The organism is Pantoea sp. RG18 (assembly GCF_025910075.1).
Classification (GTDB): Bacteria; Pseudomonadota; Gammaproteobacteria; order Enterobacterales; family Enterobacteriaceae; genus Pantoea; species Pantoea agglomerans.
This window is the reverse complement of sequence record NZ_JAPCIL010000007.1, coordinates 228,565-285,221: the sequence shown is the minus strand read 5'-3', so window position 1 is coordinate 285,221 and position 56,657 is coordinate 228,565. Positions and strand designations below refer to the sequence as shown.

The 56,657-nt window shown below is 54.5% G+C and carries 56 protein-coding genes and 1 other RNA gene (2 of these 57 only partly in view); 30 read left to right on the top strand and 27 right to left on the bottom strand.

Annotated features, from left to right (window positions below):
* On the top strand, nt 1-1,551 hold the 3' portion of the coding sequence (gene secD / locus OK409_RS10000; protein ID WP_071997994.1) for a protein translocase subunit SecD. The gene continues 297 nt to the left of window position 1, outside the view; the window shows 1,551 of its 1,848 coding nt (coding positions 298-1,848); its start codon lies beyond the left edge, outside the window; its stop codon occupies nt 1,549-1,551.
* Between the two features lie 10 nt (nt 1,552-1,561).
* Nucleotides 1,562-2,530, top strand: coding sequence for a protein translocase subunit SecF (gene secF, locus OK409_RS09995; protein WP_010255357.1), 969 nt, complete (start codon nt 1,562-1,564; stop codon nt 2,528-2,530).
* 59 nt (nt 2,531-2,589) lie between these two features.
* On the opposite strand, the gene OK409_RS09990 is transcribed toward secF, so the two are convergent.
* Entirely contained in the window at nt 2,590-3,159 is a 570-nt protein-coding gene (locus OK409_RS09990; RefSeq protein WP_264367021.1) for a DUF3251 domain-containing protein, read from the bottom strand.
* A 16-nt stretch (nt 3,160-3,175) separates the two neighbouring features.
* Nucleotides 3,176-3,613, bottom strand: a complete 438-nt coding sequence (gene lysM, locus OK409_RS09985; protein WP_010255362.1) for a peptidoglycan-binding protein LysM — start codon at nt 3,611-3,613, stop codon at nt 3,176-3,178.
* Nucleotides 3,614-3,799: 186 nt separating this feature from the next.
* On the opposite strand from lysM, the gene nrdR reads away from it, so the two are divergent.
* The 6 genes from nrdR to pgpA all read left to right on the top strand — a co-directional run bounded on the left by nrdR (nt 3,800) and on the right by pgpA (nt 7,870).
* Nucleotides 3,800-4,249, top strand: a complete 450-nt coding sequence (gene nrdR, locus OK409_RS09980; RefSeq protein WP_009091750.1) for a transcriptional regulator NrdR — start codon at nt 3,800-3,802, stop codon at nt 4,247-4,249.
* Nucleotides 4,250-4,252: 3 nt separating this feature from the next.
* The gene (ribD, locus tag OK409_RS09975; RefSeq protein ID WP_264367020.1) at nt 4,253-5,353 is read left to right on the top strand and encodes a bifunctional diaminohydroxyphosphoribosylaminopyrimidine deaminase/5-amino-6-(5-phosphoribosylamino)uracil reductase RibD; all 1,101 of its coding nucleotides are present in this window, start codon (nt 4,253-4,255) and stop codon (nt 5,351-5,353) included.
* A gap of 90 nt (nt 5,354-5,443) precedes the next feature.
* Complete coding sequence (gene ribE / locus OK409_RS09970; protein ID WP_010255369.1) at nt 5,444-5,914, top strand: 6,7-dimethyl-8-ribityllumazine synthase; 471 nt, start codon at nt 5,444-5,446, stop codon at nt 5,912-5,914.
* A 19-nt stretch (nt 5,915-5,933) separates the two neighbouring features.
* A complete protein-coding gene (gene nusB, locus OK409_RS09965; RefSeq protein ID WP_010255372.1) occupies nt 5,934-6,353 on the top strand; it encodes a transcription antitermination factor NusB in 420 nt (139 codons plus the stop codon).
* Nucleotides 6,354-6,408: 55 nt separating this feature from the next.
* On the top strand, nt 6,409-7,386 hold the full coding sequence (thiL, locus tag OK409_RS09960; protein ID WP_010255374.1) for a thiamine-phosphate kinase: 978 nt from the start codon (nt 6,409-6,411) through the stop codon (nt 7,384-7,386).
* Entirely contained in the window at nt 7,376-7,870 is a 495-nt protein-coding gene (gene pgpA / locus OK409_RS09955; RefSeq protein ID WP_033785423.1) for a phosphatidylglycerophosphatase A, read from the top strand. The genes thiL and pgpA overlap by 11 nt, the downstream gene beginning before the upstream one ends.
* Before the next feature lie 66 nt (nt 7,871-7,936).
* Here the strand turns inward: pgpA and OK409_RS09950 are convergent, their stop codons facing one another.
* From OK409_RS09950 to xseB, 4 genes are all read right to left on the bottom strand, one after another.
* Nucleotides 7,937-8,911 carry an aldo/keto reductase gene (locus tag OK409_RS09950; protein ID WP_264367019.1) on the bottom strand — a complete coding sequence of 325 codons (975 nt, stop codon included), beginning with the start codon at nt 8,909-8,911 and terminating at the stop codon, nt 7,937-7,939.
* An 82-nt stretch (nt 8,912-8,993) separates the two neighbouring features.
* A complete protein-coding gene (dxs, locus tag OK409_RS09945) occupies nt 8,994-10,859 on the bottom strand; it encodes a 1-deoxy-D-xylulose-5-phosphate synthase (RefSeq protein WP_010671199.1) in 1,866 nt (621 codons plus the stop codon).
* A 19-nt stretch (nt 10,860-10,878) separates the two neighbouring features.
* Nucleotides 10,879-11,778 carry a (2E,6E)-farnesyl diphosphate synthase gene (gene ispA, locus OK409_RS09940; RefSeq protein WP_010255381.1) on the bottom strand — a complete coding sequence of 300 codons (900 nt, stop codon included), beginning with the start codon at nt 11,776-11,778 and terminating at the stop codon, nt 10,879-10,881.
* Nucleotides 11,778-12,020 carry an exodeoxyribonuclease VII small subunit gene (gene xseB / locus OK409_RS09935; RefSeq protein ID WP_010255382.1) on the bottom strand — a complete coding sequence of 81 codons (243 nt, stop codon included), beginning with the start codon at nt 12,018-12,020 and terminating at the stop codon, nt 11,778-11,780. The genes ispA and xseB overlap by 1 nt, the downstream gene beginning before the upstream one ends.
* Nucleotides 12,021-12,255: 235 nt before the next feature.
* Here xseB and thiI point away from each other — a divergent pair, with 235 nt between their 5' ends.
* Complete coding sequence (gene thiI, locus OK409_RS09930) at nt 12,256-13,704, top strand: tRNA uracil 4-sulfurtransferase ThiI (RefSeq protein WP_022626121.1); 1,449 nt, start codon at nt 12,256-12,258, stop codon at nt 13,702-13,704.
* An 80-nt stretch (nt 13,705-13,784) separates the two neighbouring features.
* Here thiI and yajL read toward each other — a convergent pair whose 3' ends face one another.
* Together yajL and panE are read right to left on the bottom strand one after the other, a co-directional pair.
* Nucleotides 13,785-14,381 (bottom strand): protein deglycase YajL, encoded by a 597-nt coding sequence (gene yajL, locus OK409_RS09925; RefSeq protein WP_010671202.1) that lies wholly within the window; start codon nt 14,379-14,381, stop codon nt 13,785-13,787.
* Nucleotides 14,335-15,255: a 2-dehydropantoate 2-reductase gene (panE, locus tag OK409_RS09920; protein ID WP_264367018.1), complete on the bottom strand. Its 921-nt coding sequence runs from the start codon at nt 15,253-15,255 to the stop codon at nt 14,335-14,337. Before panE ends, yajL begins: the two co-directional genes overlap by 47 nt.
* A gap of 135 nt (nt 15,256-15,390) precedes the next feature.
* Between panE and OK409_RS09915 the strand changes: the two genes are divergently transcribed.
* Nucleotides 15,391-15,882 carry a YajQ family cyclic di-GMP-binding protein gene (locus OK409_RS09915; RefSeq protein ID WP_003852530.1) on the top strand — a complete coding sequence of 164 codons (492 nt, stop codon included), beginning with the start codon at nt 15,391-15,393 and terminating at the stop codon, nt 15,880-15,882.
* Between the two features lie 684 nt (nt 15,883-16,566).
* Here OK409_RS09915 and OK409_RS09910 read toward each other — a convergent pair.
* The 8 genes from OK409_RS09910 to OK409_RS09875 form a co-directional block, all read right to left on the bottom strand.
* On the bottom strand, nt 16,567-17,931 hold the full coding sequence (locus tag OK409_RS09910) for an MFS transporter (RefSeq protein WP_010255391.1): 1,365 nt from the start codon (nt 17,929-17,931) through the stop codon (nt 16,567-16,569).
* A 132-nt stretch (nt 17,932-18,063) separates the two neighbouring features.
* Entirely contained in the window at nt 18,064-18,951 is an 888-nt protein-coding gene (gene cyoE, locus OK409_RS09905; protein WP_010255394.1) for a heme o synthase, read from the bottom strand.
* Nucleotides 18,952-18,964: 13 nt separating this feature from the next.
* Nucleotides 18,965-19,294 carry a cytochrome o ubiquinol oxidase subunit IV gene (locus OK409_RS09900; protein ID WP_008924889.1) on the bottom strand — a complete coding sequence of 110 codons (330 nt, stop codon included), beginning with the start codon at nt 19,292-19,294 and terminating at the stop codon, nt 18,965-18,967.
* Nucleotides 19,294-19,911, bottom strand: a complete 618-nt coding sequence (locus OK409_RS09895) for a cytochrome o ubiquinol oxidase subunit III (RefSeq protein WP_009091720.1) — start codon at nt 19,909-19,911, stop codon at nt 19,294-19,296. Before OK409_RS09895 ends, OK409_RS09900 begins: the two co-directional genes overlap by 1 nt.
* A complete protein-coding gene (cyoB, locus tag OK409_RS09890; protein ID WP_010255400.1) occupies nt 19,911-21,893 on the bottom strand; it encodes a cytochrome o ubiquinol oxidase subunit I in 1,983 nt (660 codons plus the stop codon). Before cyoB ends, OK409_RS09895 begins: the two co-directional genes overlap by 1 nt.
* A 4-nt stretch (nt 21,894-21,897) precedes the next feature.
* Nucleotides 21,898-22,824 carry a cytochrome o ubiquinol oxidase subunit II gene (cyoA, locus tag OK409_RS09885; protein ID WP_010255402.1) on the bottom strand — a complete coding sequence of 309 codons (927 nt, stop codon included), beginning with the start codon at nt 22,822-22,824 and terminating at the stop codon, nt 21,898-21,900.
* A 444-nt stretch (nt 22,825-23,268) separates the two neighbouring features.
* A complete protein-coding gene (ampG, locus tag OK409_RS09880) occupies nt 23,269-24,759 on the bottom strand; it encodes a muropeptide MFS transporter AmpG (protein WP_010255404.1) in 1,491 nt (496 codons plus the stop codon).
* 57 nt (nt 24,760-24,816) lie between these two features.
* A complete protein-coding gene (locus tag OK409_RS09875; RefSeq protein ID WP_010255406.1) occupies nt 24,817-25,395 on the bottom strand; it encodes a lipoprotein in 579 nt (192 codons plus the stop codon).
* A 286-nt stretch (nt 25,396-25,681) separates the two neighbouring features.
* Between OK409_RS09875 and bolA the strand changes: the two genes are divergently transcribed.
* From bolA to OK409_RS09830, 9 genes are all read left to right on the top strand, one after another.
* Nucleotides 25,682-25,996 (top strand): transcriptional regulator BolA, encoded by a 315-nt coding sequence (gene bolA, locus OK409_RS09870; protein WP_008924895.1) that lies wholly within the window; start codon nt 25,682-25,684, stop codon nt 25,994-25,996.
* 293 nt (nt 25,997-26,289) lie between these two features.
* The gene (tig, locus tag OK409_RS09865) at nt 26,290-27,594 is read left to right on the top strand and encodes a trigger factor (RefSeq protein WP_010255408.1); all 1,305 of its coding nucleotides are present in this window, start codon (nt 26,290-26,292) and stop codon (nt 27,592-27,594) included.
* 336 nt (nt 27,595-27,930) lie between these two features.
* On the top strand, nt 27,931-28,554 hold the full coding sequence (gene clpP, locus OK409_RS09860; RefSeq protein ID WP_010255410.1) for an ATP-dependent Clp endopeptidase proteolytic subunit ClpP: 624 nt from the start codon (nt 27,931-27,933) through the stop codon (nt 28,552-28,554).
* A 134-nt stretch (nt 28,555-28,688) separates the two neighbouring features.
* Nucleotides 28,689-29,960 carry an ATP-dependent protease ATP-binding subunit ClpX gene (gene clpX / locus OK409_RS09855; RefSeq protein ID WP_010671205.1) on the top strand — a complete coding sequence of 424 codons (1,272 nt, stop codon included), beginning with the start codon at nt 28,689-28,691 and terminating at the stop codon, nt 29,958-29,960.
* A gap of 186 nt (nt 29,961-30,146) precedes the next feature.
* Nucleotides 30,147-32,501, top strand: a complete 2,355-nt coding sequence (gene lon, locus OK409_RS09850; protein WP_010671206.1) for an endopeptidase La — start codon at nt 30,147-30,149, stop codon at nt 32,499-32,501.
* Nucleotides 32,502-32,715: 214 nt separating this feature from the next.
* Nucleotides 32,716-32,988 carry a nucleoid-associated protein HU-beta gene (hupB, locus tag OK409_RS09845; protein ID WP_009091701.1) on the top strand — a complete coding sequence of 91 codons (273 nt, stop codon included), beginning with the start codon at nt 32,716-32,718 and terminating at the stop codon, nt 32,986-32,988.
* A 247-nt stretch (nt 32,989-33,235) separates the two neighbouring features.
* Entirely contained in the window at nt 33,236-35,104 is a 1,869-nt protein-coding gene (gene ppiD, locus OK409_RS09840; RefSeq protein WP_033779659.1) for a peptidylprolyl isomerase, read from the top strand.
* 140 nt (nt 35,105-35,244) lie between these two features.
* A complete protein-coding gene (locus tag OK409_RS09835) occupies nt 35,245-35,598 on the top strand; it encodes a ComEA family DNA-binding protein (RefSeq protein ID WP_010255849.1) in 354 nt (117 codons plus the stop codon).
* 100 nt (nt 35,599-35,698) lie between these two features.
* Entirely contained in the window at nt 35,699-36,097 is a 399-nt protein-coding gene (locus OK409_RS09830) for a YbgC/FadM family acyl-CoA thioesterase (RefSeq protein WP_033779812.1), read from the top strand.
* A 50-nt stretch (nt 36,098-36,147) separates the two neighbouring features.
* On the opposite strand, the gene queC is transcribed toward OK409_RS09830, so the two are convergent.
* Both queC and OK409_RS09820 read right to left on the bottom strand, forming a co-directional pair.
* Nucleotides 36,148-36,843, bottom strand: coding sequence for a 7-cyano-7-deazaguanine synthase QueC (queC, locus tag OK409_RS09825; RefSeq protein ID WP_052272157.1), 696 nt, complete (start codon nt 36,841-36,843; stop codon nt 36,148-36,150).
* A gap of 41 nt (nt 36,844-36,884) precedes the next feature.
* Nucleotides 36,885-38,603: an SgrR family transcriptional regulator gene (locus OK409_RS09820; protein ID WP_264367017.1), complete on the bottom strand. Its 1,719-nt coding sequence runs from the start codon at nt 38,601-38,603 to the stop codon at nt 36,885-36,887.
* Between the two features lie 92 nt (nt 38,604-38,695).
* Between OK409_RS09820 and cof the strand changes: the two genes are divergently transcribed.
* The gene (gene cof, locus OK409_RS09815; protein ID WP_264367016.1) at nt 38,696-39,517 is read left to right on the top strand and encodes an HMP-PP phosphatase; all 822 of its coding nucleotides are present in this window, start codon (nt 38,696-38,698) and stop codon (nt 39,515-39,517) included.
* Between the two features lie 34 nt (nt 39,518-39,551).
* On the opposite strand, the gene OK409_RS09810 is transcribed toward cof, so the two are convergent.
* Nucleotides 39,552-40,586, bottom strand: a complete 1,035-nt coding sequence (locus OK409_RS09810; RefSeq protein WP_264367015.1) for a PLP-dependent cysteine synthase family protein — start codon at nt 40,584-40,586, stop codon at nt 39,552-39,554.
* 117 nt (nt 40,587-40,703) lie between these two features.
* On the opposite strand from OK409_RS09810, the gene OK409_RS09805 reads away from it, so the two are divergent.
* The 5 genes from OK409_RS09805 (at nt 40,704) to amtB (ending at nt 46,644) form a co-directional block, all read left to right on the top strand.
* Nucleotides 40,704-41,165: an Lrp/AsnC family transcriptional regulator gene (locus tag OK409_RS09805; protein ID WP_031592177.1), complete on the top strand. Its 462-nt coding sequence runs from the start codon at nt 40,704-40,706 to the stop codon at nt 41,163-41,165.
* Nucleotides 41,166-41,189: 24 nt separating this feature from the next.
* Nucleotides 41,190-42,959: a SmdA family multidrug ABC transporter permease/ATP-binding protein gene (locus OK409_RS09800; protein WP_010255867.1), complete on the top strand. Its 1,770-nt coding sequence runs from the start codon at nt 41,190-41,192 to the stop codon at nt 42,957-42,959.
* Nucleotides 42,952-44,727 (top strand): SmdB family multidrug efflux ABC transporter permease/ATP-binding protein, encoded by a 1,776-nt coding sequence (locus OK409_RS09795; RefSeq protein WP_264367014.1) that lies wholly within the window; start codon nt 42,952-42,954, stop codon nt 44,725-44,727. Before OK409_RS09800 ends, OK409_RS09795 begins: the two co-directional genes overlap by 8 nt.
* 257 nt (nt 44,728-44,984) lie before the next feature.
* Nucleotides 44,985-45,323: a P-II family nitrogen regulator gene (gene glnK, locus OK409_RS09790; protein WP_003850469.1), complete on the top strand. Its 339-nt coding sequence runs from the start codon at nt 44,985-44,987 to the stop codon at nt 45,321-45,323.
* A 34-nt stretch (nt 45,324-45,357) separates the two neighbouring features.
* Nucleotides 45,358-46,644 carry an ammonium transporter AmtB gene (amtB, locus tag OK409_RS09785; protein ID WP_010255877.1) on the top strand — a complete coding sequence of 429 codons (1,287 nt, stop codon included), beginning with the start codon at nt 45,358-45,360 and terminating at the stop codon, nt 46,642-46,644.
* Nucleotides 46,645-46,696: 52 nt separating this feature from the next.
* Here amtB and tesB read toward each other — a convergent pair whose 3' ends face one another.
* Nucleotides 46,697-47,560, bottom strand: a complete 864-nt coding sequence (tesB, locus tag OK409_RS09780; RefSeq protein WP_010255880.1) for an acyl-CoA thioesterase II — start codon at nt 47,558-47,560, stop codon at nt 46,697-46,699.
* Nucleotides 47,561-47,750: 190 nt separating this feature from the next.
* Here tesB and OK409_RS09775 point away from each other — a divergent pair, with 190 nt between their 5' ends.
* Entirely contained in the window at nt 47,751-48,308 is a 558-nt protein-coding gene (locus tag OK409_RS09775) for a YbaY family lipoprotein (protein ID WP_010255881.1), read from the top strand.
* A gap of 39 nt (nt 48,309-48,347) precedes the next feature.
* Here OK409_RS09775 and OK409_RS09770 read toward each other — a convergent pair whose 3' ends face one another.
* Complete coding sequence (locus OK409_RS09770; protein ID WP_031293095.1) at nt 48,348-48,659, bottom strand: MGMT family protein; 312 nt, start codon at nt 48,657-48,659, stop codon at nt 48,348-48,350.
* A gap of 175 nt (nt 48,660-48,834) precedes the next feature.
* On the opposite strand from OK409_RS09770, the gene ffs reads away from it, so the two are divergent.
* Nucleotides 48,835-48,931, top strand: an RNA gene (ffs, locus tag OK409_RS09765) — signal recognition particle sRNA small type.
* Nucleotides 48,932-49,065: 134 nt separating this feature from the next.
* Here the strand turns inward: ffs and OK409_RS09760 are convergent.
* From OK409_RS09760 to OK409_RS09750, 3 genes are all read right to left on the bottom strand, one after another.
* Nucleotides 49,066-49,281, bottom strand: a complete 216-nt coding sequence (locus OK409_RS09760) for an HHA domain-containing protein (RefSeq protein WP_003850458.1) — start codon at nt 49,279-49,281, stop codon at nt 49,066-49,068.
* A gap of 24 nt (nt 49,282-49,305) precedes the next feature.
* Complete coding sequence (tomB, locus tag OK409_RS09755; RefSeq protein WP_003850455.1) at nt 49,306-49,683, bottom strand: Hha toxicity modulator TomB; 378 nt, start codon at nt 49,681-49,683, stop codon at nt 49,306-49,308.
* Nucleotides 49,684-49,830: 147 nt separating this feature from the next.
* On the bottom strand, nt 49,831-50,184 hold the full coding sequence (locus tag OK409_RS09750; RefSeq protein WP_010255885.1) for a hypothetical protein: 354 nt from the start codon (nt 50,182-50,184) through the stop codon (nt 49,831-49,833).
* A 341-nt stretch (nt 50,185-50,525) separates the two neighbouring features.
* Between OK409_RS09750 and OK409_RS09745 the strand changes: the two genes are divergently transcribed.
* The 3 genes from OK409_RS09745 to OK409_RS09735 are packed head-to-tail and all read left to right on the top strand — an operon-like array spanning nt 50,526 to nt 52,924.
* Nucleotides 50,526-51,194 carry a metal ABC transporter ATP-binding protein gene (locus tag OK409_RS09745; protein ID WP_264367013.1) on the top strand — a complete coding sequence of 223 codons (669 nt, stop codon included), beginning with the start codon at nt 50,526-50,528 and terminating at the stop codon, nt 51,192-51,194.
* On the top strand, nt 51,191-52,030 hold the full coding sequence (locus tag OK409_RS09740; RefSeq protein ID WP_010255890.1) for a metal ABC transporter permease: 840 nt from the start codon (nt 51,191-51,193) through the stop codon (nt 52,028-52,030). Before OK409_RS09745 ends, OK409_RS09740 begins: the two co-directional genes overlap by 4 nt.
* Nucleotides 52,031-52,045: 15 nt before the next feature.
* On the top strand, nt 52,046-52,924 hold the full coding sequence (locus OK409_RS09735) for a metal ABC transporter substrate-binding protein (protein ID WP_264367012.1): 879 nt from the start codon (nt 52,046-52,048) through the stop codon (nt 52,922-52,924).
* Nucleotides 52,925-52,969: 45 nt separating this feature from the next.
* Here the strand turns inward: OK409_RS09735 and ykgO are convergent, their stop codons facing one another.
* The 3 genes from ykgO to OK409_RS09720 all read right to left on the bottom strand — a co-directional run.
* Nucleotides 52,970-53,110: a type B 50S ribosomal protein L36 gene (gene ykgO / locus OK409_RS09730; protein ID WP_010255896.1), complete on the bottom strand. Its 141-nt coding sequence runs from the start codon at nt 53,108-53,110 to the stop codon at nt 52,970-52,972.
* 11 nt (nt 53,111-53,121) lie between these two features.
* The gene (locus tag OK409_RS09725; RefSeq protein WP_010671219.1) at nt 53,122-53,376 is read right to left on the bottom strand and encodes a type B 50S ribosomal protein L31; all 255 of its coding nucleotides are present in this window, start codon (nt 53,374-53,376) and stop codon (nt 53,122-53,124) included.
* Nucleotides 53,377-53,538: 162 nt separating this feature from the next.
* A protein-coding gene (locus tag OK409_RS09720) for a multidrug efflux RND transporter permease subunit AcrB (RefSeq protein WP_010255902.1) crosses the window boundary here: on the bottom strand, nt 53,539-56,657 show its 3' portion. It continues 37 nt past the right edge of the window; only the last 3,119 of its 3,156 coding nucleotides appear in the window; its start codon lies beyond the right edge, outside the window; the stop codon is at nt 53,539-53,541.

Below are 56,657 nucleotides of genomic sequence, written 5' to 3'. Positions count from 1 at the left end.
GTTGTTGCGCTGAACCTCGCGCCAGCCACGCCTCGCTGGCTGAGTATGCTGTCAGCAGAACCGATGAAACTCGGTCTCGATCTGCGTGGTGGTGTGCACTTCCTGATGGAAGTGGACATGGACACCGCACTCGGCAAACTGCAGGAGCAGAATGCTGACTCGCTGCGTAGCGACCTGCGCACCAAAAGTATCCCTTACACCACCGTCAACAAAATCGCGAACTACGGCGTGGAAATTCGTTTCCGTGACGCAGCCAGCCGCGATGCGGCGATCTCCTGGCTGACCTCGCGTCATCAGGATCTGGTGATCAACAGCAGCGGCAGCGATGCCCTGCGTGCCACCATGAGCGATGCTCGTCTCAGCGAAGCGCGTGAATATGCGGTTCAGCAGAACATTACTATTCTGCGTAACCGTGTGAACCAGCTGGGCGTGGCTGAACCGCTGGTACAGCGTCAGGGTTCCGATCGCATCGTAGTTGAGTTGCCGGGTATTCAGGATACGGCACGCGCTAAAGAGATTCTGGGTGCAACGGCGACGCTGGAGTTCCGTCTGGTAAACACCAGCGTGGATCCAACCGTAGCGGCCAGTGGTCGTGTACCGGGTGACTCTGAAGTTAAAGACATGCGTGATGGCCAGCCGGTGGTGCTCTACAAGCGGGTGATCCTGACCGGTGACCACATCACCGACTCGACTTCCAGCATGGATGAGTACAACCAGCCACAGGTGAACATTTCACTGGATGGCGCAGGCGGTAACATCATGTCGAACTTCACCAAGGACAACATCGGCAAGCCGATGGCGACCCTGTTTGTGGAGTACAAAGACAGCGGTAAGAAAGATGCCAATGGCCGTTCAATTCTGGTGAAACAGGAAGAGGTGATTAACGTCGCTAATATCCAGTCTCGTCTGGGGAACAGCTTCCGCATCACCGGTATCAACAACCCGAACGAAGCGCGTCAGCTCTCGCTGCTGCTGCGTGCCGGTGCATTGATTGCGCCCATCCAGATTGTGGAAGAGCGTACTATCGGGCCGACCATGGGTCAGCAGAATATTACTCAGGGTCTGGAAGCCTGCCTGTGGGGTCTGCTTGCGTCGATCCTGTTTATGGTGGTGTTCTACAAGAAGTTTGGTCTGATAGCGACCAGCGCGCTGCTGGTTAACCTGGTGCTGATTGTCGGCATTATGTCGCTGTTGCCGGGCGCGACCCTGACCATGCCGGGTATTGCCGGTATCGTGTTAACGCTGGCGGTGGCGGTGGATGCCAACGTGCTGATTAACGAACGTATTAAAGAAGAGCTGCGTAACGGGCGCTCGGTTCAGCAGGCAATTCATGAGGGCTATAAAGGCGCCTTCTCCAGTATTGTCGATGCGAACGTGACCACCCTGATCAAAGTTATCATTCTTTATGCAGTCGGCACCGGTTCGATCAAAGGCTTTGCTATTACCACCGCAATTGGTATCGCAACCTCAATGTTCACCGCGATTGTCGGTACCCGTGCCATTGTTAACCTGGTTTACGGTGGCAAACGCATCAACAAGCTGTCTATCTGAGGAGTGCGTTGTGGCACAGGAATATAACATTGAGCAGTTGAACCACGGGCGTAAAGTCGTCGACTTTATGCGCTGGGATAAGCTGGCCTTCATCATTTCGGGACTGCTGATTCTCGCCGCGATTGCTATCGTGGGTGTGCGTGGTTTTAACTGGGGCCTCGATTTCACCGGTGGTACGGTGATTGAGATCGCGCTGGAAAAACCGGCCGATCTTGAAGTCCTGCGTGGCGATCTGGTGAAAGCGGGCTTTGACGAGCCGCTGGTGCAGAACTTTGGCAGCAGCCGTGACGTCATGGTGCGTATGGCACCGGTTACCGGCCCGGCGGGCACCGAGTTAGGCAATAAAGTGGTGTCGGTGATTAATCAGACCACCCAGCAAAATGCCACCGTTAAGCGCATTGAGTTCGTGGGTCCGAGTGTGGGCAGCGACCTGGCGCAGGCGGGTGCGATGGCGCTGTTGTCCGCGCTGATTGCGATTCTGATCTACATCGGTTTTCGCTTTGAGTGGCGTCTGGCGCTGGGTACCGTGCTGGCGCTGGCGCATGACGTGATCATCACCTGCGGCCTGCTGGCGCTGTTCCGCATTGAAATCGACCTGACGATTGTTGCCTCACTGATGTCGGTGATTGGCTACTCGCTTAACGATAAAATCGTGGTGTCGGACCGTATTCGTGAAAACTTCCGCAAGATCCGTCGCGGCAGCTCTTACGATATTACTAACGTGTCACTGACCCAGACGTTAAGCCGTACGCTGATTACCTCGCTGACCACGCTGGCGATGATTCTCATCCTCTTCGTGTTTGGTGGTGCGCTGCTGAAAGGCTTCTCACTGACCATGCTGATTGGTGTGACGATTGGTACGATTTCATCGATTTATGTCTCTTCGGCGCTGGCGCTGAAGCTGGGCATGAAGCGTGAACATATGCTGGTGCAGAAAGTCGAGAAAGAGGGCGCCGATCAGCCTTCTATCCTGCCTTAATCGCCGCAGAGAAATAAAAACGGGCAGCCATGTGGCTGCCCGTTTTTTTGCACCCGTGATCAGGGTGCAGCAGAGGAGGTCTGGGCAGGTGCGTCGCCGGTGACGTTATGCACGCGGACATAACCTGATTGATCCGGTGCAAGACCGCTGAGTCGCAGCGGTATGCTCACCGAATGCTGGGGCAACAGCGAGGCAGGCACCGCTATTGTCTGACTCAGACTGCCGTTACTCAGTGGTTTACCGGTTGCCGGATCGAGTTCGCCCCAGTTCACCGTAGCGTGCAGGGCGGGCAAGGGGCGATCGTCCATTGAGCGTACCGTCAGGGTTGCCCGCGAGCCGCTGGCTTCAGCAGTGACAGGCGAGAGCGCCAGTCGCAGCGTGCCGAGCTGGGTTTGCAGTGCCACCGGCGTGTTCGCCTGCGGGATCAGCCACGCGCCTTGCTGCGAATGGCTGTTTAACTGCCCCTGAATCTCCAGCGCGCTGGCCTGCGTGGTCAGGTGCTGCATCTGCTGATTAAGCTGACTCACTTCCTGATGCAACTCTCTGACCTGCGGGTTGCTGGCGCTACTGCTGCAACCGCTCAGCATCACCAGAGAGAGCGCCACCGGAACCCAAACCATCCTGCTCATAAGTTATCCTTGTCCGTTATTTTGGAATACGTAAAACCTGGCCAGGATAGATCTTATCAGGATGAGAGAGCATTGGCTTATTCGCTTCGAAAATCTTGTTGTATTCGTTAGCATTTCCATAAACCTGTTTGGAAATTGCGCTCAGCGTGTCGCCTTTTTTCACGGTGTAAAGTTCTGACTCGGTCGCGCTGTCTGTCACGGTCACCTTATCTTCCACTTTGGTGATGCCTGCAACGTTACCGGCTGCGATCAGAATCTTCTCTTTCAGCTCCTGGGAAAGGCCATCGCCCGTCACGGTCACGGTATCGCCATTGACCTTGACGTCTACTTTGTCGCTGTCGGGTAAACCGAGCTTGTTGATGTGATCCTGCAGCTTTTTATTCTGGTCATCGCCGCCATTCACGGCATCCCATAATTTTTCACCAGCTTCTTTCACAAAATTAAACAGACCCATACAACCTCCAATGTGTTAGTGAATAATTTTAATTGCAGCTCTTAAAGCGTAGTCCCTTTTGCTGCAGACGAAATTTAGCATCATTTATCCTGAGATGAGAACCCCACGAAAGGCACGGAAGAGATTTTGTTGATTCGCAGTTCGCGCTACACTGTCAGGCCCATCTCTCTCGCGTCAGGAAACGTCATGCATTGCCCATTCTGCTCCGCTGTGGACACCAAAGTGATTGATTCTCGTCTGGTTAGTGAAGGCTCTTCGGTGCGCCGCCGCCGCCAGTGTCTGATGTGTCATGAGCGTTTTACCACCTTCGAGGTGGCGGAACTGGTGATGCCACGCGTGGTGAAAAGCAATGACGTGCGCGAACCCTTTAATGAAGACAAAATGGCCAGCGGGATGATGAAAGCGCTTGAGAAGCGTCCGGTCAGTGCCGATGCGGTTGAAAGCGCCGTAAACCATATTAAAACCCAGCTGCGTGCCACCGGTGAACGTGAGATCCCCAGTAAGCTGATTGGCAATCTGGTGATGGATGAGCTGAAGAAGCTCGATAAAGTCGCCTACATCCGCTTTGCCTCGGTTTACCGCAGCTTTGAAGACATTCGTGATTTTGGCGAAGAGATCGCCCGGTTACAGGATTAAACCATGGATGAACTTTACATGGCGCGTGCGCTGGAACTGGCGCGACGCGGCCGCTTTACGACGATGCCGAACCCCAATGTGGGCTGCGTGATTGTGCGCGATGGTGAGGTGGTCGGTGAGGGCTGGCATCAGCGCGCCGGTGAACCGCATGCTGAAGTCCACGCCCTGCGCATGGCGGGCGAGAAAGCGCGTGGCGCAACCGCCTATGTCACGCTGGAACCCTGCAGCCATCATGGCCGTACGCCACCCTGCTGTGATGCGCTGATCGCCGCTGGCGTTACCCGTGTCGTGGCCGCCATGCAGGATCCGAATCCGCAGGTGGCGGGGCGCGGACTGCACCGTCTGCATCAGGCGGGCATCGAGGTCAGCCACGGTCTGATGATGCCGGAAGCGGAGGCGCTGAATCGCGGTTTCCTCAAACGCATGCGCACTGGCTTCCCCTGGATCCAGCTCAAGCTGGGTGCCTCACTGGATGGCAGAACGGCAATGGCCAGCGGCGAAAGTCAGTGGATAACCTCGCCGGCTGCCCGTCGTGATGTGCAGCGCCTGCGTGCGCAGAGCGCCGCCATTCTCAGCAGCAGCGCCACGGTGCTGGCGGACGATCCTTCCCTGACGGTACGCTGGTCTGAACTCAATGCGGAGAGCCAGGCACTGCTTGATGAGCAGCAACTGCGTCAGCCGGTGCGGGTGATTATCGACAGCCAGAATCGCGTGACGCCGCAGCATCGGCTCATTTCGCAGCCGGGTGAAACCTGGCTGATGCGTCATCAGCCCGATCAGCAGAGCTGGCCCGCTGACGTGACGCAAATCGCTGTTCCGCTGCGCGAACAGCAGCTGGACCTGGTGGCGATGATGATGCTGCTGGGACAGCGACAGATTAACAGCGTCTGGGTTGAAGCGGGCGCCACGCTGGCCGGTGCCCTGTTGCAGGCCGGACTGGTCGATGAACTGATTGTTTATCTGGCGCCTAAGCTGTTAGGTCATGAAGGACGCGGGCTGTGTAAGCTGCCGGGACTAAGCCAGCTGGCTGACGCACCTGCCTTCCGTTTCAGTGATGTCCGCCAGGTCGGTGACGATTTACGCCTGACCCTGACACCACAATAACACGGTCGGAAAAGCGAGAGCACGCCGCCCAAGAGTATGATAGAATCCGCCCCCCTGCGCGGGGCCAACCAAACCCCTGAAAGGATAAGTATGAAAGTTATCGAAGCTGCTGTTGCAACGCCTGAGGCCAATGTTGCCATCGTTATCGCGCGTTTTAACAACTTCATTAATGACAGCCTGCTGGATGGCGCAGTTGATGCCCTGAAACGTATCGGCCAGGTCAAAGATGACAATATCACCGTAGTCTGGGTGCCTGGTGCATACGAACTGCCTCTGGCAGCACGCGCGCTGGCCAACACCGGCAAATATGATGCGATTATCGCACTCGGTACGGTTATTCGTGGTGGCACTGCGCACTTCGAATATGTGGCGGGTGAAGCCAGCTCCGGTATCGCCAGCGTTGCCATGAACAGCGAGATTCCTGTCGCGTTTGGCGTGCTGACTACTGAAAGCATCGAGCAGGCCATTGAGCGTGCCGGCACCAAAGCGGGTAACAAAGGTGCTGAAGCGGCTCTGACTGCGCTCGAAATGATCAACGTATTGAAAGCCATTAAAGCCTGATTTTTGTAAGGGGAATTTTGTGAAACCTGCTGCTCGTCGTCGCGCCCGTGAGTGCGCTGTTCAGGCGCTTTACTCCTGGCAGTTGTCGAATAACGACATTGCCGATGTGGAATACCAGTTTCTGGCGGAACAGGACGTCAAAGACGTCGACATTACCTACTTCCGCGAACTGCTGTCCGGTGTGGCGACCAACAGTGCGTATCTGGATGGACTGATGAAGCCCTATCTGTCGCGTCAGCTCGAAGAGCTGGGCCAGGTAGAAAAAGCTATCCTGCGCATCTCGCTGTATGAGCTGAGCAAACGTAATGATGTGCCTTATAAAGTGGCCATCAACGAAGGGATTGAGCTGGCGAAAGTCTTCGGTGCCGAAGACAGTCATAAATTTGTTAACGGCGTGCTTGATAAAGCCGGTCCACAAATTCGACCCAATCGCAAATAAACAAAAAGGCCGGCTTGCCGGCCTTTTTTCATGAAGGGTTAAGCGGAACGCAATTATGTCTTGTGGTGAATTTGAACTCATCGCACGCTACTTCAACCGCAGAACACGCAGCCGCCGTGATGTCGAACTCGGCATCGGTGACGATTGTGCGTTACTTAGCGTGCCGGAAAAACAGACGCTGGCGATCAGCACCGATACCCTGGTCGCGGGTGTGCACTTCTTACGGGATATCCATCCTGCCGATCTGGGTTACAAAGCCCTGGCTGTGAATCTCAGCGACCTTGCTGCCATGGGCGCCGACCCTGCGTGGCTGACGCTGGCCTTAACGCTGCCGCAGGTCGATGAGAGCTGGCTCTCTGCCTTCAGCGAAAGCCTGTTTGAACTGCTGGAATATTACGACATGCAGCTGGTCGGTGGCGACACCACCCGTGGCCCGCTGAGCCTGACGCTGGCGATTCACGGTCTGGTGCCGCAGGGCCGCGCCCTGAAACGTTCAGGCGCGAAGCCGGGTGACTGGATTTACGTGACCGGAACGCTGGGTGACAGCGCCGCGGGCCTGGCGCTGCTGCAGCATCACTGCCGTATCAGCGATCCGGCGGTGCATGAAGCGCTGATTAAACGTCATCTGCGCCCTATGCCGCGCATTCTGCAGGGCCAGGCGCTGCGTTCGCTGGCCTCCTCAGCGGTGGATCTTTCCGACGGCCTGATTTCCGATCTCGGCCATGTGCTGAAAGCCAGCGGCTGTGGCGCACGGCTTAATCTGGATGCGTTGCCCCTTTCGGCTGCGCTGCGCGACCATTTCGACCCTGAGCAGGTCCTGCGCTGGGCGCTGAGTGGCGGAGAAGATTACGAACTCTGCTTTACGGTGCCCGAGGTCAATCGCGGCGCGCTCGATGTAGCGCTGGGTCACCTGGGCGTGCCCTATACCTGCATCGGACAGATGGCACCGGAGTCGGAAGGCTTAACGCTGCTGGATAATGGCAAGCCCGCCACATTCCGTCATAAAGGGTTTGATCACTTTGATGCTAAATAACGACGTGGCGAAGAGTCGCCTGCGGATGAGCAATCCCTGGCATCTGCTGGCGACCGGTTTCGGCAGCGGATTAAGCCCGGTCGTGCCTGGCACCATGGGATCGCTGGCGGCGATTCCGTTCTGGTGGCTGATGACCCATCTGCCGCAGGATCTCTATTCGCTGGTGGTGCTGGTCGGTATCTGTGTTGGCGTCTATCTCTGCCATCGCACCGCCAAAGATATGGGCGTACACGATCACGGCAGTATTGTCTGGGATGAGTTTATCGGCATGTGGATTACGCTGATGGCGATTCCGGTCAACAGCTGGCAATGGGTTCTGGGTGGCTTTGTGCTGTTCCGTATTCTTGATATGTGGAAGCCGTGGCCGATTCGCTGGTTTGACCGCAATGTGCATGGCGGCATGGGCATTATGGTGGATGACATTATTGCCGGCGTGATTTCCGCTGCCATGCTGTATGGCTTTGGGGTCTGGCTGGCGGGTTAACCGCCGGGGCTCCTCACACAGCGACAGAAGGTGACGCCCGGGCAGGGCGTCACTTTGTTGCCAGCCTTATTCGAATCCTACCGGCTGATGTGGCTGATAGACCTCTTCCAGCAGTGCAACTTCCTCGTCACTCAGCGTGACATCCACCGCCTTCAGCAGATCCTCAAACTGCTCAGCACGCGACGCACCAATAATCGGTGCCGTGACGGCAGGCTTGCTCAGCAGCCAGGCCAGAGCCACCTGCGCCCGCGTTACACCTTTATCTTCCGCCACCTGCGCCAGCCGCTCTGCAATCACGGCATCATTCTCTTCGGTATTGTCATAGAGCGAGGCCATCACTTTGTCAGAAGCGGAACGCGCGGTATTTTCCCCCCACGGGCGGGTCAGCTTACCGCGCGCCAGCGGACTCCACGGCAGCACGGCAATCTGCTCTTTCAGGCAGAGCGGATGCATTTCACGCTCCTCTTCGCGCTGAATCAGGTTGTACTGATCCTGCATGCTGACAAAGCGATGCCAGCCCTGTTCCGACTGCATCTGCAACGCCTGGGCAAACTGACTGGCGTGCATCGACGAGGCACCGATATAACGTGCTTTGCCAGACTGCACGACTTCCTGCAGCGCTTCCAGCGTCTCTTCCAGCGGCGTCTCATAATCCCAGCGGTGAATCTGCAGCAGGTCGACATACTCCATGCCGAGGCGCTGCAGGCTGTCATCAATGGATTGCAGAATATTCTTGCGCGACAATCCCTGTGACAGATTGGTCAGCGGGAAATAGACTTTGGTGGCAACCACGATCTCTTCACGGCGGGCAAAATCTTTCAGCGCCCGGCCCAGGATCTCTTCACTGCTGCCATCTGAATAGCTGTTGGCAGTATCGAAAAAGTTGATCCCTGCGTTCAGCGCCTGCTGGATCAGCGGACGGCTGCTCGCTTCCGGCAGCGTCCAGGCATGGTTGCCGCGCGTCGGCTCGCCATAAGTCATGCAGCCAAGACAGAGACGCGACACCTGCAGATCGGTGGTACCCAATTGAATCGTTTTCATGGTGGAGGCTCCTGCGAAAGTGCAAAGGTCTTAGCATAGCAGGATGTTGCGCTCCCCGAGGGGGGAGCGCAGCGAGGGGAGGTTACTGCGCCAGCCAGCGGGCGATCTGCTGCTGAATGCCCTCCGCGTCCAGCAGATAGTCATGACGCACTTCATCCTGCGTTCCCTGCGGGATGAACTCATCAGGCAGACCGATGTTCAGCACCGGAACAGCCAGACGTTTCGCCATAACAAATTCATTGACGCCACTGCCGGCACCGCCTTTGATGGCGCCTTCTTCCAGCGTAATCAGCGAGTCGTGCGTTGCGGCGAGCTCGGCGATCAGCGCCTCATCCAGCGGCTTCACAAAGCGCATATCGACCAGAGTCGCATTCAGCGCTTCCGCCGTGGCGGCTGCTTCTGGCAACAGGGTGCCGAAATTCAGAATCGCCAGCTTTTCACCCTGACGTTTCACCACGGCTTTACCCAGCGGCAGGCTCTGCAGCGGAGCCAGTGGCGTACCGACACCGGTGCCGCGCGGATAGCGCACCGCACTTGGACCATCCTGATAGTGATAGCCGGTGTAGAGCATCTGCCGACACTCATTTTCATCGCTGGGGGTCATGATCACCATATCCGGCACGCAGCGCAGATAGGCGAGATCAAACGCGCCCTGGTGAGTCTGACCATCCGCGCCAACAATACCACCGCGATCGATAGCAAACAGGACCGGCAGTTTCTGGATGGCGACGTCATGGATCAGCTGATCGTAGGCGCGCTGCAGGAAGGTGGAGTAGATAGCAACAATCGGTTTATAGCCGCCAATCGCCATACCGGCAGCGAAGGTCACGGCGTGCTGCTCGGCAATCGCCACATCGAAATATTGTTTCGGAAATTCGCGTGAGAAGGCCACCATGCCAGAGCCTTCGCGCATTGCTGGCGTAATCGCCATCAGTTTCGGATCGTCGGCGGCCATTTCGCACAGCCAGTTACCGAAGATTTTAGAGTAGCTTGGCAGACCTTCCGCGCTTTTTGGCAGTTCGCCAATCGCAGGATCGAATTTAGGCACGGCGTGCCAGGCAATCGGATCTTCCTCTGCCGGGGCGTAGCCTTTACCTTTCTTCGTCATAATATGCAGGAACTGCGGCCCTTTCAGGCTGCGCATGTTGCTCAGCGTATTGACCAGCGTCAGCACATCGTGACCATCTACCGGGCCGATATAATTAAAGCCCAGCTCTTCAAACAGCGTACCCGGCACGACCATGCCTTTGAGATGCTCTTCGGTGCGTCTTACCAGCTCTTTGATCGGTGGCAGGCTGGTCAGCACACGCTTGCTGCCTTCGCGCAGTCGCGCATAGGTTTTACCCGACAGGATCTGCGCCAGACGGTTATTCAGCGCGCCGACGTTTTCGGAGATCGACATCTCGTTGTCGTTGAGGATCACCAGCATGTCCGGCTTGATATCACCGGCATGGTTCATCGCTTCAAACGCCATGCCAGCGGTGATGGCGCCATCGCCAATAATACAGGCGGTGCGACGACCCTGACCTTCACGTTCTGCCGCCGCGGCCATGCCGAGACCGGCACTGATGGAGGTTGACGAGTGACCGACGCTCAATACGTCATATTCACTTTCGCCGCGCCATGGAAACGGGTGTACGCCATTTTTCTGACGAATCGTACCGATGCGATCGCGGCGACCGGTCAGAATTTTATGGGGATAAGCCTGATGACCCACATCCCATACCAGATGGTCGAAGGGGGTGTTATAGACATAATGCAGCGCGACCGTTAGTTCGACCACGCCCAGACCCGACGCAAAATGGCCGCTGGAGCGGCTTACACTGTCTAACAGATACTGACGCAGTTCATCACAGAGCGCAGGCAACTTCTCTTTCGGCAGGGCGCGCAGCTCCTGAACCGTGTTTGCCAGCGCCAGTGTCGGGTATTTAGCAATATCAAAACTCATCAGAGACTCATTATGGAAGTTATTTGTCGCGTTCAATTATGAAGCTCGCCAGCGCCTGCAGTGCTGTAGTGTTATAAGAGTGCGCAGCGAGCATTTCTAACGTATCAAGGGCTTCCTGATACAAATCCCGCGCTTTAGCTTGGGCATTTTCAAGGCCTAACAGTGAAGGATAGGTGCTTTTTCCCAGGTGCTGATCGGCACCCTGGCGTTTTCCGATCACCGCTGTGTCACCGATCACATCCAGAATGTCGTCCTGTACCTGAAACGCGAGACCAATGGCCTCTGCATAGCGGTCGAGCAGCGGCAGGGCTTCACGGCCAGCATCGCCCGCCGTTAAGGCACCTAACCGCACCGCTGAACGGATCAGCGCGCCGGTTTTATGACGATGGATCTGCTCCAGCTGGTCGAGATCCACAGATTTACCTTCCGCCGCTAAATCAAGCGCCTGTCCGCCACACATGCCGGCCACGCCGCTGGCTTTTGCCAGTTCAGAGAGCATCATCAGACGATATTCAGCGCTGACACCGGGCATCGCCTGGTCGGCCAGAATTGAAAAGGCCAGCGTCTGCAGGGCGTCGCCCGCCAGAATCGCGGTATCTTCGCCATATTTAATGTGACAGGTTGGCTGCCCGCGACGCAGTGCATCATCGTCCATTGCGGGGAGATCGTCATGAATCAGAGAGTACGCATGAATGCATTCAACCGCGGCGGCGGGGGCATCCAGACTCGCCGGGTCGGCGTGGAGCATTTCGCCGGTAGCGTAGACCAGAAAAGGACGCAGGCGTTTACCGCCTAATAATGCCCCATAATGCATGGCATTCACCAGAGGAGAACTCTGAAAAGGAAGTGGCTCTATAAAACGCGTCAGCGCGGCGTTAACCTGCTGCTGATACGCGTCGAGTAATCGGGCGAAATCCATTAGCTGTTTTCCGGCGTGAAAGCAGTGAGGTCGGCATCTTTATCATCGTTCAGCAGAATACGGACCCGCTGTTCAGCCTGCTGCAGCGTCTGCTGGCCAGTCCGCGCCAGCTGCACGCCGCGCTCAAATTCGTTCAGGGCTTCTTCCAGCGGCAGTTCACCACTTTCCAGACGGCTGACAATCTGCTCCAGCTGCTGCAATGACGTTTCAAAGCTGGCTGGCTGTTCGGCTTTTTTCGGCATATTTCGTGTCGACTCACGGTTGGGACATTATCTCGCAATCGGTCATGGTAGCTGAGACCCTATGATTAGCAAAATAATCAATGCGGCGGCTGATGAAGCAGCAGTCACCTGACAAAGGTGATATACTCCCGCGCCTCGGATGCGGTTGCGCCTTGCAGCCCGCAATTTTGTGATTTTACCAGCTAAGTGCTGCCTGTTTTAGCACTTATTTGCCCAACGAAGCTGTGTCGCCGCCATGAAGTTTATCATCAAGTTATTTCCTGAAATCACCATCAAGAGTCCGTCGGTGCGTTTGCGCTTTATCAAGATTCTTGCCAGCAATATCCGCAACGTCCTGAAAACCGTTAGCGACGAAATCGCCGTTGTGCGTCACTGGGATCACATTGAAGTGCGTTCGAAAAATCCGGTGCTGCGGGACATTATTCCCGATGAGCTGACGCGCATTCCGGGGATTCATCACGTTTTAGCGGTTGAAGATCGTGAGTACACCGATATTCATCACATCTTTGAACAGACTTTAGTGCAGTATCGCGACAGCCTTGAAGGGAAGAGCTTCTGCGTGCGTGTTAAGCGTCGTGGTAAGCATAGCTTCAGTTCACAGGATGTGGAGCGCTATGTTGGCGGCGGTCTGAATCAGCATATTGAAAGCGCCCGCGTACAGCTTAAAAACCCGGACGTGACGGTGAATCTTGAAGTTGAAGAGAATCGTCTGACGCTGGTGACTGCGCGCTATGAAGGTCTGGGCGGTTTCCCGATCGGCACGCAGGAAGATGTGCTGTCACTGATTTCCGGTGGCTTTGACTCCGGCGTCTCCAGCTATATGCTGCTGCGTCGCGGCAGTCGCGTACATTACTGCTTCTTTAATCTTGGCGGTGCCGCCCATGAGATTGGCGTCCGTCAGGTTGCGCACTATCTGTGGAATCGTTTTGGTCGTTCACACCGCGTGCGGTTCGTGGCGATCAATTTTGAGCCGGTAGTGGGTGAGATCCTCGAAAAAGTGGATGACGGTCAGATGGGCGTGGTGCTGAAGCGCATGATGGTGCGTGCCGCCTCGACGATTGCTGAGCGCTACGGCGTGCAGGCGCTGGTTACCGGTGAAGCGGTGGGTCAGGTGTCGAGCCAGACGCTGACCAACCTGCGCCTGATTGATAACGCCTCTGATACGCTGATTCTGCGTCCGCTGATCTCTCATGACAAAGAGCACATCATCAGGATTGCCCGTGAGATTGGCACCGAAGATTTCGCCAGCACCATGCCGGAATATTGCGGGGTCATCTCAAAAAGCCCGACCGTGAAAGCGGTGAAAGAGAAGATCGAGGCTGAAGAGCAGAATTTCGACTTCACGATTCTGGATCGGGTCATTGAAGAGGCGACCAACGTCGATATCCGTACCATCGCTGAGCAGACAGAAGAAGAGGTGGTTGAAGTTGAGACCGTCGCCCTGCTGAGCGAGAACGACGTGGTGCTGGATATCCGCTCTATTGATGAGCAGGAAGAGAAGCCTCTGGCACTGAAAGCTACGGAAGTGAAATCGCTGCCGTTCTACAAACTCAGTACGCAGTTTGGCGATCTCGATCAGAACCGGACCTGGTTGCTCTATTGCGATCGTGGTGTGATGAGCCGTCTGCAGGCACTCTATCTGCATGAGCAGGGCTTTAAAAACGTCAAAGTCTACCGCCCGTAGTGACGCCTCAGAGCCAGTCAGCGCCTGTTCAGGTCTGACTGGCTGCATTGTCTTAAAACAGATTGTTCAACTCAGCGTGTTTACGCCTGATAGTCATAAATGCCGGGAGCCAGCACCAGCTGTGCGGCCACTTCGCGCGCCATCTCTTTTCCCACCAGCAAATCGATCAGCTTCAGCGCAAAATCCATTGCCGTGCCAGGCCCCTGGCTGGTCAGCAGATTGACGCGTGGATCCCAGACCACACGCCGCTCCATCCACTTGTCTGACGGAATGGTCTCTTTTAAGCCGGGAAAGCCGGTCATATTGCCGACCGGGAAGAGATCGTGGGGGATCAATACTGTGCCTGCCGCGGCGCAGATAGCGGCGACGATCCTTTCATTGAGGTGAAACTGGCGTACCGTTTCGACTAACAGCGGACTGTCACGGAAGGTTTCGGCGCCTTTCAGGCCGCCGGGCAGGACGATGGCGGCGAAATCATTGTCGGCGACTTCGACCAGCGTCACGTCAGCCAGCAGACGAACTCCGCGTGAGCAGACGATCTCCCGGTTGCCGTCGCTTTCGACGCTGGCGGTGACAACGTTCAGCCCGGCCCGTACCAGCAGGTCGATGGTGGTGACAGCTTCGGTTTCTTCACTGCCATGTGCCAGGCAAACCAGCACTGATGCGTTCGCGGTCATAATGGGACTCCTTGCATTTTACAATGTCATACAGACGGGTATTCTCCGTCAGCACCAGGCCGTGCGTCCGGGCGCGGCGCAGCAGAAAACCGCTGATATAGTCGATTTCGGTGAGACGCTGGGCGCGTATGTCCTGCAGCATCGAAGAGGTGTTGGCCGCGGTGCTTTCAATCACGTCGAAGATGATGTCCTGCAGGCTTTCGCTGGCAACGTTCTGACCTTCGCGCTCCATGACCCAGCTGATCTCTTCGCACAGTTGCGCGATCTGCTCCGGATAAGCGCGCAGGGCACCGTTCTGGCACTCATACTCCACGCTTAGCGGATTGATGATGCAGTTCACTGCCAGCTTGCGCCAGCAGGCCGCCCGGATGTTGTCATGCCAGGCGACATCAGGCAGGGCATGATGCAGGATATCGGCGAGATCGCTGTAAGCGGCGCTTTTGCGGTTACCGGGGCCGATGTGGGTAATGCCACTGGCGATGTGTTTAATAACGGTGCCGTCGCGCATCGCCGCATGGGTGGTGACGCCGCGCAGCAGCGGCTGAGTCAGCCCTTTCAGCTCTTCCAGCGTCCCCATGCCGTTGTGCAGCAGGAGCACCGGGCAGTTTTCTGGCAGCACGCTTTCCAGGTTTTTCACCGCGGGCGAGACCTGCGGGGCTTTGAGCGTAACCAGCAGCAGCTGGCTTTCTGCCAGAAACAGCGGATCGTTGGCGATAAACGTGCGGTTCGAAATGTTACCCTGTGGATCAATCACATTGGCTGAACAGTAGGGCTGCGGCACCCGCAACCATCCCTGCACCTCATGTCCCTGGCGGGCAAGGGTTGTCATCCAGATCTGACCCAGAGCGCCGCAACCTAACACGGTAATTTTCATGCTGCCTCCCGCTGGCGGGCTATCCATCTATTATTTACTGTCACACTGTCATTATAGCGTTGTGTGCAGCCTGATTTTATTTAGCACCTTAAGACGCGTATTATGCATGTCACTTTAGCGTCAGGAGAAGAAGAGATGCCATCTTTCGATATCGTTTCAGAAGTCGATCTGCAGGAAATTCGCAATGCGGTGGAAAATGCCAACCGTGAAGTGTCTACCCGCTTCGATTTCCGCAACGTGAGCGCCGAGTTTGAGCTCAACGAAAAGAATGAAACCATCAAAATCACCAGCGAGTCCGATTTTCAGGTTAAGCAGCTGGTGGATATTTTGCGTGAGAAGTTACTGAAGCGCGGGATTGAAGGCGGTGCTTTAGAGGTGCCGGAAGAGATTGAGCACAGCGGCAAAAGCTGGGCGGTCGATGCCAAACTGAAAAAAGGCATTGAAAGCGACGTGGCGAAGAAGCTGGTGAAGCTGATCAAAGACAGCAAGCTGAAAGTGCAGACCCAGATTCAGGGTGAAGCATTGCGTGTAACCGGCAAAGCGCGTGATGATTTGCAGGGTGCGATGGCAATCGTGCGCGGCAGTAATCTGGGGCAGCCATTCCAGTTTAAAAACTTCCGCGATTAAGCGGGGGCCGGCTGAATTTCAGCATGAATGCAGTGATAAAAACCCGGCCAAGGCCGGGTTTTTTGTTGTTGAGTTTGGGTGGGCTTCTGTCGCTTTAAACAAGTCGAAATTCTGGAGAGAGTTGGGAGCTGTAGGGCGTCTGTGCGATCGCGCGCTTGCTCAGGGAGCCTGTGCCTTTCGCAAAGACGCAAAAGCGCCATCCATGGCGGCTCAGCGCGGGCGATTACGCACCTCATCCCTGAGGTGCGCCCGTAGCCGGGCCAACGCGTTGCGTTGTTCAAAAACGCTCCCGGCGTTTTTGTCCCTGGTCCGCGATGCTTTGCTACAGGCACAGGCTCCCATCGCCTTGGATTTATGAGTTGTCTGTAAGAAGGCTTGTGCCGGGTTTGGCGCGGTTGAGCCTATGCTGGCCCCCTTGCTTTGAGTTTATAAGCTGTCTGAAACCAGGATTGAGTTGGATTTGAGTCTATTAACAGATTCAAATCCTGGGGGAACTTAGCAGCAACTCAATAGCTCAGGGGCGCAGGGAACACGGTCAGAGGAGGAAAGCGTCCCGCGCCAGGGACGGCGCGGGACGAGCATGCCATGGATGGCGGCTTTTGCGACTTTCCGATCTGACCGTGTTCCCTGAGCCTGCTCGATCCTGAAGCGAAACGAGCTGACGTTATCACTAAACTTTTTAAGCTAACAACTACCCAGCAGAGCTTCCAGCTCAGGGCGGCTGGTAACCTTGCTATCAATTTTGATGTAGGCGCTTTTCTCTTCGGGCACGATAAACACAGAGTTAACGCCCGGCTGCGCTTTCAGGCGCTGCTCCAGATTCGGCACGGCCAGTGCGGCATCACTCAGCACGATGCGCAGGCTGCTGACATAAGGCGGCTCCTGCATTGTCATGCTGACAAACAGCCAGGCTGCGGCCACCATCGCGCCAACCAGGAATACGGTCTGCGCATCGAAATGACCAAATACCCAGCCACCCATGCTGCCGCCAACGGCCACGCCCAGGAACTGGCTGGTGGAGTAGATTCCCATCGCCGTGCCTTTGTAGCCTGCGGGCGACTCTTTACTGATCAGCGAAGGCAGAATCGCTTCCATCAGGTTGAAGGCGAAGAAGAAGAGCTGAACACCCACCACCAGCGTCCAGAAATGTCCTTCCGCACCCCACAATACGATCTCAGCAATGACAATCATCCCGACGCAGCCGACAAAGACACGCTTCATGCGGCGCTTCACTTCGGCATAAATGATGAAAGGTACTACGCCGGCAAAAGCGATCAGCATGGTGGAGAGATAGACTTTCCAGTGTTCGGGAGCCGGGAAGCCTGCCTGTTCAAACTGCCCCGGTAACGCGACAAAACTCGACATCAGCAGGACGTGCAGGCAGAAAATACCGATATTGAGCTTCACCAGACGTGGGTTAGCCAGCACTTTGCGGAAGCTGCCTTTAACCATGCCTGATTCACGGTTCAGAACATGATGGGAGGCCGATGGCACCACCAGCAGAGTGATCACGATACCCAGCGACGCCAGAATCGCAATCATCCAGAACAGCGCATGCAGGCCCAGTGCGTGAGTAACAATCGGGCCGACCACCATGGCGATCGCGAAGGTAACGCCAAAACTGATGCCGATAAACGCCATCGCTTTGGTGCGGTTCTGCTCACGGGTTAAATCGGATAACAGCGCCATCACGGCAGCGGCAATCGCGCCTGAGCCCTGAAGTGCACGGCCCAGAATAATGCCCCAGATGGAGTCGGTGCAGGCAGCAATAATACTGCCCAGGACAAACAGCAACAGTCCGCCAACGATCAGCGGCTTACGCCCGATGCGATCGGAGAGCAGACCAAAAGGAATCTGAAATATCGCCTGGGCAAGGCCATAAATGCCGATTGCCAGGCCAATTAAGGTTTCACTCGCGCCCTGTAATGCCATGCCATAAGTGGTCAGTACCGGCAGGACCATAAACATTCCCAGCATGCGCAGGGAAAAGACCGTACCGAGGCCCCATGTGGCGCGCAGCTCCACCGGAGTCATTTTATTATCGTTCATTCCAACCTCTGTTAATGTGCTGCATTTATTCTAGGGGGCGGGGCAGGGCGGGTAAAACAATAGTTTTTAAGCAGTGGTAACAAAAAGAAAGGGCGCGAAAATCGCGCCCTTTTCATGCTGTATCGGTGCCGGTTACCAGACGTAAGTCAGCAGGTCCTTCGAGGCCGGAGCCATCGAATCCACCGACATCATCACGCTCAGTGCGGTGATGGTCACGATAGAGAAGACAAACAGTTTACGCGCCCAGACACGGTCATCAGCGGTTTTATAACCCGATAACGCCATGCCCAGCCACCAGACGCTGACCGCAGCAGCCACCACCAGATATTTGTAGCCCGCGTAGCCTCCCAGCGTCAGCATCAGCGTGGCAATCATAAACGCCAGGATATAGAGCGTAATATGATTTTTAGCCACGGAAATGCCTTTCACCACCGGCAGAACCGGGATGTTCGCTGCCTGGTAATCTTTAAAGCGGAAGATGGCAATCGCGTACGAATGCGGCATCTGCCACAGGCTAAAGATCGCCAGCAGGATTAATGCGCCAGCATCAAACTGGTTAGAGACCGCGCAGTAGCCGATAACCGGCGGCGCAGCACCCGACAGACTGCCAATCAGCGTACCGTAAACGGAATTACGCTTCATGTAGAGACTGTAGATGCCCACGTACACCACGAAGCCCATCACCGCCAGCCACATGGCCAGCGGATTAGCACCGAAGTAGAGCAACGCAAAGCCAGCAATACCCAGCACAGTGGCATAAACCAGGCTTACTTTCGCGGAGATGAGGCCTTTTACCAGCACCCGATTCCTGGTTCTCTCCATCTTGATGTCAATGTCGCGGTCGATCACGTTGTTAAACACACAACCCGATGCAACCACCAGTGACACGCCCACCAGGGTGATGAGAAACAGGGCGTAATCCGTGTTGCCTTTGGAAGCCAACAGAAATCCGCCGATCACAGAAATTAAATTCCCGAAAATAATTCCTGGTTTTGTAACTTGCAGGTATTGCTTAAACATTACGCGTGACTCTTTAGTGAGGCATCATGTTGTAGTTGAGGTTCCACATGATCCACAGTGAGCCTACTACGACAATCAGGATGATGATGGCCGAGAAGACAATGGCTACCATGTTCCAGCCACCCTCAGATTTGCTGTCTAAGTGCAGGAAGTAGACCAGGTGAACCAGCACCTGAATCACTGCACATACCAGAACAACACCAAGGATAGTACCGTGAGATGCACTGCCATCCATTACCATCCAGAACGGGATCGCCGTCAGGATGATAGAGAGGATGAAGCCGATCATGTAGGACTTCACGCTACCGTGTGAAGCGCCATGTTCGTTAACAGAATGACTCATTACATGGCTCCCATCAGGTAAACAACGGTGAAGACGCAAATCCAGACCACGTCCAGGAAGTGCCAGAACAGGCTCAGACACATGATACGAGTGCGGTTAGTCGCGTTCAGGCCACGTTTGGAAATCTGGAACATCAGAACCAGCATCCAGATCAGACCTGAGGTCACGTGCAGACCGTGGGTACCGACAAGCGTAAAGAAGCCAGACAGGAAGCCACTGCGATCCGGACCAAAGCCTTCAGCAATCAGATGATGGAATTCATAGATTTCCATCCCGATGAAGCCCAGACCGAACAGGAAGGTCAGCGCCAGCCAGCCGATAACGGCACCTTTTTGCTCCTTGTTCATGGAGATAACAGCCATGCCGTAAGTGATCGAACTCAACAGCAGCAGGGCGGTTTCTACCAGAACAAACGGCAGCTCAAAGATATCTTTACCTGCCGGGCCACCGGCAGTGTTGTTGACCATGACAGCATAGGTCGCAAACAGGGTTGCGAAGATAATGCAGTCACTCATCAGGTAGATCCAGAAGCCAAAGACTTTATTGGCTCCTGCATCGTGATGCCCATGCTCCGCATGGGCGTCGTGGTGATGTTTAATCAGAGTTTCAGTTGACATTATTTCAGACCTGCTTTGCTGATTTCGTCAAAGTGCTGGTTCTCAATCTTCTGAACTTCGGCAACCGGAACGTAGTAATCCACGTCTTCGTCGAAGCTCTTCACGATCCAGGAAACGATCATGCCGAGGAATGAAACACCCGCCAGCCACCAGATATGCCAGATCAGCGCGAAACCCATTACCGTTGCAAATGCGCAGATGATAATTGCGGCACCGCTGTTTTTCGGCATATGAATCTCTTCATAAGATTCCGGCTGTTTGTACGCTTCGCCTTTCTCTTTCATTTCCCAGAAAGCGTCACGCTCATGCACATGCGGGATGACAGCAAAGTTATAGAACGGTGGTGGTGAAGAGGTTGCCCACTCCAGCGTACGACCGCCCCATGGGTCACCCGTCACATCACGGTTCTGATCGCGGTCACGTACCGAGACATAGAACATGGTCAGCTGACACAGAATACCCAGCGCAATCAGACCGGCACCGCCCGCAGCTACCACCAGTAAGGTGTGGAACTGTGGATCGATATCCTGGCTCAGACGACGTGTCATACCCATGAAGCCCAGTGCGTACAGCGGCATAAAGGCAACGAAGAAGCCAATGATCCAGAACCAGAATGCGCGCTTGCCCCAGGTTTCGTTCAGGGTGAAGCCAAATGCTTTCGGGAACCAGTAGGTCACGCCCGCCATACAACCGAACACCACACCACCGATGATAACGTTATGGAAGTGTGCAATCAGGAACAGGCTGTTGTGCAGAATAAAGTCAGCACCCGGAACGGCCAGCAGTACGCCGGTCATACCCCCTACAGAGAAGGTTACCAGGAAGCCAACGGTCCACAGCATGGCAGAGTGCATCTGAATGCGGCCCTGATACATGGTGAACAGCCAGTTAAAGATTTTAACCCCGGTCGGAATCGCGATGATCATCGTCATGATACCGAAGAAGGCGTTAACGTTGGCACCTGCACCCATGGTGAAGAAGTGGTGCAACCAGACGATAAACGACAGCACGGTAATGGCGATGGTCGCCCACACCAGTGAGGTATAACCAAACAGACGTTTTTTGGAGAAGGTCGCGGTAATTTCTGCGAACACACCAAACACCGGCAGTACCAGAATATACACTTCCGGATGGCCCCAGACCCAGATCAGGTTGACGTACATCATCATGTTCCCGCCCATTTCATTGGTGAAGAAATGGAAGCCGAGATAACGATCAAGGGTCAACAGCGCCAGGGTCACGGTCAGAACCGGGAACGCAGCGATGATCAGGACGTTGGTGCACAGCGCGGTCCAGGTAAATACCGGCATTTTGAACAGGCTCATGCCCGGTGCACGCATCTTCAGGATGGTCACGAAGAAGTTAATACCGGTTAAGGTCGTACCAATACCTGAAAGCTGAAGGCTCCAGATCCAGTAATCGACCCCGACCCCGGGACTGTACTCCGCGCCGGAGAGCGGCGGATAAGCCAGCCAGCCGGTCTGTGCGAACTCGCCCACACCCAGAGACAGGTTAACCAGGATCACACCGACCGCAGTAAACCAGAAGCTCAGGTTGTTCAGGAACGGGAACGCAACGTCACGTGCACCAATCTGCAACGGAACCGCGATGTTCATCAGGCCAACCACGAACGGCATCGCCACGAAGAAGATCATAATCACGCCATGCGCGGTAAAGATCTGGTCGTAGTGGTGCGGTGGCAGAATGCCCGCTTCACCGGCCGAAGCCATAACCTGCTGGGTACGCATCATAATGGCATCAGCGAAACCACGAATCAGCATGACGAACGCCATGATGATGTACATGATACCCAGGCGTTTGTGGTCGACTGACGTCAGCCATTCAGACCACAGATATTTCCACTTACCAAAATAGGTGAGCGCAGCAACCAGCGCTGCACCACCTATCAGGATAGCGGCAACCGTAACCATGATAATCGGCTCATGGTACGGCACTGCATCAAGTGTTAATTTTCCGAACATCGTATTATTCCTCGGCTCCCGCGGAAGCGGCGTGACTCATGTCCATACCTTCATGTTTTGGCATGTCCATTTTCCCGTGGCTCATCTTGAACTTGTCGATGACTTGCATGAACAGTTTCGGATCAGCTGAAGAGAAATATTCCACCGGGTGATTTTCGCTTGGCACAGCCACTTTCTCGAAATCATCCATAGTGTTCAGCGTGTTAGGGGCTGCTTTAACTTTAGCCACCCACTGCTGGAATTCCGCATCGTCTTTGGTTGCAATGGCTTTAAACTTCATGCCAGAGAAACCACGACCACTGAAGTTCGCAGAGATACCGTCGAAAATTCCCGGCTCATTTGCAATCAGATGCAGCTTGGTCTGCATACCAGCCATCGCATAAATCTGGCTGCCGAGCGTTGGGATGAAGAAAGAGTTCATGACGGAGTTAGACGTGATTTTGAAGTTCACCGGAGTATTTGCCGGGAAGGCAATCTGGTTCACGGTCGCAATACCCTGTTCCGGGTAAATGAACAACCATTTCCAGTCCAGTGCAACCACATCGATCTCAACCGGTTTCACATCAGATTGCAGCGGTTTGCTGGGCTCCAGTGCGTGGGTTGATTTCCAGGTCAGCACGCTGAGGAAGAGAATGATCAGGATCGGAATGGTCCAGACCACGGCTTCCACTTTGTTAGAGTGTGACCAGTTAGGGCTGTACTTCGCATTCGTGTTGGACGCCCGATATTTCCAGGCAAACACCACGGCCATCAGGACTGCGGGGATGACGACGATCAACATCAGGCCAAAGGCAGTCAGTATCAGCGAACGTTGCTCCAGTGCAATCTGTCCTTTGGGATTTAACAATGCACTATCGCAGCCACTCATTAATAAAGTGCCTGCAATTAATGACAAAATCCCCAAACTTTTATTGTATTTACTGAGTCTCATTTAACGACCTCAATGACAAAGGGCTCTATTGTCGTTTAAGTGTGCGCGCATTTTACGGGAAGGTTTATGCAGTGTAAACCAGCTTAAGGATGTGTCAGATACGTGTTGACACCTTTTGCTAAGGGTGTCACAGATGTTGCGCCAGGTGACAAATAATTAACGCAGACAAGCAGTTGGCATCAATATAACAAAAACCAATGGAAGTAACCGTAAAAAAATCAGGGAAAGGAATAACCCTTACTTTTAACTCCCAAATATTTAACAAGTCTGCATCATTTGCGCGATGAAATTTAACTAAAGTAATTGCTCACCGGTTTTTAGTATTTCCGCTACGCCTCCTCAGGTCATATTGTTATTTTTAAAAAATAACACGCGATGATAAATGGCGGCGACTTATCGGGATGTCATAAAATAAGCCGCAGCCCGTAAACCTATCGATTTCACTTAAGCATCTGATGCAGGCAACGCAGGGGTTCTCTTCAGCGCCCGATAGTCCAGCAACACTCCCGAAAGCACCGCCAGCAGGGAGAGTGTCATTCCCAGCTCAAACAGCCGGGTAAGCAGCGGTGTCAGCGCCGTCACGCCCAACGCATTCAGTGCCAGAGCCACCAGCCAGAGCGCCAGCACGCCGCATCCGGCTGCAAACAGACGATTAGTCCAGCGATAGCCATGAGGATAGTAGCTACGTGTCAGAAAATTGCCACTTTGCTCGACCTGATTCAATGTTTGTCGGCAGAAAGCCAGCAGCACCAGGCCCGGCAGACCCGCCATCACCGTGAAAGCATAAAAGGTCGGCCAGCCCCAGAGTTCCACCAGCCAGCCCGCCGCCGGGCCAACATAGACCCGACCCACCGCTGAGAGCGCCGACAACAGGGCGAACTGGGTAGCGGAGAACGACTTATTGCACAGCGTCATTAACAGCGCCACAAAGGCCGCGGTGCCCATGCCGCCACAGAGATTTTCAACAAAGACCGCGCTGGCCATGCTCCACAACTGTTTGTCGGTCACCGCCAGCAGCCAGTAACCAAAGTTCGAGACAGCCTGCAGCAGACCGAAAATCATTAGCGCCCGGAACAGGCTCAGACGCTGCATCAGTACGCCGCCATAGAGCGCCCCGATAATGGTCGCCAGCAGACCCAGCGTCTTGTTGACCAGACCGACGTCACCGGCGTTGAAGCCCACGCCGCGAATCAAAAAAGTGGTAGTCAGCGAGGCGGCAAACGCATCGCCCAGCTTGTAAAGAATAATCAGGGTAATCAGCAGCCAGGCGTTGTTGCGCTGAAAGAAATCTTTTAGCGGATCGACCACCGCCTGACGCAGTGAATGGGGTGTGGATATACGGGTATCTGGCTCGCTCGCCACCAGCGTGGCGATAATGCCCGGCACCATCATCAGCGCCATCAGCCAGTAGGTTGCCTGCCAGCCGAGGTAGCGGTCAGCCAGCCACAACGCCAGCCCGCCGGAAATCAGCATTGCCAGTCGATACCCCAGCACGGTAATCGCCGCACCGCTGCCACGCTCTTCAGGCGGCAGGATGTCCGTTTTCCATGCGTCAAAAACGATGTCCTGTGAGGCGGAGCAGAAGGCAATCAGCACGGCCAGCGCGGCCATCAGGGTAAGATCGCGTCCCGGTTGCAGAAATCCCATCGCGATTATCCCGCCAACCAGCGCCAGCTGACTGACCAGTAACCAGCCGCGACGTCGGCCCAGAAACGGCGGCGTATAGCGGTCCATCATCGGTGACCAGAGAAACTTAAAGACATAGGCCTGGCCGACCAGCGAAAAGAAGCCGATGGTTTTCAGGTCGACATTTTCCACCGTCATCCACGCCTGCAACGTGCCCGATGTCAGGGCCAGCGGCAGTCCGGAAGCAAAACCAAGAAGCAGCAATACGGCGGCGTTTTTCTGGCTGAAGAGGCGAAGATAGTGGTTCATGCGGATCCTGCAGATAACAAGAAGCCCTGCGCAAGGCAGGGCAGAGGAGAGACTGTATTAACGGGCGTTCTGCTTGATGAAGTCGTTGACGCTGGTGTCCTGAGCCATATCCGCGATCACATCGCTCATAGTGGCGTTCACCGCGTTGGTAATCTTCTGGTTATTGGCGTTGAACGCGCCTTCTACGCTGTAAGTCTGGCGGTAGTTTTTAACCTGTTTGTTGCCGTTTTTCGCTGTTGCGATAATAGAGATGTCCGCTTTGGTGGTGATGCTGTAGCGCACATTGCCCTGAGTGACGTCGGCATAGAGGTTGTTCACCACAATCTGCAGATCGACCGCGCCATTAGGACCAATCATATAGCCGCGTGCTGTCATCTGCTTCTCCAGCACTTCCTGCAGCAGGAAGCGCAGGTCACGCGATGACGTTAAGGTCACTAACTGACCATCACGGTTTACTTTTGCCAGCGCCTGATCTTTACGCTGGTCGGCACCGTTGATGCTGACAGTCACGCCCATCAGGCCTGGGTCCTGCTGCGGTAACTGAATTTTAGGCTGGATAGTCAGGGTATTATTGCTGGTTGCACAGCCGGCTAAAATGAACGCAGCCAACAGTGGGAATAACAGTTTTTTCAACATACTTTTTCTCGTTGGTGTCAGGGGGTTGGTTTGCAAAAACTGCGGTCATCATAGCATTGCCCGGCAGTGAAAAAAGCCCTGTTGCCGGGGAAATTGTGTCTGAAACCGTTTTAAGCCTCTTCTCTGACAGGCCGGTTTGCTGTTCGTTTCAGCTGCGTTATTATGCGTGCCGGAAGCGGCCTGACATAAAATGCAATATTTAGCGTCGGCTGACGGGTAAGCGCACTAAAAGCGACTAAGATTGAATGAGATGGGGCACTGCGCTCGCCATTGAGGAGTAATAGCCATGATCCGCGAACAAATAGAAGAAAAGCTGCGTGTGGCGTTTCAGCCAGCTCATCTGGAAGTGCACGACGAAAGTTACCGGCACAATGTTCCTGCCGGATCGGAAAGTCACTTCAAAGTGGTCATCGTGAGCGACTGCTTTGCAGGCCAGCGCTTTCTGGCGCGTCATCGCCTGATTTATGGCGAACTGGCCGCTGAGTTAGCGGGCAGCGTACACGCCTTAGCCCTGCATACTTACACCCTGAAAGAGTGGGAAGGGTTGCAGGATACCGTACTGGCTTCGCCTAACTGTCGTGGTGCCGGAACACTCGCCTGATCTCCCTTCTCTGAAACGGCCTGCGGGCCGTTTTTTCTGTTATTTAGCGAAAAACGCGATCCCTGGCTCAAAAAAGCAGCAAACCTGCTGAAAAGTGGTGAGTTAGCATCCTCGACTCATTCCAGCGATGCCGCTATAATGCTGCGTCTATTTTTCCGGAATGTCTTCGGGACGCTTCTGGTAACAGGGATCAGGTTCTCTTCACGGAAGCCGTCCCGGTTGTTGGATACGGCGCATTTCACTATGTGTGGTGTCTGAAGTTGACCGAGCACGTGATTTTTTGAGGTAACAAGATGCAAGTTTCTGTAGAAACCACTCAGGGCCTGGGCCGTCGCATTACGATTACTGTCGCTGCTGACAGCATCGAAAGCGCTGTAAAAAAAGAACTGGTTGACGTTGCCAGGAAAGTTCGCATCGATGGTTTCCGTAAAGGCAAAGTGCCGATGAACATCGTGGCACAGCGTTACGGCGCTTCTGTCCGTCAGGACGTGCTGGGCGAGCTGATGACGCGCAACTTTGTTGACGCCATCATCAAAGAAAAAATTAATCCGGCTGGCGCACCGAACTACGTGCCAGGCGAATACAAAGAAGGTCAGGATTTCACCTACGCGGTTGAATTCGAAGTCTATCCGGAAGTTGAGCTGAAAGGCCTGGAAAACATCGAAGTCGAAAAACCTGTCGTTGAAGTAACTGATGCTGACGTTGATACCATGCTGGATACCCTGCGCAAGCAGCAGGCCAACTGGATCGAAAGCGACGCTGCTGCAGGTCCGGAAGATCGTGCCACTATCGATTTCAACGGTTCTGTGGACGGTGAAGAGTTCGAAGGCGGCAAAGCCTCTGATTTCGTTCTGGCCATGGGCCAGGGCCGCATGATCCCAGGCTTTGAAGAAGGCGTTGTGGGTCACAAAGCGGGCGAAACTTTCACTATCGACGTGAAATTCCCGGACGACTACCACGCAGAAAACCTGAAAGGGAAAGATGCGAAGTTCGAGATCGTGCTGAAGAAAGTTGAAACGCGCGAACTGCCAGAGCTGACTGAAGAGTTCATCAAACGTTTCGGCGTTGAAGATGGTTCAGTTGCCGGTCTGCGTACTGAAGTGCGTAAGAACATGGATCGCGAGCTGAAAGGCGCTATCCGTAATCGCATCAAAACTCAGGCAATCGACGGTCTGGTTGAAGCGAACGAAATCGACGTGCCAGCTGCGCTGGTTGACAGCGAAATCGACGTTCTGCGTCGTCAGGCTGCACAGCGTTTCGGTGGCAACGAACAGCAGGCGCTGGAACTGCCACGCGAACTGTTCGAAGAGCAGGCTAAACGCCGTGTTGTTGTCGGTCTGCTGCTGGGCGAAGTGATTCGTACCCACGAGCTGAAAGCTGACGAAGCGCGCGTAAGCACCATGATCGAAGAGATGGCTTCTGCGTATGAAGATCCGCAGGAAGTGATCGAGTTCTACAGCAAGAATAACGAGCTGATGAACAATATGCGCAACGTTGCGCTGGAAGAGCAAGCGGTTGAAGCGGTCCTGGCGAAAGCTAAAGTGACCGAGAAAGAGACCAACTTCCAGGATCTGATGAATCAGACCGCTCAGGCCTGATCACGCATTTAACCGTCTGTGCTAAGCCCGTGACTGAAAAGTCGCGGGCTTTTTTGTGTTTTGCGTACGGATAGCCACTCTTCGCCGCTATTTGTTTAATAAACAGGCGAATTATTCACGCATCGCTTTTTCCGGGTTAGCGAACAGGGAAAAGATTGTTATGCTTGAAACATGCGTGCAGCATCCCCAGATACAGGGAGTATGCAGAAATGAGAGTGAGGCTGGCTGATTAACCGTCCTGAAGGTGTCGGAAAAAGGCGCGGCGTGGAGTTTCCCGCGCGTCTTACGTAGAATCGGTACAGAATGTTGCCAATGAAATTTATCCAGGAGACGGTAATGTCATACAGTGGCGATCGTGAATATACAGCACCGCACAATGCGCTGGTGCCAATGGTGGTTGAACAAACTTCGCGTGGTGAGCGTTCTTACGACATCTACTCCCGTCTGCTTAAAGAGCGCGTCATTTTTCTGACTGGCCAGGTCGAAGATCACATGGCTAATCTGATTGTGGCGCAGATGCTGTTTCTGGAAGCTGAAAACCCGGAAAAAGATATCTATCTCTACATTAACTCGCCAGGCGGTGTCATCACGGCCGGTATGTCGATCTACGACACCATGAAATTTATCAAACCGGATGTCAGCACTATCTGTATGGGTCAGGCCTGTTCTATGGGTGCTTTCCTGCTGACGGCGGGCACCAAAGGCAAACGTTTCTGTCTGCCAAACTCACGTGTGATGATCCACCAGCCGCTGGGCGGTTATCAGGGTCAGGCGTCAGACATCGAGATCCACGCGCGTGAAATCCTTAAAGTTAAGCAGCGTATGAATGAGCTGATGGCTGAGCACACCGGTAAAACGCTGGAAGAAATTGAGCGTGACACCGAGCGTGACCGTTTCCTCTCTGCAAATGAAGCGGTAGAGTATGGATTAGTCGATTCAATTCTGACGCATCGCCAATAAGACCCGACTTACCGTTGTCCCTGGTCTATAGTTAACAGGACAACGGTACTATTATGGGTTGAATGAATTTCGGCCGTCTCTGCACGGCCTGAGCCGTACGCGGGTATGGCCTGAGAACAAGAAGAGGTTAACTGATGACAGATAAGCGCAAAGACGGTTCAGGAAAGTTGCTGTACTGCTCTTTTTGCGGCAAAAGCCAGCATGAAGTGCGAAAGCTGATTGCCGGGCCGTCAGTGTATATCTGCGATGAGTGTGTTGACCTGTGCAACGACATCATTCGCGAAGAGATTAAGGAAGTTGCCCCGCATCGTGAACGTAGTGCGTTGCCAACCCCACATGAAATTCGCCATCACCTCGATGATTATGTCATCGGTCAGGAAAGAGCGAAGAAAGTGCTGGCGGTTGCGGTTTACAACCACTACAAGCGTCTGCGCAACGGCGATACCAGCAATGGTATCGAGCTGGGCAAAAGCAACATTCTGCTGATTGGCCCGACCGGTAGTGGTAAAACGCTGCTGGCAGAAACGCTGGCACGCCTGCTGGATGTGCCGTTCACCATGGCTGATGCCACCACGCTGACTGAAGCCGGTTACGTGGGTGAAGATGTTGAAAACATCATCCAGAAACTGCTGCAGAAATGCGACTACGACGTACAGAAAGCACAGCGCGGCATCGTTTACATCGATGAAATCGACAAAATCTCACGTAAGTCTGATAACCCGTCGATTACCCGTGACGTGTCAGGCGAAGGCGTACAGCAGGCACTGCTTAAACTGATTGAAGGCACCGTGGCTGCCGTTCCCCCGCAGGGTGGACGTAAGCATCCGCAGCAGGAATTTTTGCAGGTTGATACCTCTAAAATTCTGTTTATCTGCGGCGGCGCATTTGCCGGCCTGGACAAAGTAATTGCCCAGCGTGTGGAAACCGGATCCGGTATCGGCTTCGGCGCGACCGTGAAAGGGAAATCGCAGAAAGCCAGCGAAGGCGAACTGCTTGCGCAGTGTGAACCAGAAGATTTGATCAAATTTGGTCTGATCCCTGAGTTCATCGGTCGTCTGCCTGTTGTTGCGACCCTGAGCGAGCTGAGCGAAGAAGCGCTGATTCAAATTCTGCGTGAGCCGAAGAACGCCCTGACCAAACAGTACCAGGCGCTGTTTAACCTGGAAGGCGTTGAGCTGGAATTCCGTGACGAGGCGTTAACCGCCATTGCTAAGAAAGCGATGTCACGTAAAACCGGTGCACGTGGTCTGCGTTCAATTGTAGAAGGCGCGTTACTGGAAACGATGTATGACCTGCCTTCCATGGACGACGTGGAAAAAGTAGTGATTGATGAATCAGTTATTGAAGGTCAGTCTGAGCCCATGTTGATCTACGGTAAGCATGAAGCCCAGGCATCTGGCGAATAATTAAACAGATCGTCCATCTTGTCGTAATAAAAAAGGGGAAAATGTTTCCCCTTTTGCTTTTCTCGCCTCTGTGACGTTGAATGTCGGACAATCATCCCCATATACTCAGATACCTGTGGGTTTAACTGCATACCTGCCTGATGCGGTTCCCATCACCTGGCGGACATTAAACAAAGAGAGAGCTCTATGAATCCTGAGCGTTCTGAACGCATTGAAATCCCCGTGTTGCCGCTGCGCGACGTGGTGGTTTATCCGCACATGGTAATTCCGTTGTTTGTTGGCCGGGAAAAATCAATTCGGTGCCTTGAAGCCGCAATGGATCATGATAAAAAAATCATGCTGGTCGCACAGAAAGAGGCTTCAACGGATGAACCTGGCATTAACGATCTCTTCTCAGTAGGGACCGTTGCATCAGTATTACAAATGCTGAAACTGCCGGATGGCACCGTCAAAGTCCTGGTCGAAGGTTTACAGCGCGCCCACATTACGACGCTGGCCGATAACGGTGACCATTTTGTGGCACAAGCTGAATATCTGGTTTCGCCAGAGATCGAAGAGCGCGAGCAGGAAGTGCTGGTGCGCACGGCGATCAATCAGTTTGAAGGCTACATCAAACTCAACAAAAAGATCCCACCCGAGGTTTTAACCTCGCTGAACAACATTGACGATGCGGCCCGCCTTGCCGACACCGTCGCAGCACATATGCCACTGAAGCTGGCAGACAAACAGTCTGTGCTGGAGATGTCCGACGTCAACGAACGTCTGGAATATCTGATGGCGATGATGGAATCTGAAATCGATCTGCTGCAGGTTGAGAAGCGCATTCGCAACCGTGTTAAGAAGCAGATGGAGAAGAGCCAGCGCGAGTACTATCTGAATGAGCAGATGAAGGCGATTCAGAAAGAGCTGGGCGAGATGGACGACGCGCCCGACGAGTACGAAGCGTTAAAACGCAAAATCGATGCGGCAAAAATGCCGGAAGAAGCGCGCGAGAAAGCGGAAGCTGAGCTGCAGAAGCTGAAGATGATGTCCCCGATGTCCGCTGAAGCGACCGTGGTTCGCGGCTATATCGACTGGATGGTGCAGGTTCCGTGGAACGCGCGCAGCAAAGTGAAGAAAGATCTGCGTAAAGCGCAGGAGACGCTGGATACCGACCATTACGGGCTGGAGCGCGTGAAGGATCGTATTCTTGAGTATCTTGCGGTTCAGAGTCGCGTCAGCAAAATCAAAGGGCCGATTTTGTGCCTGGTCGGACCGCCAGGGGTAGGTAAAACCTCTCTCGGTCAGTCGATCGCCAAAGCGACCGGACGCAAATATGTGCGTATGGCGCTGGGTGGCGTGCGTGATGAAGCTGAAATCCGCGGTCACCGTCGTACTTACATCGGCTCTATGCCGGGTAAATTAATCCAGAAAATGGCGAAAGTCGGGGTTAAAAACCCACTGTTCCTGCTGGATGAAATCGACAAAATGTCCTCTGACATGCGTGGCGATCCGGCTTCAGCGCTGCTGGAAGTGCTTGATCCTGAGCAGAACATTGCGTTCAACGACCACTATCTGGAAGTCGATTATGACCTCTCTGATGTGATGTTCGTTGCCACATCGAACTCAATGAACATCCCGGCACCGCTGCTGGACCGTATGGAAGTGATTCGTCTGTCGGGTTACACCGAAGATGAAAAACTGAACATCGCTAAGCAGCATCTGCTGACCAAGCAGATTGAGCGCAACGCCCTGAAAGCCAATGAAATTACGGTTGAAGACAGCGCGATTGTGGGCATTATCCGTTACTACACCCGTGAAGCCGGTGTGCGTAGCCTTGAGCGTGAGCTGTCGAAATTGTGCCGTAAAGCGGTGAAATCACTGCTGATGGACAAGACGAAAAAGCACATCAACATCAATGGCGAAAACCTCAAGGATTTCCTGGGCGTTCAGCGCTTCGACTACGGTCGTGCGGACAGCGAAAACCGTGTGGGTCAGGTAACGGGTCTGGCGTGGACGGAAGTGGGTGGCGATTTGCTGACTATCGAAACCGCCTGCGTACCAGGTAAAGGCAAGCTGACTTACACCGGTTCTCTGGGTGAAGTGATGCAGGAGTCGATTCAGGCTGCGCTGACCGTGGTGCGTGCGCGTGCCGAGAAGCTGGGCATCAATGGTGACTTCTACGAAAAACGTGATATTCACGTTCACGTCCCTGAAGGCGCTACGCCGAAAGATGGTCCAAGTGCCGGTATCGCCATGTGTACTGCGCTGGTCTCCTGTCTGACCGGTAACCCGGTGCGGGCGGATGTGGCGATGACCGGTGAGATCACCCTGCGTGGTCAGGTGCTGCCGATTGGCGGGCTGAAAGAGAAACTGCTGGCAGCGCACCGTGGTGGCATTAAAACCGTGCTGATCCCTGATGACAACAAGCGCGACCTGGAAGAGATTCCACAGAACGTGATTGCCGATCTGGAGATTCATCCGGTGAAACGCATTGAAGAGGTGCTGAATCTGGCACTGGAAAATGCGCCATACGGTATGCAGGTTGTAACAGCAAAATAGTGATTAACGGCAAAAACCGTTAAAAAGCGGAGCTGGCAAGGCAATTGGCGCTTGCCAGCTTTTTTTTGTGCCGTTAATTTAGGTGGCTGCCGACGCGACGTTCTCAGAGAAATTCCGTTGTTTCGGCTCCACAGGCTTGATATAACTTGCTGCGCGTTCGCACCCTGCCGGATGCAGGGTACGATGTGAAATAATAAAAGAGGGGATGAAGAGAGTGAATAAGTCACAATTGATCGACAAAATTGCTGCCGATGCTGATATTTCTAAAGCTGCAGCGGGACGTGTTTTAGATGCATTTATGGGCTCAGTTTCAGATGCGCTGAAAGACGGTGATGAAGTGGCTCTGGTAGGTTTCGGCACATTCTCTGTGCGTGACCGCGCTGCACGTACCGGCCGCAACCCGCAAACCGGTAAAGAGATCACCATCCCGGCCGGTAAAGTACCAGGCTTCCGTGCTGGTAAAGCATTGAAAGACGCTGTCAATTAATAACAACGAATAGATTCATTGACGCATTTTCTTCAGTGGATTAGAGGACGATTAACCCGTTCTCATGTAACATACGGGCACATCAATCAGATGTGCCTTTTTTGTTTTAACCGGTGAGAATCGGGCCGTAAGATGGACCTGGACCGGATTGAGACTGCCAGCTAAGCCAGCAGTTGCGTGAGTCGCCAGCCAATGGCGAATTGCGACCGAGCTTTACATTCACACTACAGCGGAGTGTTGCCATACCATGATGGACAATTTACGCGCGGCGTCGAACCATGTCGTGCTCAAGATTATTTTGGGGCTGATTATCCTCTCCTTTGTGCTGACGGGCGTTGGCAACTATCTGATTGGCGGCAATAACGACTATGCGGCCAAAGTTAACGGCCAGGAGATTAGCCGGGGACAGCTGGAGCAGGCGTTCAACAGCGAGCGCAGTCGTCAGCAGCAGATGCTGGGCGATCAGTTCTCACAGCTGGCCAGCAACGATGGCTACATGCAGCAGATTCGCCAGCAGGCGCTGTCGCAGTTAATCGATCAGGCGCTGCTTGATAGCTACATCAAAGATCTCCACCTCAGCATCAGCGACGATCAGGTGAAGCAGGCTATCTTCAATCAGCAGGCTTTTCAGACCAACGGTAAATTCGACAATGCCAAATATCTGAGTCTGATCAGCAATATGGGTTTCAGCGCCGACCAGTATGCCGAAGCGCTGCGTAAGCAGCTCTCTAATCAACAGCTGATCAATGCCGTGGCTAACACCGACTTCACGCTGAAAGGCGAAGCCAGCAAACTGGTGGACCTGGTTTCACAGCAGCGTGAGATTCGTCAGGCGACGCTGGACGTCAATGCACTGGCGGCGAAGCAGGCCGTTACTGACGACGAAATCAGTCAGTATTATCAGCAGCATAAAACCAGCTTTATGGCACCAGAGCAGTTCCGTGTCAGCTACCTCCTGATGGATGCGGCCAGCATGCAGCAGGATGCCAGCGAGGCCGATATTCAGGCCTGGTACGACCAGCATAAAGCGGACTATTCGCAGCCACAGCGTACGCGCTACAGCGTCATTCAGACCAAAACTGAAGCCGATGCCAATGCGGTCCTGGCGCAGCTGAAAGCGGGTGCCAGCTTCGCTGACGTGGCAAAAGCCAAATCCATTGACCCGATCTCGGCGCGTAAGGGCGGCGATATGGGCTGGCTGGAACCCTCTACGACGCCGGATGAGCTGAAAAATGCCGGTCTGACTGAGAAAGGCCAGATGTCAGGCGTGATCAAATCTTCAGTGGGCTTCCTGGTGGTTCGTCTTGACGATATTCAGCCAGAGCAGGTTAAGCCACTGGATGAAGTGCGCAGCGCCATTGCAGCGAAAGTGAAGCAGGAGAAGGGCGTTGATGCCTTCTACAAAGTGCAACAGAAAGTCAGCGAAGCGGCCAGCAATGACAATGAGTCACTGGCGGGTGCAGAGCAGGCTTCTGGTCTGAAAGCGAAAGAGACTGGCTGGTTCAGTCAGGATACGCTGCCAGATGAGCTTAACTTTGATGCGGTGAAGCAGGCGATCTTTAATGGCGGTCTGGTCGGGCAAAACGGCGCGCCGGGCAACAACTCCGATATCATCACTGTCGATGGCGACCGTGCCTTTGTGCTGCGTATCAGTGAGCATAAACCGGAAGCGGTAAAACCGCTTGAGCAGGTTAAGGCGCAGATCACTGACACGCTTAAGCATGATAAAGCGACGCAGCAGGCGAAAGCTCAGGCCGATAAGCTGCTGACCGATCTGAAAGCCGGTAAGCAGGATGCGCTGACTGCAGCGGGTCTGACGCTGAGCGCCAGCAAGACCGTTGATCGCAATGCGCAGGATCCGGTGGCACAGACTGCCTTTAACCTGCCTCAGCCTGCGGAAAATAAACCTTCCTGGGGTGTCAGCGAAGATATGCAGGGCAATGTGGTACTGGTGGCGGTTGATAAAGTTAAAACCGGCAGCATGCCGCAGGCGCAGATTGACGAAATGGTCAAAGGCGTCACGCAGAATAATGCGCAGCTGGCGTTTGAAGCGTTACTGCAAAACCTGCGTAAAGAGGCCAAAATTAAGTACGGCGCTGCCGCACAAATGCAGTAAGCCTCGCAGAAACTGCGCAACGACTGTAACAATCAAAGGCCGCATTCGCGGCCTTTTCCATTTCTGAAATCCCGCTTTTGAGCCTTGTGTGCAGTAGTGCCACTCTGTCGCTGCTGTTTACACACAAGGAGAAACACAGCATGGCTAAACCTAAACTCGTTGCCTTTTATCTTTCACTCGCGCTGGGCGGCGCACTCTGTCACAGCAGCGTCTCTGCGGCACCTGAACCTGTCAGCGCAGCCGTCACGCAGAGCTCACATCCTGCGTCGAAGCCGGAAGCCGCCGCGCAGCCACAGCAGGAGCAGGTCAGCATCAATGAAGCAACAGCCGAACAGCTCTCTGCCGTTATGAATGGGGTGGGGCTGAAAAAGGCGCAGGCAATTGTGAGCTATCGCGAACAGTACGGACCGTTTAGCGCAATTCAGCAACTCAGTGAAGTGCCGGGCATCGGCAATGCGTTGATAGAGCGAAATGCGGCCCGGCTGAAATTGTGAAGCAGTACACATCTGTGATGCTTAACCCACGATAGACAGGCGACTCTGCTAAAGTGAACAGGTCCAACCAGTTAATTCACAGCAGCAGGAGAGCATGATCATGCAGACCACCATAAAAGTGCGCGGCTATCATCTGGATGTCTATCAGCACGTCAATAATGCGCGCTATCTTGAGTTTCTGGAGGAGGCGCGCTGGGAATGGCTGGAAGAGGTGGAAGCATTCCACTGGTTGCAGGAACAGAAACTGGCTTTTGTGGTGGTAAACATCAACATCAACTACCGTCGCCCGGCCGTGCTGGGCGACGTACTGACTATCGACAGTGAGATCACGCAGTTGAATGGCAAAAGCGGCATTATTGCGCAGCGGGTTTTGCTGGCAGGGCAGGAGACCGTGGTGGCGGATGCCGCACTCACTTTTGTCTGTATTGATTTGCGGACTCAGAAGGCGGTTGCGCTGGAAGGGGAGTTGCGCCAGCGACTGATGCGTCTGATGGCATGAGTCGATAAAAAGGCGGCAACCCGGATTCTCTGCCGCCACGTCAGACAGCCTTAGTTAAGACCGCTTTTTGCTTTCATTGCCGCCATTACGCCAGCACGATCGTTGAGATAACCCTGCAGGCCATTGGCCCGTAAATGACAGGCTGCACACTCACCGCATCCGTCACCTTTCACGCCGTTATAGCAGGTCAGCGTCTGCTCGCGTACCAGCGCAAGCTGCTGCCAGTAATCCGCCAGCGCCCAGGTTTCCGCTTTATTGAGCCACATCAGCGGCGTCTCAAAACGAACATCGCGCGCCATGCCAAGCGACACCGCATGGTTCAGCGCTTTGACAAACTCATCGCGGCAATCGGGATAGCCGGAGAAATCGGTCTCACAGACGCCAGTGATCACCGCTTCCGCTTCGACCTGATAAGCGTAAACCGAGGCCAGCGTCAGAAAGAGAATATTGCGTCCCGGCACAAACGTACTGGGTAATCCACTGGCCTCGGGATTATAAGCCGGCACCGGAATGTTATCCCGCGTCAGGCTGCTGACGGCGAGTTCGTTCAGCATGGTGACATCCAGCACTTTGTGCGCGCGCGCGCCCAGTTTAATCGCCAGGTCGCGGGCCACATCGATCTCTTCCCGATGGCGTTGTCCATAGTCGAAAGTGACGCAATGAACGTCATCATATTGCTGTAATGCCTGAATCAGGCAGGTAGTGGAGTCTTGTCCACCGCTGAAAACTACAACAGCGCGTTTCATGGTGTTTTCCTGATAATTAATTTTGCGCTTATGGTAATGCCTCAGTCCGCCGCTGAACAGCTGCATGGCAGATCAATGGGCGGCGGGATCCATGCGCGGCTGAAATCGAACCAGCCCAGCGTATTCAGTTCAATCCCTTCAACGCCCGGCGGCGCGTAGATTTGATAGCGATAATTGAACAGTGGCAGCAGGATGCCGCCCGTCATCAGCTGATGATAAAGCTGATGCAGCGAGCGGGCACGGGTTTCGTCGTCAGCAATTTGCTGGATAGCCAGCAGTTGCGCCTGAATCTCTTCGCCCTGCAGTGTGGGCCACAGCGGCTGCCATAGCGGGTCAGTCTGCAACCAACTGGCCAGCGTAAAGACCGGCGCATCACCAATCAGTCTGTCGCCCATCACGATATCTGCCTCATCAAGCGGGTCGATGCCGTGCCAGTTTTTTACCGGATGAAAAACTACCTTCAGGGTGCAGCCGTGCTGTTTTAACAGTGCAACCAGCGCCTGTGACATCTGGTGCAGCTCAACCGGCAACTGATAATGCAGCGTCAGGGTTGCCGGTAAGGGAACCCTGACAGCATCAATCAGCGGCACACTCCAGCCAGGTAACAGCTCTTTACTGGGAGTGATGAGCCCCTCATCCAGAGGCAACCGGCTGACAATGCCGCTTTGCTGGATCAGCTGGAAAAGCGTGCGCGCCTGATCAGGGGTAAATCCGGCTCGCGGCCGGCAGACCAGATAACAGAAGCCGAGGCTGATACTGCTGCTGACCGGTTGCAGCGTCCTGAGCTCTGTGGCATCCCCTATCGCAATCTGCACCGGATGACGACAGCTGCTGCCGAGAGCGGGATCAAACAGCTGAGGAGTAATCCAGTACTCCACCGCCTGCAGCAGAGGACGCTGCAGATGCCAGCGCGCGTGACTTTCAATCCTGACCAGTTCGGTGCTGAAGTGCCTGAGTTTCCACGGCCCGCTGCCCGTGGCGGGAACGATGGGATGGGGAAGCAGGCACAACAAGTGGGCGAGCCGATGGGGCAGCCAGAAATCAGGGCGGCGTAGTACGAAACGCACCGCAAGCGGATGGGGCGCATCCACGCTGACCACATCGGCCAGTAACATACTGACGCGCGTATCCCGCAACAGCTGGTGGAACTGCGCCACCAGTTGTGCGGCCTGCACAGGTTCGTCGTTGTGCCACATCAGCTGAGGCCGTAACCAGAATAACCAGCCAGATGACGCCTCGTCATATTGCCAGTGATGCGCCAGATCGCCGACCGGCTCATCCTGCTCAAAGCGGGTCAGACCGGAATAGATCTGGCGAGCCAGGTGCTGTTCGGCCCGACCGGTAATCTGACGCGGCTCTGTGCTCTCCATCGGACGATAGTAGGGGATGCGCAGAACCGGCGTATCGTTCTGCCACTGTCCACCCATTAATGGCCGCAGCATATTGATCAGCCTTTCCGGCGGCAGATCCAGCAGCTGCAAGGCCTCAGCGGCGTCTCCGGCGTCGAGCTGTTGTTGCAGCAACTGCTGCCGTAATTGTTCAGGTGAGCGCAGAAACACTATCTGTCCCTGTTTGCCACGGCCTGGTTCGCCGCGCCAGCTGAGCCAGCCTGCATGCTGCCACTGTGACAGCAACGTGCGCAGATGACGCTCGCTGCAGATACAGTGGCGGGCCATCTCCGCCACGCAGGTTTGCTGTGGGGCGCCCTGACTCTGCTGCCACAGACGCTGGAACTGATTAAGACGGTTAAGCTGGCGCATGTTAAACCCGGAACAGTTTTTTAAAAGTATTCACTATTAGTTCCGCAATTAACAGGCAATAGTGGAGTTCATCTTTCAGCAGGAGGTAAATTATGGTGCGTTTAGCCGCGTTCGATATGGATGGCACATTATTGCTGCCGGATCATCAGCTGGGTCAGCAGACGCTGGATAGCCTGCAGGCGTTGCATCTGCGTGGCGTTAATCTGGCGCTGGCGACGGGCCGCCATCTGCTGGAGATGCAGATCTTACGGGAAAAAATGACACTGCCCGCGTGGCTGATTACCGGTAATGGCACTCGTGTACACGACAGGCAGGGCAATCTGATCTTTGCGCGTGATCTGCCCTCTGCGGTCGCCGAAGAGGTGATCCACCGCCGCTGGGATACGCCCGCCACCCTGCATGTTTTCAACGATCAGGGGTGGTTTACCGATCACCCACAGCCTGAACTGCTGGTGGCCCATCAGATCAGCGGATTTGGCTATCAGCTGTGCGATCTTAAAAGGTTGCCCGCGCATCAGGTGACAAAAATCTGCTTTATCGATCAGCATCAGCGCCTCTGTCAGCTAAAAACAGAGCTGGATGCTGCACTGGGCGAGCAGGCTAACATCTGCTTCTCTGCCGTGGATTGTCTGGAGGTGTTACCCGCCACCTGCAATAAAGGCAGCGCGCTGGCACTGTTATGTGACCATCTGTCGCTGACCATGGCGGAGTGTATGGCGTTTGGTGATGCGATGAACGATCGCGAGATGCTGGCGCAGGCCGGACAGGGTTTTATCATGGGCAATGCGATGGCGCAGCTGAAAGCCGCGCTACCGCATCTGCCGATATTAGGGCATTGCGAGACACAGGCGGTGTCTCACTATTTAAATCACTGGCTGGCAACACCCGACCTCGCGTATTCCCCCGAATGCTGAGGATTGCCGTGAACCGGACAGGATGTCCGGTTTTTTATTCCAGCTCGCGCTGCCACGGCGTGATATCGCCAATATGCTTTGCCACCCATTCAGGCTGATAGTAGCTATCGGGATAACGTTCGCCGCTGTCGCACAGCAGTGTCACCAGTGCTCCCTGCTGATTCGCTGCCCGTAAGCGTTTTGCCACCTGCATCATGCCCCAGAAATTGGTGCCGGTAGAGGCGCCAGGCTTGCGTCCCAGAATCTTTTCCAGTTTCAGCATGGCGGCCAGCGTTGCACCATCCGGCACTTTGATCATTTCGTCGATCACGTCTGGCATAAACGACGGCTCCACTCGCGGACGGCCAATTCCTTCGATCATGCTGCCGCGCGCGCTGGTCAGGTTGGCATCACGCTGCTGCCAGTAATCAAAAAACACCGAATGCTGCGGATCAACCACCAGCAGTTTCGTTTCCAGTCCCTGATAACGGATATAGCGGCCCAGCGTGGCTGAGGTGCCGCCCGTGCCCGCACTCATGATTATCGTATGGGGAATCGGATAAGGTTCATGCTCCATCTGACGGAAAATGCTCTCTGCAATATTGTTATTGCCGCGCCAGTCGGTGGCACGTTCAGCATAGGTAAACTGATCCATAAAATGGCCATTGAGCTCCCGCGCCAGCCGTTCAGATTCAGCATAAAGCTGGCAGGGATCTTCAACAAAATGGCACTGTCCGCCATAAAAAGTGATCTGCTCGATTTTACGCTTCGCCGTGCTCGCCGGCATCACCGCAATAAAGGGCAGACCCAGCAGCCTTGCGAAGTACGCCTCAGAAACGGCAGTGCTGCCTGACGAGGCTTCGATAATCGGCGTATCCTGTTTAATCCAGCCGTTGGAGAGGCCGTAGAGGAACAGGGATCGTGCCAGCCGGTGTTTAAGACTGCCACTGGGATGGGTACTTTCATCTTTCAGATAGAACCAGATACCGGGAAAGTCCGCCAGATCGAAACGGATCAAATGGGTCTCAGCCGATCGTTGAAAATCAGCGTTAATTTCGTTGATAGCGTGGCGAATCCAGCAGGTGTGCATCTCAGGCGTCCGGTAAAAAAGTGATGCGGCTATTTTATGGCACGTGCAGGAAAAAGAGATTGCACAATTACCGCTAAAATGGCGGTAATGGAGAAAATGATTCTCCCGGAGCCGCGAATGTTAGATAAAACTGACCTTAAATTGCTCTCACTGCTGCAGCATGACTGCACGCTGTCGCTGCAGGCGCTGGCGGATGCCGTCAACCTCACCACCACACCTTGCTGGAAGCGCCTGAAAAAGCTTGAAGATGATGGCATTATTCGCGCACGGGTGGCGTTGCTGGATGGGGATAAAATCGGACTGTCACTGACGGCGTTTATGTTTGTTAAAACGCAGCAGCACAGCCGCGACTGGTATCAGGCATTTGTCTCGGTGGTGAGCAGCATGCCGGAGGTAATGGCCTTTTACCGTATGGCTGGCGAGTATGATTACCTGCTGCGCATTCAGGTGGCCGACATGAAAAGCTATGATGCTTTCTACAAGCGAGTAGTGAATGGGGTGCCCGGCCTGATTGATGTGACATCCAGCTTCGCCATGGAAGAGATTAAATACACCACGGCTTTACCTGTCGCCCCCTGAGGGCCTGAGATTGAGAGCAGCGTTGTGCGATTATTCAGTCAATTAAGTTGGTATTTTCTGCGGGAGTGGCGGCGCTATCTGGGCGCGGTCCTCCTGCTGATTGTTATTGCTATTCTGCAGCTGCTGCCACCGCATGTGGTCGGGGTGATTGTCGATGGCGTGACGCGTGACAACATGAGCACCAGCCGCATCATGATGTGGATTGGGATCATGCTGGCAACGGCGGTGGTGGTCTATCTGCTGCGCTATGTCTGGCGCGTGCTGCTGTTTGGTGCCTCCTACCAGCTGGCGGTTGAGCTGCGCGAAGATTTCTATCGCCAGCTGAGTCGTCAGCAACCGGCATTTTATCTGCGTCACCGCACCGGCGACCTGATTGCGCGCGCCACCAACGACGTGGATCGGGTGGTGTTTGCGGCCGGGGAAGGGGTTCTGACGCTGGTCGACTCGCTGGTCATGGGCTGCGTGGTGCTGCTGGTAATGAGCACGCAGATCAGCTGGCAGCTGACGCTGCTTGCGCTGGTGCCGATGCCCATTATGGCCATCGTGATCCATCGCTACGGTAATCAACTGCACCATCGCTTTAAGCTGGCACAGGCCGCCTTCTCCAGTCTCAACGATCAGACGCAGGAGAGCCTGACCAGCATCCGGATGATTAAATCCTTTGGCCTTGAACAGCATCAGTCGCAGCAATTTTCCGATATTGCCCGCGATACCGGTGAAAAAAACCTGCGCGTGGCGCGGGTCGATGCCCGTTTCGACCCCACTATCTATATCGCTATCGGCTTCTCAAACCTGCTGGCGATTGGTGGCGGCAGCTGGCTGGTCTGGCATGGAGAGATGACGCTGGGGCAGCTCACCAGCTTTGTGATGTATCTCGGCCTGATGATCTGGCCGATGCTGGCGCTGGCGTGGATGTTTAATATTGTTGAACGCGGCAGCGCCGCCTGGAGCCGCATCGGCGCGCTGCTGGCGGAAGCGCCAGCGGTGGAAGATGGCGATAAGTCACTGCCATCTGAACCGGGCACGCTGCAGGTCGCGATTCGTGCCTTTAACTATCCGGCCAGCGTGGGTCCGGTCTTAAGCGATGTCAGCTTCCAGCTGAAACCCGGCGAGATGCTGGGGCTGTGCGGACCAACCGGCAGTGGCAAAAGTACGCTGCTTAGCCTGATTCAGCGCCACTTTGATATTCAGCAGGGCGACATCCGTTATCACCAGATCCCGCTGCCGCAGTTGCGGCTGGACAGCTGGCGCAGCCGTCTGGCCGTGGTCAGCCAGACACCGTTCCTGTTCTCAGACAGCGTGGCGAACAATATTGCGCTGGGGAAACCGGGCGCAACCCAGCAGGAGATTGAGCATGCCGCCACGCTGGCCTGCGTTCATGACGATATCCTGCGTCTGCCGCAGGGCTATGAAACGGAAGTCGGGGAGCGCGGTGTGATGCTGTCGGGTGGACAGAAGCAGCGTCTTTCGATTGCCCGGGCGCTGCTGCTGAATGCGGAAATCCTGATTCTGGACGACGCGCTTTCCGCGGTGGATGGCCGTACCGAACACGAAATCCTGCATAACCTGCGCATCTGGGGGCAGGGACGCACGCTGATTATCAGCGCGCACCGCTTATCGGCACTGACGGAAGCCAGTGAAATCCTGGTCCTGCAGCAGGGCAGAGTGGCGCAGCGGGGCGACCACGATGCGCTGACCGGCAGTGCTGGCTGGTATCGGGACATGTACCGTTACCAGCAACTGGAAGCGGCGCTGGATGATGATGAAAATGAGAAAGGAGTGCCGCATGGCTAAGTCTGCACGCTTGTGGCCTACCCTGAAGCGTCTGCTGAGCTACGGTAAGCCGTGGCGTAAATCCCTGTCGCTGGCGGTAGGGATGCTGTGGATCGCTGCCGCGGCGGAAGTGACCGGACCTGTGCTGGTCAGCTATTTTATCGACAACCTGGTGGCGAAACATCAGATGCCCTGGGGAGTGGTCGCCGGACTGGTGGTCAGTTTTATCCTGCTTCAGCTGCTGGCCGCCGGGCTGCACTACTGGCAGGCGCTGTTGTTTAACCGAGCCGCTATCGGCGTGGTACAGCGGTTACGCAGTGACGTGATGAATGCCGCACTCTGTCAGCCGCTGAGTGCCTTTGATACCCAGCCGGTCGGGCAGATTATTTCACGCGTGACTAACGACACCGAAGTCATCCGCGATCTCTACGTCACGGTGGTTTCAACCGTGCTGCGCAGTGCCGCACTGGTCGGCGCCATGATGGTGGCGATGTTCAGCCTTGACTGGCGTATGGCGCTGGTGGCGATGATGATCTTTCCGCTGGTACTGGTGGTGATGTTCATCTATCAGCGTTACAGCACGCCCATTGCCCGTCGGGTTCGCAGCTATCTGGCAGACATCAATAATGGCTTTAACGAAGTGATCAGCGGTATGAGCGTGATCCAGCAGTTTCGTCAGCAGGCGCGATTTGGTGAGCGAATGGGCAAAGCGAGCCGTTCTCACTATCTGGCGCGAATGGAAACGCTGCGTCTGGATGGTTTTCTGCTGCGTCCGCTGTTGAGCCTGTTTTCAGCGATGGTGTTGTGTGGGCTGCTGATCCTGTTTAGTTTCTCGATGCCTGGCGTGTTTGAAGTGGGGGTACTCTATGCCTTTATTACCTATCTGGGGCGTCTGAATGAGCCGCTGATTGAGCTGACCACTCAGCAATCGATGCTGCAGCAGGCGGTAGTTTCAGGTGAGCGTATTTTCGAACTGATGGATGCCGCACAGCAGCAGTATGGTGCCGATCAGCAACCGCTGGCTTCAGGTCGTATCACCCTGAACAATCTGAGCTTTGCCTACCGTGAAAACCGCGATGTGCTCAGTGATATCAATCTTGAGGTTGCCCCACGCGAGTTTGTGGCGCTGGTGGGACATACCGGCAGCGGTAAAAGCACGCTGGCGAACCTGTTAATGGGTTACTACCCGGTAACGCGTGGCGAGATCCGCATTGATGATCGACCCATCAGCAACCTGAGCCATGCCGTGCTGCGGCGCGGTATTGCGATGGTGCAGCAGGATCCGGTGGTGCTGGCCGATACGCTGCTGGCGAATGTGCGGCTGGGACGTGACATCAGCGAAGAGGCCGTCTGGACGGTGCTGGAACAGGTGCAGCTGGCTCCGCTGGCGCATGCGTTGCCGGAGGGAATTCATACCCGGCTGGGTGAGCAGGGCAATAATCTGTCGGTCGGGCAGAAGCAGCTGCTGGCACTGGCCCGGGTGCTGGTTGATCTGCCGCAGATACTGATCCTCGACGAAGCGACGGCCAATATTGATTCCGGCACCGAGCAGGCCATTCAGCAGACGCTTGAGACGCTGCGCCAGCACAGCACGCTGGTGGTGATTGCTCACCGCCTCTCAACGATTATTGAAGCAGACAAGATTCTGGTGCTGCATCGTGGTCGTGTGGTTGAGCAGGGTACGCATCAGCAACTGCTGGCGATGCAGGGACGTTACTGGCAGATGTATCAGCTGCAGCAGGCAGGTGAAGATCTGGTATCGGGCGTCGCTGTAACAACTGAAGGCTGAGTTGCACCTTTTTTGCGCACCTTTATCAGATTAATCTGTATAAATGCACTCCTTTGACGCCTGAAGCACCAAAGGAGTGCAGCCCTCCGCTGCAATTTCCCCTGTACGGCCTCTCTGTTTCCCATCCTCTTTAAAGCATCCCTTGTCGCGTCTCGCCTGAACAACGTATTACCGTCATTTTCACACTCTGGCACAGGCTTTGCTTATATCCCTGCGTGTCCGTAAACGTTACCTATTTACTCGCTGGAGGGGATCCAATGAAGCTGGTTACCGTCGTAATTAAGCCATTCAAGCTGGAGGATGTACGTGAAGCTTTATCCTCTATCGGCATTCAGGGACTGACCGTCTCCGAAGTGAAAGGTTTTGGCCGTCAGAAGGGCCATGCAGAGCTTTATCGTGGCGCAGAGTACAGCGTGAACTTCCTGCCTAAGGTCAAAATTGATATCGCTATTGCCGACGATCAGTTAGACGAAGTGGTGGATGTCATCAGTAAAGCGGCTTACACCGGCAAAATTGGCGACGGTAAAATTTTCGTGGCTGAACTGCAGCGCGTCATCCGTATTCGTACCGGCGAGACCGACGAAGCCGCTCTGTAATAAAGACTCAGTACTGTGATGGGATGGAATAAAAATGAATAAAATTTTCGCTAAGTTGGGCCTCACCAGCCTGGCACTGTTACCCTCACTCGCAATGGCTGCGCCTGCCGTTGCGGACAAGGCTGATAACGCATTTATGATGATTTGCACCGCGCTGGTGCTGTTTATGTCAATTCCAGGTATCGCGCTGTTTTACGGTGGTTTGATTCGCGGTAAAAACGTGCTGTCGATGCTGACCCAGGTTGCCGTCACCTTCTCACTGGTCTGCGTATTGTGGATGGTTTACGGCTATTCACTGGCGTTCAGTGAAGGCAACGCATTCTTTGGCAGCTTTAACTGGGTGATGCTGAAAAACATTCAGCTGACCGCCGTCATGGGCAGCTTCTATCAATATATTCACGTCGCGTTCCAGGCCTCGTTTGCCTGTATCACGGTGGGCCTGATTGTCGGTGCTATCGCAGAACGCATCCGTTTCTCTGCCGTACTGATTTTTGTCGGCGTCTGGCTGACCCTGGCTTACCTGCCTATCGCGCACATGGTGTGGGCTGGCGGTTTCCTGGCACAGGATGGCGCGCTGGACTTTGCTGGCGGCACCGTGGTGCATATTAACGCCGCTGTCGCCGGTCTGGTGGGCGCTTATCTGGTGGGCAAACGTGCCGGCTTTGGTAAAGAGGCCTTCAAACCACACAACCTGCCAATGGTATTCACCGGCACCGCCATTCTGTATGTCGGCTGGTTCGGTTTCAACGCCGGTTCTGCTTCTGCAGCAAACGAAATCGCGGCGCTGGCCTTCCTGAACACCGTTGTCGCAACAGCGGGCGCCGTGTTGTCATGGACCTTTGGCGAGTGGGCGGTACGTGGTAAGCCTTCGCTGCTGGGTGCCTGTTCAGGCTTTATTGCCGGGCTGGTAGCGATTACGCCTGCCTGTGGTTATGTCGGCGTCGGCGGTGCATTAATTATCGGCCTGGTTGGCGGACTGGCGGGACTGTGGGGCGTGACCACCCTGAAAAAATGGCTGCGCGTGGATGATCCCTGCGATGTGTTCGGCGTGCATGGCGTGTGCGGCATTGTCGGCTGTATCCTGACTGGCGTGTTTGCCTCCTCTTCATTGGGCGGCGTAGGCTACGCAGAGGGGGTCACCATGGGCCATCAGGTCTGGGTACAGCTCTTCAGCGTGGGCCTGACTATCGTCTGGTCGGGCGTTGTCGCCTTCATCGGCTTCAAGCTGGCTGATTTGATTGTCGGTCTGCGCGTTCCGGAAGAGCATGAGCGTGAAGGTCTGGATGTAAACAGCCACGGCGAGAATGCTTATAACCAGTAACGGATGGGCAGTGAAAAGATCAACCGGGGGCGAGGAATCGCCCCCTTTTTTTTTATTCGCTGCGCTGACGCATCACCCCTTCCTGAACCGTTGAGGCCACCAGCACACCCTGCTGATTGTAGAACTCGCCCCGGACAAAACCCCGTGCGCCTGACGCCGAAGTACTGACTACGCTATAGAGCAGCCATTCACTGAAGTCGAACGGGCGGTGGAACCACATTGAGTGGTCGATAGTGGCGACCTGCATGTCCGGCTCTAAAAAGCCTTTGCCGTGCGGCTGAAGCGCGACCGGCAGGAAATTGAGATCGGAAGCATAGCCGAGCAGATACTGATGGATGCGTAAGTCGTCGGGCAGTGGGCCGGTGGCGCGGATCCAGACCTGGCGCTCCGGCTTATCCACATGTCCCCGGAGAGGATTGTGAATCTGTACCGGGCGGATCTCCAGCGGACGCTCAGCAATGAATTTTTCACGTAGCTTTTCTGGCAGCAGATGCGCCATTTTCTGCGCCATCGCCTGTTCAGTTAACAGATTCTCTGGCCCCGCCACCTGTGGCATCGGATTCTGATGTTCAAAGCCGCTTTCCGGTGACTGGAACGAGGCGGTCATATAAAAAATCGGCTGCCCATTCTGAATGGCACTGACCCTACGTGCGCTGAAACTTTTGCCATCACGCAGCGTTTCAACATCGTAAATAATCGCTTTCTGACTATCGCCGGGCCGCAAAAAATAGCTGTGAAAAGAGTGAATAATGCGATCTTCCGCCACAGTTTGCTTTGCGGCATACAGCGCCTGACCCACCACCTGACCGCCAAACACCTGACGAAGGCCAATATCTTCGCTCTGGCCGCGATATAAACCCTCTTCCAGTTTTTCCAGATTTAATAAATTCAGCAGATTTTGCAGTGCCTGACTCATGGCGCGTTCCTCAATATAGTGACCTGCTCAGTGTGAAAGATCGGACCAGTTGACGTCAATCAGACTTTCTGGATTGTCGGTGCCAGGCAAAATTTCATTTTTGTGCCAACATTAAGGACATACGGCGAGTGAAGCGCTGTAAGCAGGATTCGCTGCCGACAATCATTTTGATCAAATGGAGACGACATCAATGAAACTCAGGCATGTGTTCAGTGGAGTAGTTATGGCGGTTGCTGTTGTAGGATGCGCCGACAAGAGTAAACCCGTGCCAACGCCAACTCTGGGTTCTGCGGTTGCAGGACAGACGGCGGCGATTGCGCAGCCCAACGTAAGTGGTTCAGTCTTTATCCGCCAGCGCATTGCGCTGCCGCCGGATGCGGTATTAACCGTGACGCTCTCTGATGCGTCCGTCGCCGATGCACCCTCAAAAGTGCTGTCGCAGCGCGTGGTGCGTACCGAAGGCAAACAGGCACCGTTCCAGTTTGTGCTGCCGTTTAACCCAGCCGACATCAAGCCTGATGCACGCATTCTGTTAAGCGCAGCCATCTCAATCGACGGTAAGCTGGCCTTTATCACTGAAGGCGTGAAGCCAGTGATTAACCAGGGTGGCACCAAAGCAGAGCTGCTGCTGGTACCGGTACCGTCTATGGCGATGCCAACCCAGCCGGGCGCAGCGACCACCGTTCCTTCGACCTCACCGACTCAGGTGACGCCGTCTGCTGCGGTTCCTGCTCCAACTCGTCTGTAAACTCATTTCGGGGCGACATTGTCGCCCTTTTTACCCTGTCTAAAATCGCCAGCGATAAGTTTCGAGATCGAGCTGTCCATCATCACTCACCTCTATGCCTTCCGCCTCCAGTGCATCCCGCTGCCGCAACAGACGGTCACCCTGAAGAGAAATTGTGCCGTGTCGGTTTACGACGCGATGCCAGGGAAGGGTAGTGCCCTCGGGTAAGCGGCTCAGCACGCCACCGACCTGACGCGCCGCGCGCGGAGAACCGGCCAGTAGCGCCACATCGCCATAGGTGGTGACGCGGCCAGCCGGAATAGCGGCAACAATTTGCCAGATGCGTTGCTGGAAAGTGTCTGGCTGATTCATGTACTTATTTCATCAGGAAAAAGGGTTTTAACTTTAGCACGGGGAAAAGGCGGAGAAAGCGTAAAAGCGGTGGTTGTTCAAGAAAACAACGGTTGTCCCGACTACGCTTGCAATTGCCACCTCCTTCCCAGATAATGCCCCCGCTCTCGTAAAGAGGGCTTGTCAATGGGGGCCCTGTTGGTTCTCCCGCAATGCTAGCTTGTGAACTCGGTCAGATCCGGAAGGAAGCAGCCGTAGCAGGTGACGCGTGTGCCGGGATGTAGCTGGCAGGGCCCCCACCACTTTCTCCCTTCGATATTCTCCCCCTAAGCTGCAGACAGGCAAAACCCGCCTGGGCCGATCCTTTGCCGGCAGGCAGGATTATCCGGTACTTTATTGGGGTAAAACTGAGCTGTAAGCGATCAGATTAACGGACAAATTTCCATACTGAACCCGGGACTTTATCGTAGAGCTTGTTCATCGTCAGTTCCGCCAGGCGATGGTCAGCTGCTGAGTAAAATACCGCTAATTCATCTTCCGGTAATTCATACTTATTTTTTTCAATCACCCTTTCCAGGGTATCAAGAGAGCGGCAGCGCCGCAGTCGCATCAAATAATCGGTTTTAGTCAGGGTTTTGTTCATAAATAAACCGTTCTCATGTCTTTACTATAATGAATGGCTCGGTTGCTGGAGAAAAGCGCACTCTTCAGTGAACAGATTAAATAAGCGTTTTGCTGAACGTTGCCACCGCTGAAGATCCGGACTATTGACACCATAATTGCTGAATAGCATAAAAGTATCATCAAGATATTCATCGATTTGCGAAATCAGCGCTTCATCTTCAACGTGCTTAATTTTGTAATTCATGGTGAAAGAGGCGATATGCTCAATCAAATCGTTAAGCTGTAGATTGCTTTCAGAAGTGGGATCATTAACCCAGCCATGATGGCTGTCGGTTAATGTTGCCATGCTGTCGTCAAACAGACTCTCACAAAGGTATTTAAGCTGGGCAATATCATGCCGTTTCGGTGAGTATTCGTCCATCTTTTTCCCCTCCATAGCTAGCACAGTTGCCGCAGGGCGGCGAGAGAAGATCACGCGGCCAGGAAGCGATTATTCGGGCAGTTATTAAACGGGATACCTTAAAGATAGTGTAAAACCATTAGTTCTGCTCACCTCCATTACTAAATATTACAATTCATCGCCAGGGGAGGGTTGCTCATTGTCGATCACATCAAACTCAAGTGCACCGGGCTTAATGTGAAAGTTTACCTGTTCTGACTGCGTCACGGTTTCATTTAGATCCAGGCAGGGACTAAATAAATTCCAGTCAAAATCGTAAAGTAATTTAAAACTATTCAGATCCTGGTATTCAACCGAAATGATTTTTAAACTGCCTGGAACTAACCGGGCATTTTGTGAGTACCAGCGTAAATCCCCTACCAGCAAATCGGTTATTTTGAGAATATTCCGCTGAACAATCTCTGCTATTTTTGCGCAGTCCGATTCACCCGCGGCAATATCACATTCAATGCGTGACAGCATATCTGTTCCACTTATAACCGTTAATAAACCTATCATTGGTTTTCTGCAACTGGTTTGCAAGTCAGTTGAGCACAAAACTCTCAGTTTCTGAGATTTGCCAGACGCAGCCGCAGGCCTTATCGCCAGCGCGGGTCTGCCAGTGCGTGCAGCTGATATTTATCTTTTGATACACAATCCCACATTCAACAGAGAGCAACATCAGGTATCTTTACTGTTATGTTATAACATTATGGTGAAGTAATGCGTCAGAGTGGACTACTTATGTCACTGGGCGGGCGGCTGGGAGTAGTACTGCTATTTATCACGCTGCTTGCTGTGGCAATAAAATGGGGGATCAGCACATGATCCTGTTTAACGCACTTCGCGCGGGCTACCAGGGACAGGTTGTGACCCCGGCTATTACCGGCCAGCTCGCACCAGGCTCGATGACTGCGCTGGTCGGCGCGAACGGTAGCGGCAAATCAACCCTGTTAAAAACCATTGCTGGCTTACTGCCACCGATAGCCGGGCGCTGCGAGCTGCAGGTTGCACGCCGGGATATCGGCTGGTTGCCGCAGCGCACCGAACTTGAGACCCGCTTTCCCCTGACGGTATTTGAACTGGTCTCTATTGGCTGCTGGCCACGCTGCGGCTGGTTCGGCGGCATTAACCGGATACTGCGTCGGGAGATCTGGCAGGCGCTGGAAGCGGTTCAGATGAGTGATTATGCGGATGCGCAGCCCGCGACGTTATCCGGCGGACAACTGCAGCGGGTATTGTTTGCGCGGCTGATGCTGCAGCGCAGCCAGCTCTGGCTTCTGGATGAGCCTTTTAACGGCATTGACAGCCAGACGGTGACGCTACTGATGTCGATCCTTGAGCAGCAACAGCAGGCCGGAACAACCCTGCTGGTGGTGCTGCACGATCGTCCGCTGGTGGCGCGCTACTTCAGTAACGTGATGTCGATGGATGAACGTGAGGTTAACTGCACCAGCCTGCCTGCTTCCTCTCTGCGGAGTCGTGCGCCGTGACTCTTATTCAACCCTTTATTGAGTTTGGTTTTATGCGACGCGCGCTGGTGGCCTGTCTGGCGCTGGCCGTCAGCGCCACGCCGCTCGGGGTATTCCTCTCCCTGCGACGTATGAGCCTGATTGGCGATGCCTTATCACACGCGGTGCTGCCCGGTGCCGCCATTGGCTATCTGATCTCCGGATTGTCACTGGTCGCGATGGGTGTTGGCGGCCTGATCGCTGGTTTAGCCGTGGCGCTGCTCTCTGGCGCGGTCAGTCGCTACACGCCGCTGAAAGAGGATGCCAGTTTTGCCGGGTTCTATCTGGGTTCACTGGCGCTGGGCGTCACGCTGGTTTCACTACGCGGCTCAAGCGTGGATCTGCTGCACGTTCTGTTTGGCTCGCTGCTGGCGGTAGACAACGCAGCGCTGTTGCTGGTGGGCGGCATCGCTGCCTTTACGCTGATTCTGCTGGCGGTGATCTATCGTCCGCTGGTCATCGATGCGTTTGACGGCGACTTCCTGCGTGCGCAGGGAAAATGGAGCGCGCCGCTGGTGCATGGTCTGTTTTTAATGCTGGTGGTGCTGAATCTGGTGGCGGGTTTTCAGGTGCTGGGCACCCTGATGTCGGTGGGTTTAATGATGTTGCCCGCCGCCAGCGCCCGCTTCTGGAGTCGCCATCTCGCCGCGATGCTGGTTATCGCCATTTTCATGGCAATGATTTCGGCGCTGGCCGGTCTGATGCTCTCCTGGCACTTCTCATTGCCGGCGGGTCCCGCTGTAGTGCTGAGCGCCGCCATGCTGTTTTTTTTCTCCATTCTTACAGGGCCGTGCGGCGGAATTTTACGCCGCCATTAATCTTAAGGGGTATCTATGAAAAAATTACCGGTTAGCCTGGCGCTCGCTGCGCTGTTTGCCACGCCTCTGGCGATGGCCAAAACGGTGGATGTCGTGGCCAGCTTTACCGTGCTGGCTGACATCGTTAAGCAGGTCGGCGGCGATCATGTAAAGGTTAAAAGCCTGGTGGGGCCGAATGGCGATCCACATACTTTTGAACCGACACCGCAGGACAGTCAGGCGCTGGCGAAGGCCGATCTGGTGTTTGTCAGCGGACTGGGACTGGAAGGGTGGATGGATCGGCTGGTCAGCGCCTCAGGGTATCGCGGTCAGCCCGTTGTCGCTTCAACCGGTGTCACCACCCGCAGCATGGAGGAGGAGGGTAAAACCGTTACCGATCCTCACGCCTGGAACAGCATGCAGAACGGCGTTATCTACGCGACCAACGTGATGAATGCGCTGGTCAAAGCCGATCCTGAAGATGCTCCGGCCATTCGTCAGCGTGGACAGAATTACATTCAGCAACTGCAGGCGCTGGATCGCTGGGCAAAAACCGCCTTTGACGCTGTGCCAGCCGATAAGCGTAAAGTGCTGACCAGTCATGATGCGTTTGGTTACTTTGGACAGCGATATGGCGTGACTTTCCTGGCGCCGGTAGGGTTCTCTACTGAGGCGGAAGCGAGTGCCAGCAACGTGGGTAATTTAATCACCCTGCTTAAGCAGCAGCACATCAATCGCTATTTCATTGAGAACCAGACCGACCCGCGTCTGGTAAAACAGATTGCCAGCGCCACCGGGGCTGAGCCGGGTGGTGAGCTCTATCCGGAAGCATTATCCACGGCCTCTGGCCCGGCAGCCACCTATCAGGCGGCTTTTAAACACAACGTGAATGCGATGCTGAAGAGCATGCACTAAGCATAAAAAAGGCCGGGCAAGCCCGGCCAGTCATCACGACACAAACTAGCGTTTTTTCTTTCTTCCCTGTACTGCTTTAAACCGCGGGTTTGATTTACAGATAACGTAAATACGGCCTTTGCGGCGGACTACTTTACAATCCCGATGGCGATTTTTTGCTGAACGCAGCGAGCTTAATACCTGCATGATCCTCTCCTCTATTTCTTTCCAAGAAAACGCCCGAAACGCTGGTTAAAGCGTGCGGTGCTGCCCTCTTTGGCAAAATCTTTCTGTTTGCCGGTGTAGAACACATGTGAGGCAGACGACACATCCAGGGTGACGTAGGGCAGCGTTTCGCCTTCGAACTCCACGGTGCGATCGGTTTTGATGGTTGATCCAATTTTGAACCAGACATCAGCCGATGTGTCATGGAAGACCACGTGACGATAGTGAGGATGAATATTCGCTTTCATAATGCACACCTATGTAATGTTATACTATAACAATATTATGCGATGCACAGGCCAGGATTGCAACTGTCCGTGAGACAGGAAAAGCAAGGGAACAGGAAATGAGAAGGGCAGAATCGCAGGCATAAAAAAAGGCCGCTTGCGCGGCCTCAGATGATTTACAGCTTAGTGAGTCTGGTTATGCTCAACCGGATGACTGTTCGCTGATTCTTCTTTTTTCTTGCCAAAGCGGCGGCGTACCACCACAAAGAACACAGGAACGAAGAAGATCGCCAGTATGGTCGCGGTGACCATACCACCGATAACGCCGGTACCTACGGCGTTTTGCGAACCGGAACCGGCACCGGTACTGATCGCCAGCGGCAGTACCCCGAGAATAAACGCCAGTGACGTCATCAGGATAGGACGCAGACGCATACGGCACGCTTCCAGCGCAGCTTCAATCAGCCCTTTACCCTCTTTATCCATCAAATCTTTAGCAAATTCGACGATAAGGATGGCGTTCTTGGTGGAGAGGCCGATGGTTGTCAGTAACCCCACTACGAAGTAGACGTCATTACTCAGGCCACGCAGGGTGGTAAAGATCAGTGCACCTATGACCCCGAGCGGGACAACCAGCATAACCGAGAATGGAATCGACCAGCTCTCGTACAGTGCGGCGAGACACAGGAAGACCACAATCAGCGAGATGGCATAGAGCGCAGGGGCCTGGTTACCTGACAAGCGTTCCTGATAGGACATACCGGTCCAGTCATAGCCGATACCGGCAGGCAGTTTCGCCGCCAGCTCTTCCATCAGGTCCATTGCCGCACCCGAGCTTTTGCCTGGCGCAGCCTGTCCCAGGATTTCCATCGCAGGCAGACCGTTGTAACGCTCAAGGCGCGGTGAGCCATATTGCCATTTCGCTGACGAGAAGGCAGAGAAGGGCACCATGGTTCCGCTGCTGTTGCGCACGTACCATTTACCAATGTCGTCCGGCAGCATGCGGGCGTCCGCTTTACCCATGACGTAAACTTTCTTCACGCGACCGCGGTCAATGAAGTCATTGACGTAGGAACCGCCCCAGGAAGCCGCCAGCGTGGTGTTGATATCACTCAGTGATACGCCCAGCGCCTGTGCTTTCTCTTGATCGATCGTCAGCTTGTACTGCGGGGTATCTTCCATCCCGTTAGGACGGACGCCAACCAGCGTATCAGGATGCTGCGCAATCATGCCGAACAGCTGATTACGCGCTTCCGTCAGCTTATCGTGGCCAAGGTTATTCTGGTCGATCAGCTCAAAGTCGAAGCCGGTCGCGTTACCCAGTTCAATAATGGCTGGCAGGTTGAAAGGAATGACCATTGCATCTTTGATCGCCCCCAGCGCCTGCATGGCACGGCCAGCAATCGCCGGTACTTTCATGTCGCTGCCGGTACGCTCATCCCACGGCTTGAGACTGACGAAGGCGATACCGGTGTTCTGTCCACGACCGGCAAAGCCGAAGCCGTTAACGGTAAACACCGATTTAACCGTGTCTTTCTCCTGGGTCAGGAAGTAATCCGTCACCTGGTCCAGCACTTTCTGCGTACGCTCCTGGGTTGCACCAGCAGGCAGCTGCGCCTGAGCCAGCAGCAGACCCTGATCCTCTTCCGGTAAGAATGAAGAGGGCAGTCGCACAAACAGAAACGCCATACCGACCACGATCACCAGATAGATCACCATATAGCGACCCGTACTGCGAACCATGTGACCCACACCATCCACATAGTGGTTGGTGCTTTTGTCGAACATGCGGTTGAACCAGCCGAAGAAACCGGTGGTTTTACCGTGCTCGCCTTTTTTAATCGGTTTCAGCATGGTGGCACAGAGTGCCGGCGTCAGAATAAAGGCGACCAGCACCGACAGCGCCATTGCCGAAACGATAGTGATGGAGAACTGACGGTAGATAACACCGGTCGAACCACCAAAGAACGCCATCGGAATAAATACGGCAGCCAGCACCAGCGCGATACCGACCAGTGCGCCCTGGATCTGCTCCATAGAACGCTTAGTCGCTTCTTTTGGCGGTAATCCCTCTTCCGCCATTACGCGCTCAACGTTCTCGACCACCACGATGGCGTCATCCACCAGCAAGCCGATGGCCAGCACCATCCCGAACATCGTCAGGGTGTTTATCGAATAGCCAAAAGCGCTGATAACGGCAAACGTACCCAGCAATACCACAGGGACCGCGATGGTAGGAATGAGCGTGGCGCGGAAGTTCTGCAGAAACAGATACATGACCAGGAACACCAGCACGATCGCTTCGATCAGCGTTTTCACCACTTCGAAAATCGAGATTTTAACGAAAGGCGTGGTGTCATACGGATAGACCACTTTCAAACCGGCCGGGAACGTCGGCTGCAATTTGGCCAGTTCTTCTTTCACCGCATTGGCGGTATCCAGCGCATTCGCACCGGTGGCCAGCTTGATACCGATACCGGACGCAGGCTTGCCGTTATAACGGGCAACGATTTCGTAGTTTTCCGCGCCAAGTTCAATCCTTGCCACATCACGCAGACGAACCTGAGAACCATCTTCATTCACTTTCAGCAGGATTTTGCCGAATTCATCGGTAGAGGTGAGACGGGTTTGCGCAATGATCGAGGCGTTAAGCTGCTGTCCCGGAACCGGAGGCGTACCGCCCAACTGACCGGCAGCAACCTGGGTGTTCTGCGTATTCAGGGCGCTGATAACATCAACCGGCGTCAGGTTGTAGTTGTTCAGCTTGTGCGGATCCATCCAGATACGCATCGCGTACTGCGCACCAAATACCTGGGTATCACCCACGCCTTTGGTACGGCTGATCGGGTCTTTGATGGACGATGAAATAAAGTCAGAAATATCATTCTGCGTCATATTGTCATCGTCGCTGATGAAGCCCGCTACCATCAGGAAGCTACTGGAAGATTTCTTAACCTGAATCCCCTGTTGCTGTACTTCCTGCGGTAACAGCGGCGTCGCCAGCTGCAGTTTGTTCTGCACCTGAACCTGCGCGATATCGGCATCTGTTCCTGACTCAAAGGAGATCGTCAGGGTCAGCGTACCGGATGAGTCGCTGCTTGAGGACATATACATCAGTCCATCAATGCCGTTCATATTTTGTTCGATGACCTGAGTCACCGAGTCCTGCAGCGTTTTAGCATCTGCACCAGGGTAGGTGGCCTGAATCTCAATCGCCGGCGGTGCAACATTGGGATATTGCTCAATCGGAAGTTTGAGAATCGATAGCGCACCGACCAGCATAATGATGATGGCGAGCACCC

Excerpts from the sequence above, each read along its gene's own strand:
- ispA (WP_010255381.1), bottom strand. The coding sequence starts at position 11,778 with ATGGATTTCGCCCGATTACTCGACGCGTATCAGCAGCAGGTTAACGCC.
- OK409_RS09770 (WP_031293095.1), bottom strand. The coding sequence starts at position 48,659 with ATGAATCAGCCAGACACTTTCCAGCAACGCATCTGGCAAATTGTTGCC.
- amtB (WP_010255877.1), top strand. The coding sequence starts at position 45,358 with ATGAATAAAATTTTCGCTAAGTTGGGCCTCACCAGCCTGGCACTGTTA.
- queC (WP_052272157.1), bottom strand. The coding sequence starts at position 36,843 with ATGAAACGCGCTGTTGTAGTTTTCAGCGGTGGACAAGACTCCACTACC.
- ribD (WP_264367020.1), top strand. The coding sequence starts at position 4,253 with ATGGATGAACTTTACATGGCGCGTGCGCTGGAACTGGCGCGACGCGGC.
- OK409_RS09875 (WP_010255406.1), bottom strand. The coding sequence starts at position 25,395 with ATGTTGAAAAAACTGTTATTCCCACTGTTGGCTGCGTTCATTTTAGCC.
- clpX (WP_010671205.1), top strand. The coding sequence starts at position 28,689 with ATGACAGATAAGCGCAAAGACGGTTCAGGAAAGTTGCTGTACTGCTCT.
- OK409_RS09910 (WP_010255391.1), bottom strand. The coding sequence starts at position 17,931 with ATGAACGATAATAAAATGACTCCGGTGGAGCTGCGCGCCACATGGGGC.
- OK409_RS09900 (WP_008924889.1), bottom strand. The coding sequence starts at position 19,294 with ATGAGTCATTCTGTTAACGAACATGGCGCTTCACACGGTAGCGTGAAG.
- lysM (WP_010255362.1), bottom strand. The coding sequence starts at position 3,613 with ATGGGTCTGTTTAATTTTGTGAAAGAAGCTGGTGAAAAATTATGGGAT.
- ykgO (WP_010255896.1), bottom strand. The coding sequence starts at position 53,110 with ATGCAGGTATTAAGCTCGCTGCGTTCAGCAAAAAATCGCCATCGGGAT.
- yajL (WP_010671202.1), bottom strand. The coding sequence starts at position 14,381 with ATGACCGCGAACGCATCAGTGCTGGTTTGCCTGGCACATGGCAGTGAA.
- OK409_RS09820 (WP_264367017.1), bottom strand. The coding sequence starts at position 38,603 with ATGCGCCAGCTTAACCGTCTTAATCAGTTCCAGCGTCTGTGGCAGCAG.
- cyoE (WP_010255394.1), bottom strand. The coding sequence starts at position 18,951 with ATGTTTAAGCAATACCTGCAAGTTACAAAACCAGGAATTATTTTCGGG.
- pgpA (WP_033785423.1), top strand. The coding sequence starts at position 7,376 with ATGCTAAATAACGACGTGGCGAAGAGTCGCCTGCGGATGAGCAATCCC.
- OK409_RS09750 (WP_010255885.1), bottom strand. The coding sequence starts at position 50,184 with ATGCTGTCACGCATTGAATGTGATATTGCCGCGGGTGAATCGGACTGC.
- bolA (WP_008924895.1), top strand. The coding sequence starts at position 25,682 with ATGATCCGCGAACAAATAGAAGAAAAGCTGCGTGTGGCGTTTCAGCCA.
- thiI (WP_022626121.1), top strand. The coding sequence starts at position 12,256 with ATGAAGTTTATCATCAAGTTATTTCCTGAAATCACCATCAAGAGTCCG.
- lon (WP_010671206.1), top strand. The coding sequence starts at position 30,147 with ATGAATCCTGAGCGTTCTGAACGCATTGAAATCCCCGTGTTGCCGCTG.
- cof (WP_264367016.1), top strand. The coding sequence starts at position 38,696 with ATGGTGCGTTTAGCCGCGTTCGATATGGATGGCACATTATTGCTGCCG.
- ppiD (WP_033779659.1), top strand. The coding sequence starts at position 33,236 with ATGATGGACAATTTACGCGCGGCGTCGAACCATGTCGTGCTCAAGATT.
- OK409_RS09735 (WP_264367012.1), top strand. The coding sequence starts at position 52,046 with ATGAAAAAATTACCGGTTAGCCTGGCGCTCGCTGCGCTGTTTGCCACG.
- OK409_RS09805 (WP_031592177.1), top strand. The coding sequence starts at position 40,704 with ATGTTAGATAAAACTGACCTTAAATTGCTCTCACTGCTGCAGCATGAC.
- OK409_RS09775 (WP_010255881.1), top strand. The coding sequence starts at position 47,751 with ATGAAACTCAGGCATGTGTTCAGTGGAGTAGTTATGGCGGTTGCTGTT.
- xseB (WP_010255382.1), bottom strand. The coding sequence starts at position 12,020 with ATGCCGAAAAAAGCCGAACAGCCAGCCAGCTTTGAAACGTCATTGCAG.
- OK409_RS09745 (WP_264367013.1), top strand. The coding sequence starts at position 50,526 with ATGATCCTGTTTAACGCACTTCGCGCGGGCTACCAGGGACAGGTTGTG.
- OK409_RS09915 (WP_003852530.1), top strand. The coding sequence starts at position 15,391 with ATGCCATCTTTCGATATCGTTTCAGAAGTCGATCTGCAGGAAATTCGC.
- thiL (WP_010255374.1), top strand. The coding sequence starts at position 6,409 with ATGTCTTGTGGTGAATTTGAACTCATCGCACGCTACTTCAACCGCAGA.
- panE (WP_264367018.1), bottom strand. The coding sequence starts at position 15,255 with ATGAAAATTACCGTGTTAGGTTGCGGCGCTCTGGGTCAGATCTGGATG.
- OK409_RS09990 (WP_264367021.1), bottom strand. The coding sequence starts at position 3,159 with ATGAGCAGGATGGTTTGGGTTCCGGTGGCGCTCTCTCTGGTGATGCTG.
- tig (WP_010255408.1), top strand. The coding sequence starts at position 26,290 with ATGCAAGTTTCTGTAGAAACCACTCAGGGCCTGGGCCGTCGCATTACG.
- OK409_RS09810 (WP_264367015.1), bottom strand. The coding sequence starts at position 40,586 with ATGCACACCTGCTGGATTCGCCACGCTATCAACGAAATTAACGCTGAT.
- tomB (WP_003850455.1), bottom strand. The coding sequence starts at position 49,683 with ATGGACGAATACTCACCGAAACGGCATGATATTGCCCAGCTTAAATAC.
- cyoA (WP_010255402.1), bottom strand. The coding sequence starts at position 22,824 with ATGAGACTCAGTAAATACAATAAAAGTTTGGGGATTTTGTCATTAATT.
- dxs (WP_010671199.1), bottom strand. The coding sequence starts at position 10,859 with ATGAGTTTTGATATTGCTAAATACCCGACACTGGCGCTGGCAAACACG.
- cyoB (WP_010255400.1), bottom strand. The coding sequence starts at position 21,893 with ATGTTCGGAAAATTAACACTTGATGCAGTGCCGTACCATGAGCCGATT.
- OK409_RS09835 (WP_010255849.1), top strand. The coding sequence starts at position 35,245 with ATGGCTAAACCTAAACTCGTTGCCTTTTATCTTTCACTCGCGCTGGGC.
- OK409_RS09950 (WP_264367019.1), bottom strand. The coding sequence starts at position 8,911 with ATGAAAACGATTCAATTGGGTACCACCGATCTGCAGGTGTCGCGTCTC.
- tesB (WP_010255880.1), bottom strand. The coding sequence starts at position 47,560 with ATGAGTCAGGCACTGCAAAATCTGCTGAATTTATTAAATCTGGAAAAA.
- OK409_RS09895 (WP_009091720.1), bottom strand. The coding sequence starts at position 19,911 with ATGTCAACTGAAACTCTGATTAAACATCACCACGACGCCCATGCGGAG.
- OK409_RS09760 (WP_003850458.1), bottom strand. The coding sequence starts at position 49,281 with ATGAACAAAACCCTGACTAAAACCGATTATTTGATGCGACTGCGGCGC.
- clpP (WP_010255410.1), top strand. The coding sequence starts at position 27,931 with ATGTCATACAGTGGCGATCGTGAATATACAGCACCGCACAATGCGCTG.
- glnK (WP_003850469.1), top strand. The coding sequence starts at position 44,985 with ATGAAGCTGGTTACCGTCGTAATTAAGCCATTCAAGCTGGAGGATGTA.
- OK409_RS09830 (WP_033779812.1), top strand. The coding sequence starts at position 35,699 with ATGCAGACCACCATAAAAGTGCGCGGCTATCATCTGGATGTCTATCAG.
- OK409_RS09725 (WP_010671219.1), bottom strand. The coding sequence starts at position 53,376 with ATGAAAGCGAATATTCATCCTCACTATCGTCACGTGGTCTTCCATGAC.
- nrdR (WP_009091750.1), top strand. The coding sequence starts at position 3,800 with ATGCATTGCCCATTCTGCTCCGCTGTGGACACCAAAGTGATTGATTCT.
- ampG (WP_010255404.1), bottom strand. The coding sequence starts at position 24,759 with ATGAACCACTATCTTCGCCTCTTCAGCCAGAAAAACGCCGCCGTATTG.
- OK409_RS09795 (WP_264367014.1), top strand. The coding sequence starts at position 42,952 with ATGGCTAAGTCTGCACGCTTGTGGCCTACCCTGAAGCGTCTGCTGAGC.
- ribE (WP_010255369.1), top strand. The coding sequence starts at position 5,444 with ATGAAAGTTATCGAAGCTGCTGTTGCAACGCCTGAGGCCAATGTTGCC.